The following is a 41,303-nucleotide window of genomic DNA, read 5'->3' on the forward strand; positions in this document are numbered from 1 at the left end:
CACGCCGGCATTCCCTGCGCGATGGGTTTCACGCTTATACGCAGTCTCCCTGGTGCGCCGGCTTTTTGGCCACCATGCCGCGACAATCCGCTGACGCGCACTGCGCGGGCGATACCAGCTTCGGGGTATCAGGACGCTGCGACTTCACGTCCGCGACAGATCGTTCGTCCGCGCCTTCGTCGAGAAGACGCTGCGATCTCCCGCGGCCACCGCATCCCCGCCTCGCGTGTCGTGACGATCGCGCGCTACGCCCCTACTGCAGTGAGGCGGGATGCGGGGGAGATGATCATGATTTCCGAAAAATAGCAAGTGAATTTTGATTCGGAGAAGACAGCTTCAGCGAAGGTGCGCTCCCCTCCCCGAAGGGGAGGGGAGCGCACCGTCTTGGCGACCGGCTTTGCGGGCTCATACGACGCGCAAAAAAACGGCGGCCGGGGGGCCGCCGTTCAAGTTGAGACCACGCAAGGGGGCGTGGTGCTCAGGAGGCTCGGAGCTGGACGCGCTGGATGCGGCCAACGATGAAGAGATAGGCTGATGCGGCGACCAGGGCGTTGATGCCGACGAAGACCAGCGCGCCGTTGAAGGAGCCGGTGGCCGACAGGATGTAGCCGATCACGATCGGGGTCGTGATGCTGGAGAGGTTGCCGAAGGTGTTGAACAGGCCGCCGGACACGCCGCCGGCTTCCTTGGGCGAGGTGTCGGAGACAACCGCCCAGCCGAGCGCGCCGATGCCCTTGCCAAAGAAGGCGAGCGCCATCAACCCGACCACCAGCGCCTGACCGTCGACATAGTTGCAGCCGATGATGGACATCGACAGCAGCATGCCGCCGACGATCGGGATCTTGCGGGCGAGTGTCAGCGAGCCGGTCTTGCGCAGGATGGCATCCGAGATGAAGCCGCCGAGCACGCCGCCGATGAAGCCGCACAGCGCCGGCAGGGTGGCGACGAAGCCCGCCTGCAGGATCGACAGCCCGCGCTCCTTGACGAGATAGACCGGGAACCAGGTCAGGAAGAAGTAGGTCAGGGTGTTGATGCAGTACTGGCCGATATAGACGCCGAGCATCATGCGGTTCGAGAGCAGCTGACCGATATGCGACCAGGTCGGACCGGCCGTGGCGGCCTTGCCGTCCTTTGCACTTTCCTTGGCGCCTTCCATGTCGACCAGCGCGCCGCCGTCGCGGATGTAGTCGAGCTCGGCTTCGTTGACGCCAGGATGATCCTTCGGCCCGTACATGGTCTTGATCCAGACCAGGCCCATGATGATGCCGAGCGCACCCATCACGGTGAAGACGTGGCGCCAGCCGAATTCATGCGCGATCCAGCCCATCAGCGGGGCGAAGATCACGGTGGCGAAATATTGCCCGGAGTTGAAGAAGGCGGATGCCGTGCCGCGCTCGTTGCTCGGAAACCAGGAGGCGACGATGCGCGCATTGGCGGGGAAGCTCGGCGCCTCGGCGAGACCCACCAGGAAGCGCAGCGCGAACAGCGCCACAACAGCGGCGCCGCCGGAGAAGAAGCCGATCCAGCCCTGCATCATGGTGAAGAGCGACCAGATCACGATGCTGCAGGCATACACCCAGCGCGAGCCGAAACGGTCGAGCAGCCAGCCGCCCGGCACCTGCGCGAGCACATAGGACCAGCCGAAGGCGGAGAACACGTAGCCCATCGCGACGGAATCGAGATGCAGCTCCTTGGACAGCGCGGGGCCCGCGATCGACAGCGTGGCGCGATCGGCGTAGTTCACGGTGGTGACCAGGAACAGCATGGTCACGATGAACAGCCGCACGCGCGAGCGGCGCAATTCTGCCGTAGTTACGATTGCGCTCATGCGCTCCACCTCTCTTGTACGTTCCTCAACGACTCTCCTAGAGGAGATGACGGGTTCGGGTCCAAACCGAAGCCTGTATCGATTGATGCGAATTTTGGATCGATGCCCCGGGTCTCCATGCTGGCGCGCCAGAGGCGCGGGATCGCCGGACCGTCGCTGCGACGAGAGCGATTTGCGCTTGCACGCCTAAGTTTCGGGCGGCGGGCCACGCAGCGTCTTTCCAAGCAGCCCAACGCTGGCGGATCTCTCCTCACATCCACCGTGCCCTGCGCGCGGCATCGCCTTGATGCCGGCGGCCTCGCTGACGACAACGACATCTGGAAGACGCATGCAGCCATCGGTTCCGCTGGCCGGAAGTTGCCTCCCGGATCCATGTGGGTGCAAATCATCCGTGCTTGTCTCGGCCCGTGCTGCATGCACAATCGTTCGCGCAAGCGAACAGGAGCCCGATCGCGTGAAGGCCGTCTACACCGAGCTGCACCGCAGCCATGATCCGCAATTCTATCTCGTGCGCGGCGTCGTCAAGCGCACCACGGAGCAGCCCGAACGGGCGGATCGTCTGCTCGCGGGATTGAAGGCCGGCAATCACGAGCTGGTCGCGCCAACTCCATTCGGCCAGGCTGTCCGCGCGCGCGTGCATAGTCCGGAATATCTCAATTTCCTGGAGGAGGCCTGGGACGCCTGGGCGGCGCTCGGCGACGCCGGCGCGGAGATGATCCCGAACATGCATCCGGTGCGCCATGCGGCGACCTATCCGACCCACATCGTCGGGCGGCTGGGCTGGCACACGACCGACACCTCGGCGCCGATCGGACCGGGGACATGGGCCGGTGCCTGTGCTGCGACCGATGTTGCCGCATCGGCGGCACAGCTGCTGCTCGATGGCGAGGATGCCGCCTATGCCTTGTGCCGGCCGCCAGGGCACCACGCCTACCGCGACATCGCCTCCGGCTTCTGCTTCATGAACAATTCCGCCATCGCCGCGGCGCATCTGCGCCAGCGCCATGAACGGGTCGCGATCCTCGACGTCGACGTCCATCACGGCAACGGCACTCAGGGCATCTTCTACGAGCGGCCCGACGTGTTGACGATCTCGATCCACGCCGATCCGACGCACTATTACCCGTTCGTCTGGGGCTACGCGCATGAGCGCGGCGCGGGCGCCGGCCTCGGCGCCAACCTCAACATTCCGTTGCCGCTGAAGAGCGGCGACGACACCTATCTCAAGGCGTTCGAGACGGCGGCGAAGACCATCCACGCCTTCGCTCCCGGGGCGCTCGTCGTCGCGCTCGGCCTCGATGCCTCGGAGCATGATCCGCTCAAGGGTCTCGCCGTGACCACGCCCGGCTTCCGGCGCATCGGCGGCGCGATCGCGCGGCTCGGCCTGCCCACTGTGTTCGTGCAGGAGGGCGGTTATCTCTCCGACATTCTCGGGCAGAACCTGACGGCCGTGCTGGCAGGGTTCGAGGCGGCGCGGTGAGCCGTTTGCGGAGCCGGGGAATCGCAGTGTTGCGCTCGTCTCCTTCCACATCGTCATGGCCGGGACACCCCCTGGCATCACGGAGTAAACCAGCGAGCAGGAATGTTCGTCGTGACCCTGATTTCTATATGCGATAGCCCCGGGTTGCGGGAGGAGGCATGCTGATCATCGTCGTCAGGCGCGGGCTACTTGCGCTTGCCGCGACCGGGCTGCTGAATGTCAGCCTGCTGCTTCGCGCCGCGTCGGCCTGCTCGCTGATCGACGTCAACAATTCGACCGCGCGCGCGGTCGTTGTCGCGCAGGCTTGGTGGCTCGCGAGCGCGCTGGTCGCGGCGGCGATCGTGCTCGTTGAGATCAGTCGCAAGGGCCGCTCCCTGCTGGTCGTCGCAGCCCCGCTGCTCGCCGCATCTCATCCCGCATGGTGGATCGAGCCGCGTTATGCGCCCGACTGCACGTTCGCAAATGTCGAAGCGTCGCAACTCGTCTTTGCCGTGCTTTGCGCAATGCTCTGTTATCAGCTGCTACGTGCCTGGCAGTCGGCAGTGCGCTCACGACGATCCGGCAGCACCGGCGCGGTGCGATGATCGGGGAGAGGGCGCCGTCGTCCCCGCAGGGTTACGGGATTTGACCGTTGCGATGGACCTCGACCGGAGTTCCACGGGCGACGAAAGTACAGAGTTCTTTAAGCTCCGCAGGGACAATCCGCCGCGATCTGGTCTGGGACCGCTTCATTGGCGAACGCGGTCATGCAGTGCCGAGCGCCGTTCACGTCGGTGGCTCGGCGGCTATGCTGCAGGAATGTCATGGGTGAGCCGTTGGCGAACATCATCAAATTCCCGACGGCGGCCACGCGGATGGCGCGCTCGGAGCAGGCGGACCTCGCGTTCGACATGGCGGTCGCGATCCAGCTCGTGCAGCTCAAGCGGACGCTGGACGCCTGGCGGATGATCCTGCACCGGCTCGACGAGCTTGCCCAGGCCGAGGGGCGTGCCGTTCCGTGCGCGCAGTCGCATCCCATCCGCCAGCTGATCGCCGATGCCGAACGTGCCATTGCCGAGGTCCGGGATCGCGCAGGCGTCACCGCGCCGGCGGACGATCATGGTCCGCGCGAGCATTGAACGCGTTCTGTCCAACGCCTAGCTCGCCAGCGCCTGGGGCACCCGCGCGACCAGCTCCTGCTCCGCGGCGCGGACGATCTCCATCGTGCGCACGATGCTCGCGGGATTGACGCTGATGGAATCGATGCCGAGCCCGGCGAGATAGCGGGCCACTTCCGGATAATTCGCCGGCGCCTCGCCGCAGATGCCGACATGGCGGTGGTTGCGGTGCGCGCCTTCGACCGCGAGCTTCAGCATGGTGAGGAGGCCGGGATCGCGCTCGTCGAAGTCGAACGCGACGATGTCGGAGTCGCGGTCGACGCCGAGCGTGAGCTGGGTCAGGTCGTTGGAGCCGATCGAGAAGCCGTCGAAGTGCTTGGCGAACTCGTCGATCAGGATGACGTTGTTCGGGATCTCGCACATCATGTAGATCTCGAGCCCGTTTTCGCCGCGGAGGAGGCCGTGCCCGGCCATCGCCGCGATCACCTTTTCCGCCTCCGCGACGCGGCGGCAGAACGGGATCATGATCTTCAGATTGGATAGTCCCATCACGTCGCGAACCCGCTTCAGCGCGGCGCATTCCAGCGCGAAGCCGGCGGCATAGGCCGGGTGCGCGTAGCGCGAGGCGCCGCGAAAGCCGAGCATCGGGTTCTCTTCTTTCGGCTCGAAGCCGGCGCCGCCGATCAGGCTGGCATATTCGTTGGTCTTGAAGTCCGACAGCCTGACGATGACGGGACGCGGATGGAAGGCGGCGGCGATGGTGCCAACGCCCTCCGACAGCCGCTCGACGAAGAAGTCGGCCGGCTTCTTGTAGCGCGCGGTCAGGCGCTTGATCGTCGCGCGATCCTTCGCTGCTGCCACCTTGTTGGGCGCGGCCAGGGCCATCGGATGGATGCCGATCGACTGGTTGATGATGAACTCCATGCGCGCCAGACCGACGCCATCGTTCGGCAGAGCCGCGGTCTTGAAGGCGAGCTCGGGATTGCCGAGATTGACCATGATATGCGTGTGCGGCTTCTGGAGCTGGTCGATCGCAAGGCGCTGGACGTCGAAGGTCAGTGCGCCGTCATAGACGTGCCCGGCATCGCCCTCGGCGCAGCACACGGTGACGCTCGTGCCCGTCCTGGCGCGCTTGCTGAAGTCCTCGGTGCCGACCACCGCGGGCACGCCGAGCTCGCGCGCGATGATCGCGGCATGGCAGGTGCGTCCGCCGTGGTCGGTGACGATCGCGGCCGCGGTCTTCATCACCGGCTCCCAGTCGGGGCTGGTCGAGGCCGCCACCAGCACCTCGCCGGGCCTGAACGCGCGCAGATCCTTGGCCGATCTGATCAGGCGGACCTTGCCGGCCGCGATCTTCTCGCCGACGGCGCGGCCGGTGGCGAGCGCCTTGCCGGCCTTCTTCAGGACATAGGTCTCGACCGATTCCGGCCGCCGCTGCGAGGCCACCGTCTCGGGCCTAGCCTGAATGATATAGAGCGCGCCGTCGCGGCCGTCCTTGGCCCATTCGATGTCCATCGGCGTCGGCCGGCCCGCTCGCTGCGAGTAGTGCTGCTCGACGGCGATGGTCGCCTGCGCGAGCTCGAGCACGTCGGCATCATCGATGCAGAATTTGGCGCGGTCGGCCGGCGGCGTCGCCTCGGTCCGCGTCGTGGTGCCGCGTGCGCCCGCCTTGGCATAGACCATGCGTCTCGCCTTGGCGCCGAGCCGGCGCGACAGCACGCTGCGGAAGCCCTCGGCGAAGGTCGGCTTGTGGACGTAGAACTCGTCGGGATCGACCGCGCCCTGCACGATGGTCTCGCCGAGCCCGTAAACGCCGGTGATGAAGGCGACGTCGCGGAAGCCGCTTTCGGTGTCGAGCGAGAACATCACGCCGCTGGCGCCGAGATCGGAGCGCACCATCTTCATCACGGCGACCGAGAGCGCGACCTTGTCGTGGGCAAAACCGTTGTCGATGCGGTAGGAGATCGCGCGATCGGTGTAGAGCGAGGCGAAGCAGCGCCGGCAGGTCTCGAACAGATCCTTCGGCCCGCGGATGTTGAGAAAGCTCTCATGCTGGCCGGCGAAGCTTGCATTCGGCAGATCCTCGGCGGTTGCCGAGCTGCGCACGGCCACCGCGACGCCGCGGCCGTATTCCTGCTCGAGCTGCTTGTACGCGGTAGCCACCTCGCGCCTGAGATCGTCGCGATCGGTCGCGTCGAACACGATCGCGCGCGCCTTGGCCGCGCGCCTGGCGAGATCGGCGATGCGCCGCTTGTCGAGCCCGGCGAGCAGCTGGCGCAACGCGTCGTCGGCGCCATCGGCGCGCAGTGCGTCGCGGTAGCTCGCGGCGGTCAGTGCGAAGCCGTTGGGCACGCGCACGCCCTGCGGCGCCAAGGCCGAGTACAGCTCCCCGAGCGAGGCGGTCTTGCCGCCGACGTCGGGGACGTCCTCGATGCGGAGATCCTTGAACCAGCGGATATAGCCGGGTGCCGTCATCGATCGTCTCCCGCATTGCAGCGCAGGCGGCGAGTTTGTCGCGTTGCGCGGCCCGTGCCTTGCGGAAGATCAAGCGCGACGGCCCGGGAGCTACGTAGATCAGTCCATGCTCGAAAGTTCCTGCCATGCGCCGGAGGACGCCCGCGCCACCGTGACGCCCGAAGACGAGAACGAGGATGGCAATCGCGAATGGTCGCGGTTCTGGCTGACGGCACGGCAGTTCTGGCTGGGATCGACGGCCTGGCGGGTCTGGCTGCTCTGCGCCGCCATGGTCGTCCTCGTGGTGCTCCAGCTCTATGTGCAGTTCCGTTTCAACTACTGGAACAGGGATTTCTTCGACGCGCTGGAAAGCCGTGACCCGACGCGGCTATGGCAGCAGGCCGTCCTGCTCATCCCGCTTTGTGTGTCGAGCGTCGTGCTGGCGATCGTCTCGGTGTGGGGCCGCATGACGATGCAGCGCAACTGGCGGCAATGGCTGAGCGCCAAGGTGATCGACTACTGGGTCGAGAACGACCGCTATGCGCGGCTCGCGACGGTGCAGGGCGACCAGAAGATTCCCGAGTATCGGATTGCCGAGGACATCCGCATCGCCACCGATGCGCCGATCGACTTCGTGGTGAGCGTGATCTCCGCGCTGCTGACGGCGGTCGTGTTCGTCCAGGTGCTGTGGCAGGTCGGCGGCTCGATCAGCTTTGCGGTGGCCGGGCTGCAGCTGTGGATGCCCGGCTATCTGGTGGTCAGCGTGGTCCTCTATTCGGGGCTCGTCACGGGGGCGATGCTGTGGGTCGGCGCGCCGCTCACCCGCGTCATCCAGACCAAGAACCAGGTCGAGTCGGAATTGATCACGGCGGCGCATCATCTGCGCGACATCGGCGAAGGCGTCACGCCCAAGCACGAGGAGCGCGGCGTCATTGCCAGCATCTGGCTGGCGCTCGACCGCACCATCCAGCAATGGAAGCGGCTGTGCTGGCAGCTGATGCGCAACACTCTGGTGTCGCATCTGAACACGCTTTTGGCGCCGATCATCGGCCTCGTGCTGTGCGCACCGAAATTCCTGGGCGATCAGATGACGCTCGGCGAGCTCACCCAGGCGGCTGCGGCGTTCACGCTGGTGCAGGGCTCGTTCAACTGGATGGTGGACAATTTCAGCCGCGTTGCCGAGTGGATGTCGTCGCTCGAGCGCGTCGGCGGTCTGCTGCTGTCGCTCGACCAGCTCAACGGTACAGCCGCGGCGGAGGTCACGCCGTCTGCAACTGCACGTCAGCCAGCAGACGGGTGATGTCGGCTGGATCGCACAGCGCGGTGCCCGTGCGCAGCAGCGCAGCGGCGCCCGCGGCCACGGCAAAGCGGAAGGCCTCCTCCAGCGGCTCGTTCGCGGCGAGCTTCGCGACCAACGCGCCGAGGAAGCTGTCGCCGGCACCCACGGCATTGATCGGCACCATCGTCAGCGGCTGGGCGCGCAGGACGCGCTTCGACGTGACTAGCAGGGCGCCGAGATGGCCCATGGTCAGCGCGACCATTCCGACCTTGCCGCTCGCGGCCATCGTGCGCGCCGCCGTCTCCCATGCGGTCGCATCGGTCAGCTCGCCGCCCACGAGGTCGCGCATCTCGTGCAGCGACGGCTTGATCAGGTCGACGCCCCCAGCCACGGCCGCGGCCAATGCCGGTCCGGATGTATCGAGGATGAATTGCGCGCCGCGTGCCCTGCAGATCGCGGCCATGCGCGCGTAGTAGTCCGCGGGCACGCCGCGCGGCAGGCTGCCGCTGCCGACGACGAAGCGCGGAAACGGCTCGAGCCCGCTCAGCAGTGACAGTCCGGCCTGCCATTCTGACTCGCTGAGCGTCGGGCCCGGCAGGATGAAGCGATAGGGCTGACCGCTCGCGCGCTCCTGGACGAAGAAATCCTCGCGCGTGTCCTCGGCCGTCGTCCAGGTCCGGCTGGTCACGCCTTCGCTTTCGATCAGCTGCTTCAGCAACAATCCCGTCGGACCGCCGACCGGATACAGCGCCGTCACGTCGCCGCCGAGCCGGGTGATGACGCGGGCGACGTTGATGCCGCCGCCGCCGGGATCGCGCCGCTGGCTGGTGCCGCGCAGCTTTGCCACGGGCACGATTTTCTCGACGGTGGTCGAGACGTCGACGGCCGGGTTCGGCGTGATCGTGACGATGTCGCTCATCGATCAGTTCGCGGGGGAGGCGCCGCTGGTGGTGATGCCGGACTCGTAGAAGGATTTGAGGCCGAGGAAACTGATATCAGGCTTGGTGACGAGATGCACCGGGATCGGGCGCAGATAGCTGTCGTAGCGGCCCTTGCTCTCGAACTGCCGGCGGAAGTCGGATTTGGCAAAGGCGTCGGGGAAGCGCGGTGGAATGCCGCCGGCGATGTAGACGCCGCCGCGGGCGCAGAAGGTCAGTGCCAGATTGCCGGCGACGGCCCCGAGCCAGGCGCAGAACATGTCGAGCGTGGCGCGGCTGGTGGCGCAACTGCCGTCGAGCGCGGCGTGGGTGATCGCGGCGGCATCGCGCGGCGGCACGGTGACGCCGTCGACCGCGGCGATCGCCTGGTAGACATTCTCGATGCCCATGCCCGAGAGCGCGCGCTCGATCGACACATGGCCGAAGCGCTCGCGCATCTTGGCGAGCACCTCGGCCTCGCGCGCCGTCGTCGCCGGCAGGGTGGCATGACCGGCCTCGGTGACGGCGACGGTGGGACGGCCGTCGGCGGGCAGATAGCAGGCGGCGCCGAAGCCGGTGCCGGGACCGATCACCAGCATCGGCGCGCCCTCGACCGCCGCGCCGCCGCCGAGCGCAAACAGATCGTCGGGATGCAGCGCGGGCAGCGACCAGCCGACGGCCTCGAAATCGTTCAGCAGCTTGGCCGAGCGCAGCTTGAACCGCGTGGCCAATTCCGCGCCATCGATGATCCAGGTCGAGTTGGTCAGCATGCCGCGGTTGCGCTCGATCGGTCCGGCGATGTCGAGCACGGCGGCGGATGGCGGGCCGCCGGCGGCATGGCGCGCCAGGAAGTCGGTGATCGCATCGGTGATGGTGGGGAAGTCCGCGACCTTCAGATGCGCGACCTCGCCGATGTCGCCGCCGTCGAGCAGCGCGAACCGCGCATTGGTGCCGCCGATGTCTCCCAGAAGGACGCGCTCGCTCATTCCTCAGCCGCTCTTTCCGTCAATCCATGCGGCAGGGTGGCGTGCGCCAGGGCGCGCCGTGCCGCAATCATCTCCGCATACCATCGCGCCGACGCCTTGGGAATGCGGCGCCGGGTGGCGTGGTCGACATAGACAATGCCGAAGCGCTGCGAATAGCCCGCCCCCCATTCAAAATTATCCAGCAGCGACCACACGAAATAGCCGCGCACGTCGGCGCCGGCGGCGATCGCCTGTTCCATGGCGGCGGCGTAGGCTTTGAGATAGCGGATCCGGTCGTCGTCCTGGATGTGGCCGGAGGCATCGATGCTGTCCTCGGCCGCCGTGCCGTTCTCCAGCACATAGATCGGCAGCCGGAACCGGCTGTCGATATCGAGCAGCGTGTCGCGGAATGCGCCCGGCACCACGGGCCAGCCGATCGCGCTGCGCGGCACGTCGGCAGGCGGCGCGCTGAAGCCGGCGCCGATCAGGTTGCCGTCGGCCTTGACGTAGTGCGGCGAGTAGTGGTTCAGCCCGAACCAGTCGACGGGCCGCGCGATGTCGGCCATGTCGCCGGGGGCGATGTAGGGCGACATCGCGTCCTGCAGCGGAGACGGGTAGCGGGCGAAGGCTTGCGGGACCGGGAAGGCGTCGTTCCAATAGGCCGCGAGCCGCAAGGCGGCCGCCGCATCGTCCGGACTGTCGGACGCGGCAATGCAGGGCTGCCGGTTGTGGATCGCGCCGATCGAGGCGCCCGCGACGTCCCGGCGCAACACGTCAACGGCGCGGCCGTGGCTGAGATTGACGTGGTGAATCGCCTTGTGCAGGGCCGCGGTGTCGGCGATCCCCGGCGCATGCCAGCCGAGGCCGTAGCCGAACAGCGTGAACACGCAGGGCTCGTTGAAGGTGGCGAAGCGCTTGACGCGGTCGCCATAGCGCCGCGCGACCAGTGCGGCGTAGTCGGCGAACCAGCCGGCGATGTCGCGATTCTGCCAGCCGCCGAGCGCCTCCAGCGCCTGCGGCAGATCCCAATGGTAGAGGCAGAGCCACGGCTCTATCTCCGCGGCCAGCAGCGCATCGATCAGGCGGTCGTAGAAGGCGAGGCCGGCCTCGTTGGCCGCGCCGCGGCCGTCCGGCAGCACGCGCGGCCAGGCGATCGAAAAGCGGTAGGCATCGAGGCCTAGCGTGCGCATCAGCGCGACGTCCTCGGCATAGCGATGGTAGTGATCGCAGGCGACCTCGGCGGTGTCGCCGTGACTCGCCCGTCCCGGTGCGCGAAGAAACACGTCCCAGATGCTGTCCGTGCGGCCATCGTCATGCGCCGCGCCTTCGGTCTGGAAGGCCGAGGTCGAGGCGCCCCAGACGAAACGCGGAGGGGTGGTCATGGTGAATCGGCCTGCGCTGCTGCGATGGGGGCATGATGCAGGTCGCGGTGGTCTGCCCCGTTGACCGGGATCAAGCCGCGGCGGGGTTGCTCGGCCTGCGCCGGGCAGGGAGGATCATGCGGGCAACGGGGCTTGCATCCGAGGGGAAAGCTGTGGAACGTGCGGCCGCCGAAACCTGGAGCCCCGGCGCGCATGAGCGTGTTTCTGCTGCGGCGATGCCTGACCTTGCTCGCCACCCTTGTTGGCGCGTCGCTGATCATTTTCCTGGTGCTCGATGCCCTGCCGGGCAATGCCGCCCAGATGCTGATGGGCGCGGATGCCTCGCCGGACGCCGTCAGGGCGCTGACCGTCAAGCTCGGGCTCGATCAGCCGTTGGCGTTGCGCTACGTGCAATGGCTCGGCGGCCTGCTCACGGGCCATCTCGGCAACAGCTACGCCTATGGCACGCCGGTAGCCGAGCTGATCGCCGAGCGGCTGACGATGACCATCCCGCTCGCGATCCTGGCGATGCTGCTGACCACCGTGCTGGCGCTGGCGGCCGGCATCTACACGGCGGCCAACCATAATCGTCTCGGCGATGTCGGCGTGATGTCGCTGACGCAGATCGGCATCGCGCTGCCGAACTTCTGGTTCGCGATCCTGCTGATCCTGCTGTTCGCGGTAAAGCTGCAATGGCTGTCGGCCGGCGGCTTCCCGGGCTGGGAGGACGGCATCTGGCCGGGCCTGCGCTCGCTGCTGCTGCCGGCGGTGGCGCTCGCGGTGGTGCAGGCCGCGATCCTGGCGCGGGTGACGCGCTCCGCGGTGCTCGACGTGCTGCGCGAGGATTTCGTCCGCACCGCGCGCGCCAAGGGCCTGACCAGGCGCGAGGTGCTGTGGAAGCACGTGCTGCGCAACGCAATGATTCCGGTGCTCACCGTGATGGGCCTGCAATTCGCCAATCTGCTGGCCGGCACGATCGTGATCGAGAACGTGTTCTATCTCCCGGGCCTGGGCCGGCTGATCTTCCAGTCGATCGCCAATCGCGATCTCATCGTCGTGCGCAATTGCGTGATGCTGCTGGCGGCGATGGTCATCATCGTCAACTTCGTGGTCGACGTGCTCTATGCCGTGATCGATCCGCGCATCAAGGTGCACGAGCTGTGAGTGCGTCCGTCACGATTCAAGCCGGTCCCGCGCCGGCGCCGAACGCGTTCTGGCGCCGCGCGCTGCGCCATCGCAGCTTCGTCGTCGGCGCGCTGCTCTGCCTCGCCGTGCTCGGCGCTGCCTTGCTGTCGGTGGTCTGGACGCCGTGGTCGGCCTATGAGATCGACGTCGCCTCGAAGCTCCGGCCGCCGTCGTCGGCGCATTGGCTCGGCACCGACGTGCTCGGCCGTGACATCGTCTCGCTGCTGCTGGTCGGCGCGCGTGCGACCATCCTCGTCGGCATCATCGCGGTCGGCATCGGGCTGACCTGCGGCGTTGCCCTCGGCCTGATCGCAGCCGCGCAGCGCGGCTGGACCGAGGAGCTGATCATGCGCTTCAGCGATTTCACCTTTGCCTTTCCAGCGGTGCTGTCGGCAATCATGCTGGCGGCCGTGATCGGGCCGGGCATGGTGACCTCGATCACCGCGATCGGCATCTTCCAGATCCCGGTGTTCGTGCGCGTGACGCGCGGCTCGGCCGGGGCGATCTGGGCGCGCGAGTTCATCCTGGCGGCGCGCGCCGCCGGCAAGGGCCGCTTCCGCATCACCATCGAGCACGTGCTGCCGAACATCCTGTCGATCCTGATCGTGCAGGCGACGATCCAGTTCGCGCTGGCGATCCTGGCGGAGGCGGCGCTGTCCTATCTGGGCCTGGGCACGCAGCCGCCGCAGCCATCGTGGGGACGCATGCTGAACGACGCGCAGACGCTGCTGTTCCAGTCGCCGAGCCTCGCGGTCTATCCCGGGGCGGCGATCGCGCTCGCGGTGCTCGGCCTCAATCTGCTCGGCGATGGTCTGCGCGACCTGCTCGACCCGCGCCTGGCGAGGCAGCGATGAGCGCAGACAGACAGGCGCTGCTCGAGGTCTCGGGCCTCGGCATCCGGCTCAACACCAGCCGCGGCCCGGCGCAGGCCGTGCGCGAGGTCTCGTTCATGCTGAAGCGCGGCGAGACGCTCGGCATCGTCGGCGAGTCCGGCTGCGGCAAGTCGATAAGCGCGTTGAGCCTGCTCGGATTGCTGCCCGACAGCGCGGTCGTCAGCGGCAGCATCAAGCTCGATGGCCGCGAGCTGGCCGGACTTGATGATGCCGATTACTGCAAGCTGCGCGGCAACCGCATCAGCATGATCTTTCAGGAGCCGATGACCGCGCTCAACCCGATGCACACGATCGGCCATCAGGTGGCGGAGCCGCTGCTGCGGCACACCGGCTGCTCCGCGGCTGACGCGAAACGCCAGGCGATCGCGCTGCTCGACCGCGTCGGCCTGCCGGATCCCATCAGGCGCTACGACGCCTATCCGCATCAGTTCTCCGGCGGCCAGCGCCAGCGCATCACCATCGCCATTGCGCTCGCCTGCAAGCCCGACGTGCTGATCGCCGACGAGCCGACCACCGCGCTCGACGTCACCATCCAGCGCCAGATCCTCGATCTCATTGCCGATCTCGTGGCCGAGCAGGGCATGGCGATGATCCTGATCTCGCACGATCTCGGCGTCATCGCCGAGAACGTCCAGCGCATGATCGTGATGTATGGCGGCACGGTGGTCGAGAGCGGCAGCACCGACGCGGTGTTCTCGCGCATGGGCCATCCTTATACCCAGGGCCTGTTCCGGGCGCGACCGCGGCTCGGCGCACGCAAGGGGACGCGCCTCTCGACCATCGCCGGCACCGTGCCGGAGCTCGCCGATCTTCCGGCCGGTTGTCCGTTCGCGGATCGCTGCGCGCTGGTGATCGACGCCTGTCGTACGGCGCTGCCGCCCTTGATCGAGATCGGCGCCGGACACGGCGTCCGCTGCATCCGGACCGATGTCGCGCTCGCGCGTGATCCGGTGGGAGTGGTCGCGTGAGCACGGTGGCGGAGATGTCAGTCACGACGCCGCTGCTCGAGATCAGGGATCTCGTCCAGCGCTACACGCTGCCGCGCGAGAGCCTGCTGCGGCCGGCGGGGCAGGTGCTGGCGCTCAACGGCGTGTCGCTGCAACTGATGCCGGGCAAGAGCCTCGGCATCGTCGGCGAGTCCGGCTCGGGCAAGTCGACATTGGCGCGGCTGATCATGGCGCTGGAGACGCCGTCATCGGGATCCGTGCTGATGTCCGGGCGCGATCTCAATCATCTGCCCGCCGACGAGCTGCGCCGCGCGCGTCGCGATTTCCAGATGGTGTTCCAGGATCCCTATGGCTCGCTCGATCCGCGCCAGACCATCGCGCGCATCGTCGCCGAGCCGCTGACTGCGTTGGACAGTCCGGATCGCGCATCCTTGCGGACGCGTGTCGCGAGCGTGCTGCGGCAGGTCGGACTGCGCGACGCCGACATGGACAAATATCCGCACGAATTCTCCGGCGGCCAGCGCCAGCGTATCGCGATTGCGCGCGCGCTGATCACCCAGCCGAAGCTGATCGTCGCGGACGAGCCGGTCTCGGCGCTCGACGTCTCCGTGCAGGCGCAGGTGCTGAACCTGATGCAGGACCTGCAGGAGCAGTTCGGTCTCAGCTACGTGCTGATCAGCCATGATCTCGCGGTGGTCGACTATCTCTGCGACGAGGTCGCGGTGATGTATCTCGGCCGCATCGTCGAGCGGGGGAGCCCCGAGGATCTGTTCGGGCAGTGCGCTCATCCCTATACCCGCGCGCTGCTCGACGCGGTGCCGCGCGCGCAGGCCGGGGCTATCAGGCGGCGGCGCGAGAGCGTTGCGATCGCCTCGCAATCCCTCCGGTCGCAGGGATGCGCCTATGCGCCGCGCTGTCCGCTGGCCGACGCGCGCTGCCGCGAGACCGCGCCGGCCTTGCGGGCGCTCACGCAGCAACATTGGGCTGCCTGCCACCACGCCGAAAGCGTCATGGCGCTGCCGGCGCTGGCTGCTGCGGAAGATCCGCCTCTTGTCTCCAAGCCGCTTTGACGCGTATTTTGGTTCCGTCCGGGAGAAACGAACACATGTTGAAAAAACTATCCATCATCGCATTGACCGCGCTCGTCGCGGCGACGGCTGTGCCGGCCTCGGCTCAGAGCAAGAAGGACAGCGTCGTCGTCGGCATGACCCTGGAGCCGCCGGGGCTCGATCCGACCAGCGCGGCGGCCGCCGCCATCGCCGAGGTCACGCTCTACAACGTCTATGAGACGCTGACCAAGATCAACGAGGATGGCTCGGTGTCGCCGCTGCTGGCCGCGAGCTGGCAGGCTTCGGCCGACCTGAAGAGCTACACGTTCAAGCTGATCAAGGGCGCGAAATTCCAGAACGGCGAGGCGTTCGATTCCGCCGCCGTGAAGTTCTCGTTCGAGCGCGCCGGCGCCGCCAACAGCACCAACAAGGACAAGGCGCTGTTCCAGGCGATGGAGGCGGTCAACGCGCCGGATGCCGAGACGATCGAGATCAAGCTGAAATACTCCGAGCCGAACCTGCCGTTCCTGCTCGGCCAGGCCACCGCATCGATCGTCGAGCCGAAGAGCGCGCCGACCAACGCGACGCAACCGGTCGGTACCGGGCCGTATACACTGGGCGCCTGGGCCAAGGGCTCGTCGCTGACCTTGAACAAATGGCCCGACTATCGCAACGCTGCTTCCGTCAAGCTGTCGAAGGTGACGATCCGCTTCATCTCCGATCCGGCCGCGCAGGTCGCCGCGCTGCTGTCGGGCGATGTCGACGCCTTCCCACGCGGCACCTCGGCGCGCACCATCGCGCAGTTCAAGGCCGATCCGCGCTTCACCGTGCTGATCGGCGGCTCCAAGGCGAAGACCATCCTCACCATCAACAACAAGAAGAAGCCGCTCGACGATGTCCGCGTCCGCCGCGCCATTCTCGCCGCGATCGACCGCAAGGCGCTGATCGAGGGGGCCGTCGACGGGCTGGGCACCCCGATCGGCAGCTTCTATGTGCCGGGCGCGCTCGGCTATGTCGACACCACCGGCATCAATCCCTACGATCCCGAGAAGGCGAAGAAGCTGCTGGCCGAAGCCGGCGTGACCACCCCGCTGACATTGTCGTTGCGGCTGCCGCCGCCGGCCTATGCCCGGCAGGGTGGCGAGGTGATCGCGGCGCAGCTCGCCAAGGTCGGCATCACCGCCAAAATCGAGAACCTCGAATGGGCGGCGTGGCTGTCGCAGGTGTTCAACGGCCCGCATGACTTCGATCTGACGATCGTCTCGCATGTCGAGCCGTTCGATCTCGTCAAGTTCACCGAGCCGAACTATTATTTCGGCTATCAGTCCGACGCGTTCAATAAGCTCTACCAGCAGATCGTCGACACGCCGAACGAGGCCGACCGCGCCAAGCTGCTCGGCGACGCCCAGCGCCTCCTGGCCACCGACGCCGCCGCCGGCTTCCTGTTCCAGCCGCAGTGGATCACGGTGATCAACCAGAAGCTGAAAGGCGTCTGGAAGGACGTGCCGCAGTTCGAGAATGATTTCTCGAGCTGGAGCTGGGAGTGAGCGGCGGACGTTCTTCGTAGGACGCCGCAGCCACGCTGCCCAATACAGCGCCCTCTCCCCTTGCGGGAGAGGGCAGCGCCGGCCCATCCACGTGCTCGCTTGGGTGAGGGGTATCTCTCAGCGAGCTTCGTTCGGAGAGAGATACCCCTCAACCAAGCGAGTCTGCTGCGCTGTCCTGCATGCCCTCTCCCGCACCTGCGGCGGTGGGTTCTTGGTTCGGCTCTTCTATCTAATCAGTTCGGCCACTCGATCGGCGTGAAGCGTAATTGCCGCCGCCGCATCTCGGCCTGCAGCTCCTGGGCATATTGCTTGGCCCGCTCGCCGATCAGCCGGTAGGGTCCCCCGATCCGGCTGTCCGCGGCCACTTGCTTGCGGACGCTTTCGTAATACGCCATCAAGCTCTCATCAGTCGAATTCACAAATCGCATCTACGCGCCCTCGCAACCAATCCCCCTTGCTGCCAAGTTTGCACGGCTTTTCCGCCGCGGCAGCGACATAAGTTAACGTTCTCTGCCGCAAATGGTTCCATTCGTGTTCCGATGTAGGGGGCGGTTGACGCAATTTGCAGGAGGAACCGTTCCGCCTCTCGACATTTGGTTCCGTCGATCCCCATGCGAGGACTGCGATGCGTACCGAAGTTCTGGTCATCGGCGGCGGGCCGGCCGGCCTGATGGCAGCGATCTATCTGGCGCGGTTCCGGCGCCGGGTGGCGATCGTCGACAGCGGTGCCTCGCGGGCTGCGCTGATTCCGCGAAGCCATAATCTGCCGGGATTTCCGAATGGTCTGCCCGGCAGCGAGCTGCTGGCGCGGATGCAGCGGCAGGTCGAGGAGCTGCGAGTTCCGATGATCCGCAGTGCGGTGACGGCGCTTGAAGCCGGTAACGGAGAGATCATCGCGTCGCGCGACGGCGAGCCGATCATGGCGAGACGGGTGATCCTGGCCACGGGGATCGTCGACAAGCAAACGCCGCTCGCCGACTGGGCGTTGGCGGTGCGTGACGGCGAGCTGCGCTACTGTCCCGTCTGCGACGGCTTCGAGGCGACCGGCCGCAAGATCGCGATCATCGGCCCTATCGGCCATGCGGCAGGCAAGGCCCTGTTCATGCGCGTCTATAGTTCCGACGTGACGTTGATCCCCATCGGGGACGAGCAGAACGACGGCAAGCGGCGGGAACTGGACGCAGCCGGCGTCCGAGTCACGCCGGCGCTGCAAGCGCTGCGGCGTGACAACGGCGCGCTCGCGGCCACGTTCGCGGACGGCAGCACCGAACGGTTCGAGATCGTCTATCCGGCGATGGGAGCCGACGTTCGTTCCGAGCTCGCCATCAAGCTCGGCGCGCGGCATACGTCTGACGGCTTTCTGAAGGTCGACGCCAAGCAGCGCTGCGGCGTCGAGGGGCTCTACGGAATCGGCGACGTCGTCACCGATCTGCATCAGATCGCGGTGGCGTTCGGCCATGCGGCGGTTGCCGCCTGCCACGCGCATCACTCGCTGCCGATGCGCTATGCGGAACCCTCCGCGTCGCGAATGTGATCACAACCTCAAAGCGCGTTATCCTGTGTTAGTGTCTCTGGCGTTGATCTGTCGGACCATGGCACATGGACAGGAAATCGGCATGTTTGGCGGCTGCGTCCAGCTGCCGCGAGGAAGCCGAGCGCGATCCGGCGCGCCGCCATTTGTGGCTGCAGGAAGCGTCGAAATGGGCGGCGCTGGCCGGTGAGCAGGCGGGCCATGCGCTGATCGTCTGCGAGCAGGGTGTCGCGCGCGAGGATACCCGGCACTGAGCCGCGCTATTGCAGCGTCGGGTCCAGCTTGTCGCGCAGCCAGTCGCCGATCACCGAAACGGCGAGCGTGGTCACCACGATCGTGATTGCCGGCGCCAGCATGATCCATGGGGCGCGCGTGAGATACTCGCGGCCATAGCCGACCATGTTGCCGAGGCTGGTCATCGGCGGCTGCACGCCAAGGCCGAGGAACGACAGGCCGGACTCCAGCAGGATCACCTCGGGGAACACCAGCGTCATCGACACGATCAGGGTCGAGGCGATGTTCGGCAGGATATGCTTCAGATAGACGCGCTGTGGCGTCGCGCCGAGCTGGCGCACGGCGGCGGCGTAGCCTTGCGCATTGGCCGAGATCGCGAGACCGCGCGCTATGCGCGCGTAGCGTTCCCATCCGAACAGGCCCATCAGGCCGATCAGCAGCGGCAGCGAGTTGCCGAAGAAGGCGAGCACCGCGAGCGCCAGGATCAGGAATGGCATGCTCGCCTGGAAGTCGGCGAGCATCAGCACGAACTGCTCGACGAGGCCGCGGAAATGCGCCGCGAGGAAGCCGAGCGTGGTGCCGACGATCGCCGAGATCGCGGTCGCGCCGAACGCGATCAGGAGCGAGATGCGGATCGAGACGATCAGCCGGGACAGCACGTCGCGGCCGAGCTCGTCGGTGCCAAGCCAATGCGCGGGGTTGCCCGGCAGCGACAGCCGATTGCGCAGATCGAACTTGGTGAAGCCGTAAGGCGCGATCTGATCGGCGAAGGTGGCGAGGATCAGCATCGCGGCGATCCAGCCGATCGCGATGACGACGGAGACGGGAATGTTCGGCCAGCGCAGTCGCCGGGTGGCCGGGGCCTTCATCGCAATGTCGCTCATGCCTCGGCTCCCTTGCTGCGCAGCCGCGGATCGAGCAGCCCGTAGAGGAAATCGACGATCAGGTTCGACGTCACCATCGTGATGGCGACGAGCAGCAGGATGCATTGCACGACCGCGAGGTCACGATTGGCGACGGCGACCACGAGCAGCCGGCCGACGCCCGGCCAGGAGAACACGCTCTCCACCACGACGGCGCCGGCGATGAGGCTGCCGACCATGAAGCCGAGGATGGTTACGGTGGGGATCGCCGCATTCGGCAGCGCGTGATCGGTGATGACGCGCCGCCACGGCACGCCCTTGGCCGATGCCGTGCGGATATAGGGCTGGCCAAGAATTTCCAGCATCGCGCTGCGGGTGAAGCGGGCGAGCACGGCGGCGCCGCCGAAACCGAGCGTCACGATCGGCAGGATGGCATGACGCCACGAGTCCTGGCCGCCCGATGGCAGCCAGCCGAGCTGCACGGCGAAGATCAGCACGAGAAGCAATGCCAGCACGAAGCTCGGCACGGTGAAGCCGGCGACCGCCGTGATCATCACGCCGCGGTCGATGGCCGATCCCCGATGCAGCGCGGCGTAGATGCCGGCGGGGATGCCGAGCAGCACCTTGACCAGGAACGCCGGAATGGTGAGCGCAAGCGTCGCCGGGATGCGCTCCAGCACGAGCTGGATCGCCGGGCGCCCGTCGCGCATCGAGCGTCCCAACTCACCCTGGCCGATCGCCTTGAAGTAGTCGAGATACTGCACCCAGATCGGATGATCGAGGCCCCAGGCCTTGCGGAACGCGGCGATCACCTCCGGCGGCGCTTCCGGCCCCATGATCATCAAGGCGGGATCGCCTGAGAGCCGCAGCACGATGAAGGCGAAGGTGACGACGAGCGCGATGGTCAGCAGCGCGCGCGACAGGCGGATGGCGAAGTAGCGCAGCATCACGCGGCGTCCTGGGTCTGCGATTGCGGGCCGGCGACGAGATGGCAGGCGACCTGTCGCGTCTCATCCAGCGGGGTGAGCGCTGGCACCTCGACGGCACAGCGCGCCATCGCATGGCGGCAGCGCGGATGGAACGCGCAGCCGGAGGGACGCGCGGCGGGATTGGGGGGATCGCCGGTGAGCACGATACGGCCGGTGCTGCGACGCCCCGGGGCCGGCGAGGCTGACACGAGCGCCTGTGTGTAGGGATGCTGCGGCCGTGCGAACAGATCGTCGGCGTCGCCGGACTCCACGATGCGGCCGAGATACATCACCGCGACCTTGCTGCTGATCTGCCTGATCACGCGCAGATCATGGCTGATGAACAGCATGGTCAGGCCGAGCCGCGCCTGCAGATCGATCAGCAGGTTGACCACCTGCGCCTGGATCGAGACGTCGAGCGCGCTGACCGGCTCGTCGCAGACGAGGAAGTCGGGCCTGGTCGCCAGCGCGCGCGCCAGCACGATGCGCTGACGCTGGCCGCCGGACAGCGCGCCGGGATAGCGTGCGCCATGGCTGTCGTTGAGGTCGACCGCGTGCAGCAGCTCGTGCACGCGCGCCTCGCGCTCGGCCGCGGTGCCGATGTTATGGATGTCGAGCGGTTCGCGGATCTGCTCGGCAACTGAGAGACGGCGATCGAGCGCGCCGAGGGGATCCTGGAAGATCATCTGCATGCGCGCGCGCTGGGCGCGCCACGCCGCTGAACCTGGTGCAGCGATCGGCGCGCCGTCGAAGCGGACCGTGCCCGCGTCCGGCGGCTCCAGCCCAAGCACCATGCGCCCAGTCGTCGATTTTCCGGAGCCGGACTCGCCGACGATGCCGAGCGTCTCACCTTTGGCAATGGAGAAGCTCAGGCCGTCGACGGCGTGGACAGCGGCGGGGCGCCCGAACAGGCCGGACCGCATCCGGTAGGTGCGCGAGATTGCCGTGACCTCGACGAGCGGCGTGGTCATTCGGCGGCGAGCTCCACCGGCAGCCGCTGCGGTTGCAGGCAGGCGACCGCGCGGTCCTGGTCCAACGGCGCGAGCGGCGGCACGCCGGCATGGCAGTGATCACCGGCGAACGTGCAGCGCGGCGCAAAGGCGCAGCCGCGCGGCAGCGCGCGCGGATCGGGAACGGTGCCCGGAATGGCCCGCAGCCGCCGGCGTGCGCCGTCGAGCGGCGGCAGCGCGCCGATCAGGCCTTGCGCATAGGGGTGCCAAGGATCGTCGAACAGGCGCGTCGCGGGCGCGCGCTCGATGATGCGGCCGGCATACATCACACAGACACGGTCGCAGTTCTCGGCCACGACGCCGAGGTCGTGGCTGATCAGCACCATCGCCATGTTGAACTCGCGTCGCACGGCCGACAGCAGATCGAGGATCTGCGCCTGGATGGTGGCGTCGAGCGCGGTGGTCGGCTCATCGGCGATCAGGAGATCAGGCTGGCCCGCGAGCGCCATCGCAATCATGATGCGCTGGACCTGGCCGCCGGAGAATTCGTGCGGGTAGGCCGACAGCCGCCTGGTGGCATCGGGAATGCCGACGAGATCGAGCAGCCGGAGCGCCTCGGTTCGCGCGGCTTCGCCACGCAGGCCACGATGCAGCGCGAGGCTTTCGCACAGCTGGCGCCGGATCGTGAGCACCGGATTGAGCGCGCTGGCGGGATCCTGGAAGATCATCGCGATGCGCCGGCCACGCACCTGGTCGAGCAATTTGCCATCGGCGGCGATCAACTCGTGCCCTTCAAGTTTGGCTGAGCCGGAAACCTTCGCCTTCGCAGGCAACAGGCCGAGCGCCGCGAGCCAGGTCACCGACTTGCCGGATCCGGACTCGCCGACGAGGCCCAAGGCCTCGCCCTTGTCGATGTCGAGATCGATGCCATGCAGCACATGTGTGCCGTCGAAGGCGACCCTGAGGCCGGAGATGCTGACCAGCGGCGCCACGGCCTTACGCTCCGTAGTTGCCGCTGCGGAAGTCCATCGCGAAAGCCGGCGAGGCCTTCCACTTGATCGACTTCGGCTTGGCGGTGAAGGTCGCGTTCTGGTGCAGCACCGTATAGGCCGGGTCCTCGCGCTCTGCGATCTCCAGCATGCGGCGGAACGCCTTCTTGCGGGCGTCGCGGTCGGTCGAAGTCTCCAGGAACTCCGACAGCTTGTTCAGCTCGGCATTGGTCCATTCGCCGATCTGCTGCTGCTGACCGTTCGGTCCGTGTTGCGCGACCAGCGAGGAGACCGGATCGTTGAAGGCAGCCGAGTTGGACCAGTCGCGCACCGCGCGGGTCGGGGCACGCTCCATGATCTGCGACCAGTTCTCCTTGGTCTCGATCTGCACGTTGAGGCCGACCGCCTGCCACATCTCGACCAGCACCTGCGCGGTCGCGACCTGGTTGGTGTAGTAGTTGTTGAGCAGGCGATAGGGAATCGGATCGCCCTTGTAGCCGGCCTGCTTCAAGAGATCCTGCGCCAGCTTCGGATCGTAGGCGGGAACGCTCCAGTCGGCGATGAACATGTCGCCATAGAACTCCCACTGCAGGCCCTTCGGCACGCGGGTGCGGCCGGCCCACAGGCTGTCGACGATCGCCTGGCGGTCGATCGCATGGGTGAAGGCGCGGCGCACCAGGGGATTGGCGAGCTGCGGATGGTTCTTGTCGAACACGGTGAGGCGGTGATTGAGGATGGTGCCGCCCTGCACCTCGAACGCCGCGTTCTTCTCGATTCCGGTGATCTGGTCGGGCGGGATGTCGCAGGCGAACTGATATTCGCCGGACAACAGACCGTTGATACGGCTGGCCACCTCCGGCACCTCGACGAAGCGGATGCGCTTCAGCGGCGGACGGCCGCCCCAATATTCGTCATGCGCTTCGAGCGTCAGCGACACGTCGGGCTTGAACTCGACGATCTTGTAGGGGCCGGTCGTGATCGGCTTGCGCGCCCAGTCGAGATAGCTCGCCGCCTCCTCCCAGCCGCGCCGGCTCATGATGTCGGAGCCGTAGCGCATCAGGCGCCCTTCGATGGTGACGTCCGGCGTCGCATTGACGAAGCGCACGGTGTATTTGTCGATCGCCTCGACGCGCACGAGATCCGGCCAGATGCGCCGGGCGACGCCGATCACGTCCGGCGGCAGCTCCTTGCCGGGGCGCGGCGTCGGAATCTTTTCGAACGCCTTGATGGTGCTGCGGCTCTTGGCCTCGCTGTCGCCGAACATGCGCTCGCGGCTGAACGAGAACACGACGTCCTCCGACGTCATCTCGTCGCCATTGTGGAACTTGACGCCCTGGCGCAGCTTCAATTCGACGGTCTGGTCGTCGATGCGCTTCCACTCGGTGGCGAGGCCCGGGACGGCCTCGAGATTGCCGCGGAAGTTCTTCGAGATCAGGCTTTCCCACAGCGACGAGTAGAACACGCGCTCGCCGACATTGGACTGCTCGCGCAGCACGTCGAGCACGTTCGAGTTCGTCACCTTCTGCACGGCGATGGTGACGGAGGGACGGTTGTCGGCTTGCGCGAGTCCGACGCGCGGCAGGATGAAGCTGCCGCCGATCGCGGCGCCGGCGCCGAGCAGGCCGCGGCGAGTGAGCTTGGTCATGGCAATCTCTCTGGGTGCGAGGTCGTCAGGAAAGATCGTTGCTTATTGAGCAAGGCCGAGCGAGGCGAGATGCGCCGCCCCGGCCTTGACGTGGTCGTGGTTGCGCAACTCGAGGATCAGGCGCGGATTGGAATTGAGCTTGGCCAGCGCGCGGAACACGGCGATCCAGCGGATGTTGCCTTCGCCGGGCGCCCAGTGGCGATCGGCATAGCCGTCGGTGTCCTGCAGATGGACATGCGTCAGCATGTCGCCGGCGGCGTCGACGTAATAGTCGACCGGCGGCGCGCCGGTGGAATGATGCGCGTAGTTGGCGTGGCCGGTATCGAGCGAGACGCGCACCTTGCTGCTGCCCAGCGCCGTGGCAAGGCCGACGCGATCCAGCGGGTTCTTGTCCTCGATGTTCTCGATCACGAGCTCGCAATTGGCCTGCTCGGCGGAGGCGATGACATCGGACAGCGTCGCGCGCACGCGCTCGATCAGCGCCTCGCGATTGTCGGGCAGCATGTCGATGTTGTTGTAGTCCCAGGTCGTATAGGGCGAGTGGATCACCATCTGCGTGGCGCCGAGAAACTCCGCGACCTCCAGGCCCTGCAGCAGCCGTTTGGTGACCGCGCGGCGGATCATGGGATCGTGGCTGGCGATGGTGAAGCCCCAGAACGGGCCGTGGATGCCGAGCCGGCCGGTATGGCCCGACAGCATCGACTTGATTTCCTTGGCGGTGCCGCGCCAGTCGCTGTCGAGCAGATCGGCGCGGAAGAAATCCTGGATCTCGAGATCACGCTGGCGCTCCAGCAGCCAGTCGGTGTGAGCCGGGAGCGATTTCACGGAGAGGGCGGCGCCCAGGACGGGCAGCGTGGCGGACATTTGACGAGAACCCCTGCTTGAGACCTCGTGAGCGCTAACGGAGTTCGATGACGTCTCCATGAAGGGGCTGTGGACGGCTGCCGCGACATCTTGTGTGGTTTCATCTCCAGCGGTTCGCAGCTGTCTATCCCTTGAGTAGACGATGCTCCTCTTCATCTACTTGACGTAGCCGCGGGAATTGCAACAATGCGGCAAAAGAGGGGGCGTGACATGGCGGTACGGCGGGCGATCCTTGCAACGATGGCGGCGCTGACGCTGTCGGCGTTGAGCGCGTCGTTGCTGACGGTGCCGGCGCTGGCGAAGGGACCTTACGGCACGATCTCCGTCGCCGGCTGGTCGGGCGGCGCCTACACCGACGACAACACCGGCAGGTTCTCGAGCTGTATCGCTTCCGCAAGCTACAAGAGCGGCATCAGTTTCGGCGTGCTCGCGCTGCCGACCTACAATTGGGCGCTCGCCTTCATCCATCCCGGCTGGTCGCTCGCGCAGGGCCAGAAATTTCCCATCGTGCTGAGCTTCGACGGCCGCAACTCGTACAACGTCGAGGGCTCGGTCTGGTCGGCCAACATGGTCGTCGTGCCGATGCCGAACGACTCGACGCTCATCAAATCCTTTCGGGCCGCACGCACGATGTCGGCCTTTGCGCAAGGCAACCTGTTTCAGTTCGATCTGAACGGCACGTCGGTGCTGCTGCCGTCACTCGCCAATTGCGTGCGCATGATCAATGCCGGCGGAATGGCGGCTGCGACGAACTTCACGGTGCAACCCGGCGCCGCCTCGGCGCAGCGTCCGGCCGCCGCGCCCGCCGCGCCTCCGCCGGCCGCGACAGCGAGCGTGCAGCCGGCGCGTGCTTCGGACGATTCGCCCGAGCTGCAGCTCGAAGCCATGCAGATCGCCTCGAACTTTATTCTCAAGGCGGCGCTGTCGCATCCGGCGATTCTCGGCGGCGGCGAGCGGCCGGTGTGGCTGACCGCGGGCGGAGTCGCCTGGAAGGCCGACAACGCCACCGGCTTCGTGCGCATCGTGCCGCCACAGCGCAATGTCGACGGGCTCGAGGTTGCCGCGACGATCATCGGAAACGATGCTCGCGACTGCAAGGGCAAGTTCATCTCGGCGCGCAACAGCGAGCTGGTCGACAGCGCCGTCGTGTTCCGTGGCATGTCGTCCTGCGAGGACAGCGAGAAGTCCGACATTGCCGAGTACTTCATCTTCCCGCGCAAGGCCGGCGGCTTCGTCCTGTTCTCGGTCGTCACGCCGACCAAGCCGGTCGGCAGCGGCGGTGGCCAGCAGCTGCAGACACGCGAGGAGGCCAACGCCAATTTCCGCAAGGCCGCGTTCACGTCGATCGCGAAGTAGCCGCGGGCAACGGCTCGCTCTCGCGCCTTACCCGCGTGCCCGCTTCGGCCGCCTGACCGCGCGCACCTTGCCGCTGCCACCGCCACCGCAATACAGCGTCTCGGCGCCATCCGACTCCATTCCGGACACGCCGGTGCCGGCGGGCATGTCGAGCTGATCGAGCACCTCGCCGTTGGCGGGATCGATCCGCCTGATGTCGCTGACGTCGTCCTCCCAGGTGCCGTGCCAGAGCTCGCCATCGACCCAGGTCACGCCGGTGACGAAACGCGTGCAGGGGATGCTGCGCAGGATCTGTCCGGTCGCGGGATCGATCTGGTGGATCTTGCGATCGCGGTAGGCGCCGACCCAGAGCGAGCCTTCCGCCCAGGCAAGCCCGGAATCGCCGCCGCCGGACGGCGCGGGAATGGTGGCGAGCACACGTCCGCTGTCGGGATCGACCTTGTGAATGCGATCCTCCGCGATCTGATAAAGATGGCGGCCATCGAAGGCGGTGCCGGCATGAGACGGAACCTCCAGCGACTTCCGCACCGACCCGTCGGCAGGATCGAACGCCTTGATGCTGCCGCCGGTCGCGATCCAGACCTGCTCCCCGTCATAGCTGACGCCATTGACGCGCTCGGCGTCGTCGAAGGGGCCATATTCGCGAATGATCTCTGCTGCTGCGCGTGCCATGTTCGCCATTCATCCAGTTGCGATGCTGTGAGGCTAATCGAGGGATGACCAGGCCGGGAGTAACAAGCTGGTCGCGAATTCCGGCACGACCGGACAGGTCCAGCGTTGCGCACGGCCTCTCCCGAACGACTGCACCTTGCCGGTCAAGGCCAGGGCGTCGAGTGCACGCTGCACGGTGCGCTGGCTTTCGCCGAGCGCCAGCGCCAGGCCCGAGCTCGACCACGCCTCGCCGTCGGCGAGGCAGGCGAGAACCGGCGCGTTCTCGTCCTCGACCGGTGGCGCCAGCACCACGACGTGCTGGTTCCTGCATGGCCGGAGCTCAAAGCCGTCTTTCGTCGCATGCACGTCGGCGAGGCCTTGCAGCAGTCTGCGAACGCGTCCGATCTCGACGCGCAGGCGGGCACGGTGCGACTCGTCGGCCTGCTTGCCGCGGAATGCGTGCGCGATCAGGTCTGCGCGCCGGGCATCGCCGGGAGCCGTCTCGGCCAGTCGTCGCGCCAGGGCAAACAGCACCGGCCGCCGCGCCAGCGGCACGGTCCGATGGCTTTGGCGGACCGACAGGCTGCAGGCATCGATGATCAGGGCGTCCGATCGGAACAGCGCCTCGACCTGGTCGAGCTGCAGCAGCCGGTCCGCGGCTCCCTCGATCAGGCGTGCGGCCGGGGCGGACAGGGTCGTCGTCAAGCGTTCGACCTCCGCATGCAACTCGGGACTACGTGCCTGCCGCGCCGTGCGGGCGGCGCGCTCCAGCGCGGCCCGCGCCGCCTTGGTCTGCAGTCGGCGCAGCGCCAGGCCAGCGACGATCAGCTCGTAGATCGTGCGTGCCGCAGGCTGAAGGGGCGAGGGATCGAGCTCGGCCAGTGCGCGCTCAGCATCATCGAGATGTCCGACGAGGACCATGCGTCGGATCTCGAGGCTGCGCGCATAGGCGGCATTGGTGCGGTCGCCGTGCTGCTCCAGGACCTCGCGCGCCTCGGCCAGCGCTTTTGTCGGCCATGACAGATCACGCGCGGCCAGCGCGATCTCCGCTTCGGCTACGGCACAGCGGGCGCGCGCCAGCGCCGCCTTGGGACCAAAGCTTCGCGCCGCCTGCCGCAGCAGCGCTTTCGCCCTGATGACATCGCCGAGCCGGGCCATCGCGATGCCGCGCAGCGCCAGCGCCGGCGGATCGTCGCGCAGCGCGACCCGGTTCAGCGCTCCGAGCGGATCACCCGCGGCCAGCGCGTGCGCCGCTGCCGAGATCAGCGAGTCCATGCAAATCCCGTCACACTTGTCACTCCCGGTCCCTCCCGGGGCGATCCTAGTCTCAGATGCGGTCAACACGCAAAAGGGATGACAGACATGACCATGCATCTGACTGGAACTCGGGAAGACTGGCTCAAGGCGCGGCTCGATCTGCTGCAGGCCGAGAAGGACTTCACCCGCCGTGGCGACGAACTGGCGCGACAGCGCCAGGAGCTGCCCTGGGTGCGCGTCGACAAGAGCTATCGCTTCGATACGGAGGACGGGCCCGCGACGCTGCCCGATCTGTTCAAGGGCCGCTCGCAGCTGCTCGTCTATCACTTCATGTTCGGGCCCGACTTCCAGGCCGGCTGCCCGTCCTGCTCGATGATCGCCGACGGCTTCAACGGCTTCCAGGTCCATCTCGCCAATCACGACGTGATGCTGTGGGCGGTGTCGCGCGCGCCGCTGGCGAAGCTGAAGGCCTACAAGAACCGCATGGGCTGGAGCTTTCCGTGGGCGTCGTCGGCCAGCAGCGACTTCAACTTCGACTTCAACGTCGCGATCACCGAGGAGCAGCAGCGCCAGGGCGGCACCGAGTACAACTATCGCACCAGCCCGCCGATGGGGGCCTCCGATGTGCCGCCGATGGTGTCCGAGATCGCCGCCACGGCCGGCACCGACGGCGCGACCTTCATGCGCGATCGTCCCGGCATGAGTGCGTTCATCGTCGAGGATGGCGTCGTCTATCACACCTATTCGAGCTACGCCCGTGGCCTCGATGGACTCTGGGGGGCGTATCAGTGGCTCGATCGTGCGCCAAAGGGCCGCAACGAGCAGGGCGTATGGTGGCGCCGCCGCGACGAATACGCGGCGCGCTGAGGGCAGGGAGTGAAGCCATGGCGTTCCTCCCGTCCAAGCGGCGCAAGATGCCGGACCTCGCCGACGCCCTGCGCCTCGCGGCGACGCCGACGTTCGCGCTGATGGCGGCGCTGAACGCCATGGCGCGTGATGGCCGCGCAGACATGGTCTGCTCGGCCATGCCGGCGGGGGCACCACTCGGCAGCATGACCGTGATGTATCTGCTGATGAGCGTATTTCATCTGGTGCCGTGGCTGAGGCGGATGCGGCGGGGTGTTACGAGCTTTCGGTCAACTGTGGGGCAATTGCCACGTGGTAATTAGTTGTCGGGCAGCCTTCCGCGCGGAGAGAGACCCCTCACCCGATCGAGTTCGCGGAGGAGCCGGCGATGCCCTCTCCCGCAAGGGGCGAGGGCACTGTATCGCGCAGTCGTGCTGCAGCAACATCAGTGCAGCCGATGATTTGAGGCAGCGCGGTGCTCATGATTGCGCCCTCTTCCCTTGCGGGAAAGGGCATGTAGGACAGATCGGCAAGCCCGGTTGGGTGAGGGGTATGTCTCAGCGCGCTTCGCTGTTGAGAGCGCGTTCCGCTAGACCAACGCGGGTCCGACGGCGCGAACTCACGCCTCCGCCGCAACCTTCAACGCCTCCGCGCGAATCTCCTCCACCAGCCGCTCCTTCAGCGCGACGAACTCCGGCGAGGTCTTGATCTTGTAGGAGCGGGGATGCGGCAGGTCGATCTTGATGTCGGCCTTGATGCGGCCGGGGCGGGCGCTCATCACCAGCACGCGGCTGCCAAGGAAGATCGCCTCCTCGATGTCATGGGTGACGAACAGCACGGTCTTCTGGTCGCGCTCCCAGATGCCGAGCAGCATCTCCTGCATCAGCACGCGGGTCTGGTTGTCGAGCGCGCCGAACGGCTCGTCGAGCAGCAGGATTTTTGGATCATTGGCGAGCGCGCGCGCGATCGCGCAGCGCTGCTGCATGCCGCCGGAGAGCTGCTTGGGCCAGTGATTCTCGAATCCCTTGAGGCCGATCTGCTGGATGAAGCGGTCGGCGACCGCATTGCGCTTGTCCTCCGGCACGCCGCGCTCGCGCAGGCCGAAGGCGATGTTCTCGCGCACGGTGAGCCAGGGAAACAGCGTGTAGGACTGGAACACCATGCCGCGGTCGGCGCCGGGGCCTTTGACCTCGCGCCCGTCAAGCAGCACCTTACCGCTGGTCGGATGGTCGAGCCCGGCGACGATGCGCAGCAGGGTGGACTTGCCGCAGCCCGACGGGCCGAGGATGGTGACGAAGTCGTTGTTGCCGATGGTGAGCTCGACCGGCTCCAGCGCGCGCGTCGGCGCGTGGCCCTGGCGGGCCGGGAAGGTGCGGGTGACCTGATCGATGACGAGCGTGGTCATGCGAGCTTCCACGGGAACAGCCAGGCATTGAATGCCTTGAACAGGAAGTCGGAGATCAGCCCGATCAGGCCGATGACGATGATGCCGAAGATGATCTGCCCGGTGTTGAGCAGCGCCTGGCTGTCGGTGATCATGTGGCCGATGCCGGAGGACGAGCCGATCAGTTCGGCGACAATGACGTAGGTCCACGCCCAGCCGAGCACCAGCCGCAAGACCTCGGCAATATCAGGCGCAGCCGACGGCAGCAGCACGCGGGCGATAATGCCGCGATCGCCGGCGCCGAGCGTGTAGGCGGCCTCGACGAGATCGCGTCGGGTGTTGCCGACGGTCACGGTGATCATCAGGATGATCTGGAACACCGAGCCGATGAAGATGATCAGCAGCTTCTGCAACTCGCCGATGCCGGCCCACAGGATCAGCAAGGGGATGAACGCGGAGGCGGGCAGATAGCGCGCGAACGAGACGAACGGCTCGAGGAACGCTTCGACCGGCTTGTAGGCGCCCATCAGGAGGCCGAGCGGCACGGCGATCGCAGCCGCGAGAACGAAGCCGCCGACCACGCGCCAGACCGTCATGCCGATATCATAGAGGAAGCCGAACTTGACCAGCAGGTCCCAGCCCTCGCGCAGCATGGTCAGTGGATCGGCAAGGAACGTCTTCGACACATAGCCGCCGAACGTCGCCAGCGACCACGCGGCAACGAACAGGACGAAGAAGGCGAGGCCGAGCGCTGTTCGCCAGCGGGCGCTGACGGGGTCGAGGGGACGGATCACGGATAGAGGCTTTCGTTTCGATGCGGCTCGCGAGATAGCGCGGACCACTGATAGCGACAGGAGCTTTGGAGTACGATGTTTGATGTTCGGCAGGACGCATCAGCGTCGTCATTGCGAGGAGCGAAGCGACGAAGCAATCCAGAGTCTCACGTCTAGCCCTGGATTGCTTCGCTTCGCTCGCAATGACGACTCTACCGAGAGTGAGCCTCGCGCCTACTTGATGAAGCTCGCATCGTACAGATCCTCGACATTCGGGATCTGCTTGATGATGCCGACTTCGAGCAGCAGCTCGGCCGCGTCCTTGTTGAAGGTCTTGAACTCGGTCTCGAAGAACTTCTGGCTCGCGGCCTTGTCCTGCCAGCGCAGATACTTGGCCGAGTTGCCGAACTGCTCGCCGCTCTGCTTCACGTCGGCGCCCATGATCTCATAAGCCTTGGCCTGATCCTTGGCGATCATGTCGAGCGCCTCGTAGTAGCTGTCGGCGAGCGCCTTGGCGGCCTTCGGGTTCTCGGTGAGGAATTTCGGCGTGCAGCCGAACGTGTCCATCACCATCGGATAGTCCAGCGTCGTTGCGATGATCTTGCCCTTGTCCGGCGCAGCACGCACCGTTGACAGATACGGCTCGTAGGTCATTGCCGCATCGTTCTGGCCGGCGACGAAAGCCTGCGCTGCCGGGCCAGGCTCCATGTTGACGACGGTGACGTCCTTCACCGTCAGCCCGTTCTTCTTCAGCATCCAGGCCAGCCCGAAATAGGGCGAGGTGCCCGGCGCGGACGCCGCGACTGTCTTGCCCTTCAGGTCCTTGATCGAGGCGATGTCGTTGCGCACGGCCATGCCGTCGGCGCCGTAGCTCTTGTCGAGCTGGAAGATCTGCTTGGTGGCAACGCCGTTGGCGTTCCAGGAAATCCAGGTTTCGACCGTGGTCGCCGCGCACTGCACGTCGCCGGCGGCGATCGCGAGGTGACGGTCCTTCTGCGGGATCTTCTTGATGGTGACGTCGAGGCCGTTCTTCTTGAAGATGCCGGCTTCCTTCGCCAGCGTCAGCGGCGCGAAGCCGGTCCAGCCGGAGATGCCGATGCCGACCTTGACGTCGTCGGCGAAGGCGGTCGTCGAAGCCAGCAGCGTGGCCGTCAAGGCAAGCAGTCCAAGTTTGCGCATCGTCATCATCCTTTGCTGTTGAAACGAGGTGTCGGAGCGGCCCGCGAGGACCGCGGATTGTCCGGCGTGTTCGTCGCCGCTCTTGCAAATCTCGTGCTCAGATGGCGCGTCTGTCATTCGCTGCCCCTGAACCGCGCCACCAGGCGGTGCTGCTCGCCGGGATAGACCAGCCTGACGGCCGTGAGCGGTTGGCCCTGGCGCCAGGTATGTCGCTCGATCACGAGGCAGGGTGCGCCAACGGCGATGTCGAGACCTTCTGCAATCGCTTCGTCGGCGACGATGGCGCTGATCGCATGCTCGGCCTCGGTCCACGGCACGTGATGCAGCAGCCATGAGCCGGGCGGGTCGATCTTGAAATTCGCCTTCGCGGCATCGGGAACGGCATCGAGATCGATCAAGCGGTCTTCGAGCGCGAAGGGAACATTGTCGGCGCTGTGCCTGCAACGGATCGCAGCTACCTTGCATGGCTTTTTCACACCGAGACGTTCGCGATCGGCCGCATTCGCGGCGCGCCGCGCCGTCGAGATCAGCTCATAGCCATAGGCGCGGCCGAGCGCGCCGATCTCCGCGCGGATGTCGGGGATCTTCAGCACGGCTGAGAGAAACTGCGGCCGGCGCACGAAGGTGCCGGCGCGGCGGCGCCGCTCGATCAGGTCGGCCTGGGCGAGCTCCGACAGCGCCTTGTTGACGGTCATGCGCGAGCAGCCGTAGCGCGCCATGATCTCGTGCTCGAACGGGATGCGGTGGCCGGGCGGCCACTCGCCGGTCAGGATGCGGCGCTCGATGTCCTGCCGGATCGTCTTGTAGAGCGTGCCGGCGCCCGGCTTGGCGCTGTCATCCGCGAGGCTCATGCGAGCAGCCTCCGCACGGCCGTGTTGAAGCCGCGCCGTGCCGCCTCGCGTGACCGATGATGGCCACCTTGGACGACCTTGGCGCCGCCGGCCCAGACGCAATCGATGGCCTCGTGCGACGTCGCGAAGATCCAGCCGTCGAGCAGCGCATCTTGCGTCCGCCCCGCGAGTGACGGATGCGACAGATCCAGCGTAACGACATCGGCCCGGCCGCCGACCTGAAGCCCAGCGCTGGATTGCGCCAGTGCCTGCGCGCCGCCAGCGAGAGCGGCATCGAACAGTGTGCGGCCCGCCGACGCATGCGGACCAGACGTCAGCACGTTGCGCTCGCGATGCGTCAGCCGCTGGCCGTATTCGAGCTGGCGCAACTCATCACTCACGCCGACCAGCACGTTCGAGTCGGTGCCGATGCCGATCCGTCCGCCGGCGCGCAGATAGTCGCGCGCCGGGAAGATGCCGTCGCCGAGGCTCGCTTCGGTGACGGGGCAGAGGCCGGCCGTCGCGCCGCTCCGCGCGAGCGCCGCTGTTTCCTCCGCTGTCATGTGCGTCGCGTGGATAAGGCACCAGCGATCATTGAGGTCGTGATGATCGAGCAGCCATTGCACTGGACGCTGGCTCGACCAGGCAAGGCAGTCATCGACCTCCTTGACCTGCTCGGCAGCGTGGATGTGAACCGGGCCACCATCAGCGAGCGGCAGCAGCGCGCCCAGCTCATCCGGCGCGACGGCGCGCAGGCTGTGCGGCGCGATGCCGAGATTGGCGCCGGGAAGCGAACTGATCGCCTTGCGCGACGCCGTCAGCAGCTTGCCGAACTGATCGACGTCGCAGATGAAGCGCCGCTGGCCGTCATGCGGCGCCGCGCCGCCGAAGCCGCCATGCGCGTAGAAGCTCGGCAGCAGGGTCAGGCCGATGCCGGATGTCTGCGCCGCACCGGCGATGCGCACCGCCATCTCGGCAATATCGGCGTAAGGCCTGCCGTCGCGATCGTGGTGCAGATAATGGAATTCGCCGACTCGCGTGAAGCCACGCTCGAGCATCTCGACATAGAGCAGCGTCGCGACCGCCTCGACATCCTCGGGGCGCATCGACAGCGCAAAGCGGTACATCGTCTCGCGCCAGGTCCAGAAGGTGTCAGTCGCGTGGCCGCTGACCTCGGCGAGCCCGGCCATGCCGCGCTGAAACGCGTGGCTGTGCAGGCTGGCGATGCCGGGGATCGCGACCTCATGCTGCTCGTCGTCGAATGTCGGGGGCACGCCTGCGGAGATCGAACTGATCACGCCATTGCTGATGACGACCCGCACGTCCTCGGCCCAACCATTGGGCAGAAGCGCGGATGCGAAGTGCAGTGACGCCATGATTGACAAGCCCGCTGGACAGGACGGCAGAAGCGAGTTTATGTATAGACATATCACCCGTCAAGCTTCCGTGAAGGTGGGAGGCAGCATGGCCCAGCGTTTCGACCGGATCTGGCACAATGCGCGGCTCGCAACCTTGCGTGAGGGGCAGCCGGGCCTCGGAGTGGTCGAGCAGGGCGTCGTGGCTGCGCGCGATGGCCGCATTGCCTTCGCAGGTCCGCAATCGGAATTCCCTGCCGATGCGGACGCGCCCGAACGCATCGATTGCGAGGGACGCTGGATCACGCCGGGTCTGGTCGATTGCCACACCCATCTGGTGTACGGCGGCGATCGCGCCCACGAGTTCGAACTGCGGCTGGCAGGCGCGAGCTACGAGGAGATTGCGCGCGCCGGCGGCGGCATTGTCTCCACTGTCGCAGCAACACGTGCGGCCAGCGAAGAGGCGCTGATTTCCAGCGCTCTAGCGCGGCTGGACGCGCTGATCGCCGAAGGCGTCACCACCATCGAGATCAAGTCCGGCTACGGCCTGGAGGCGGCAACCGAGCTGCGACAATTGTCCGCAGCCCGCGCGCTCGGCAGTCGGCGGCCGGTCAGTGTCCACACCAGCTTTCTCGGCGCCCACGCGTTGCCGCCGGAAGCCGGTGGCGACAAGGATCGCTACATCGATCTGGTCTGCAACGAGATGCTGCCTGCGGTCGCGACATCAGGTCTTGCTGATGCGGTCGATGCGTTCATGGAGACCATCGCTTTCTCCGCGGCGCAGACCTCGCGCGTGTTCGCGGCGGCCAAGGCCCTTGGCCTGCGGGTCAAGCTGCATGCTGACCAGCTCTCCAACCTCGGCGGGGCGGCGCTCGCAGCCGGGTTCGGCGCGCTTTCGGCCGATCATCTCGAGCACACCGACGACGCCGGCGCCGCCGCGATGGCGAAGGCCGGCACCGTCGCCGTGCTGCTACCCGGAGCGTTCTACTTCATCCGCGAGACGCAGAAGCCGCCCGTCGAGCTGTTTCGCAAACATGGCTTGAAGCTCGCGCTGGCGACCGACTGCAATCCCGGCTCGTCGCCGCTGACGTCGTTGCTTTTGACCATGAACATGGCGGCGACATTGTTCCGCATGACGGTGGATGAATGCATCGCCGGTGTCACGCGCGAAGGCGCCCGCGCGCTGGGCTTGTTAGCTGAGACCGGCACGCTCGATGCCGGCAAGTGGTGCGATCTCGCGATCTGGGACATCGACCGTCCGGCAGAGCTGGTCTATCGCATGGGCTTCAATCCGCTGCATCAGCGCGTCTGGAGGGGCCAATGAGCACGATCATTGTCGAGCCGGGCCGTGTCAGTCTCGCTGATCTCGCGACCGTCTACTCCGGCGCAGCGCTCGCGCTTGATTCAGCGTATTGGCCGCGCGTCGAAGCCGCGGCGGCGATCGTCGCCAAGGCGGCGCAGGGCGCCGAGCCGGTCTATGGCATCAACACCGGCTTCGGCAAACTCGCCTCGAAACGCATTCCGCCCGACCAGACCGCGCAGCTGCAGCGCAATCTGATTCTCTCGCATTGCTGCGGTGTGGGACCCGCGACGCCCGAGCCGGTCGTCCGCCTGATGATGGCGCTGAAGATCATCTCGCTCGGCCGCGGCGCCTCGGGCGTGCGGCGTGAAATCATCGAGCAGCTGCAGGCGATGCTGGCGCACGGCGTGTTGCCGTTCGTGCCTCAGCAGGGATCCGTCGGCGCATCGGGCGATCTGGCCCCGCTCGCGCATATGACCGCGGTCATGATCGGCGAGGGCCAGGCGTTCGTCGACGGCCGGCTGGTGCCGGGCCGCGAAGTGCTAGCGCGCGCCGGTCTCAGCCCGGTCACCCTCGGGCCAAAGGAAGGACTGGCGCTGATCAACGGCACGCAGTTCTCGACGGCCTACGCGCTCGCCGGCCTGTTGCGCGCGCATGGCCTGCTCAACGCTGCCTTGGTGACAGGCGCGCTGTCGGTCGACGCGGCGATGGCCTCGACCGCGCCATTCCGGCCCGAGATCCAGGCGCTGCGCGGTCACCCCGGACAGATCGAAGCCGGCCGTGTGCTCACCGATCTGCTCGACGGCAGCGCCATCCGGCTGTCGCATCTCGAGGGCGACGAGCGCGTGCAGGATCCGTATTGCCTGCGCTGCCAGCCGCAGGTCGCCGGCGCCGCGCTCGATCTGCTGAGCCAGGCCGCGCGCACGCTGGTCGCTGAAGCCAATGCCGTCACCGACAATCCGCTGGTGCTGGTCGAGACCGGTGAGATCATCTCCGGCGGCAATTTCCACGCCGAGCCGGTGGCGTTCGCGGCCGACCAGATCGCGCTGGCGCTGTCCGAGCTCGGCGCGATCAGCGAGCGGCGCATCGCGACGCTGGTCGATCCCGCGCTCAATTTCGGCCTGCCGCCGTTCCTCACGCCGGAGCCGGGCCTGAACTCCGGATTCATGATCGCCGAGGTGACGGCGGCGGCGTTGTTCGCCGAGAACAAGCAGCGCGCGCTGCCGTGCTCGATCGATTCCACGCCGACCAGCGCCAATCAGGAAGACCACGTCTCGATGGCCGCGCACGCGGCGCGGCGGCTGCACGACATGGCGGACAACCTCGCCCACATCATCGGCATTGAGCTGCTGGTCGCTGCCCAGGGCATCGAGCTGCGCGTGCCGCACGGCACCAGCGCCGCGCTCTCCGCCGTGATCGGCGCGCTGCGCAAGCATGTGCCGGCGCTGGAGAACGACCGCTACATGGCCAACGATCTCGCCAAGGCCGCCGCGCTCGTCGCGGCCGGGGCGTTGGCCCGCGCCGCCGCCGATTCACTCGGACGCGATCCGTTTCCTAGGCTTGGATGAGAGGGACCCATGAACCGACGTCTCGACAATGAACGGGTGATCCGCGCCCCCCGTGGCAGCGACATCAGCGCCAAGAGCTGGCTCACCGAAGCCCCGTTGCGCATGTTGATGAACAATCTCGACCCGGACGTTGCCGAGAAGCCGAGCGAGCTGATCGTCTATGGCGGCATTGGCCGCGCCGCGCGCGACTGGGACAGTTTTGATCGCATCGTCGCGTCTCTGCGCAAGCTCGAAGCGGATCAGACGCTGGTGGTGCAGTCCGGCAAGCCTGTCGGCATCTTCCGCACGCACCGAGACGCGCCGCGCGTGCTGATCGCCAACTCCAACATCGTGCCGCATTGGGCGACGCTCGATCATTTCAATGCGCTCGATAAAATGGGTCTGATGATGTACGGCCAGATGACGGCCGGCTCCTGGATCTACATCGGCAGCCAGGGCATCGTGCAGGGCACCTACGAGACCTTCGTCGAGGTCGGCCGCCGCCACTACAATGGCGATCTCGCCGGCAGGTGGATTCTCACCGCGGGTCTCGGCGGCATGGGCGGCGCGCAGCCGCTCGCCGCGACCATGGCCGGCGCCTCGATGCTCGCCGTCGAATGCCAGCCGAGCCGCATCGAGATGCGGCTGCGCACCGGCTATCTCGATCGCCAGGCGGCGACGCTGGACGAGGCGCTGGCGCTGACGGAAGAGGCCGCCAAAACCAGGAAGGCTGTGTCGGTCGGCCTGCTCGGCAACGCCGCCGAAATATTCCCCGAGCTCGTCCGCCGCGGCGTGCGGCCTGACATCGTCACCGATCAGACCAGCGCGCATGATCCGATCAACGGCTATCTGCCGAAGGGCTGGACGCTCGCCGAGTGGGAGGCGAAGCGCGCGTCCGATCCCAAGGCTGTCGAACAGGCGTCCAAAACCTCCATGGTCGGCCACGTCCAGGCGATGCTGGACTTCCATGCCATGGGCATCCCGACGCTCGACTACGGCAACAACATCCGCCAGATGGCCAAGGACATGGGCCTCGCCAACGCGTTCGATTTCCCCGGCTTCGTGCCGGCCTATATCCGTCCGCTGTTCTGCCGCGGCATCGGCCCGTTCCGCTGGGCGGCGCTGTCGGGCGATCCTGAGGATATCTACAAGACTGACGCCAAGGTGAAGGAGCTGCTGCCCGACAACAAGCATCTTCACAATTGGCTCGACATGGCCAGGCAGCGCATCAAGTTCCAGGGCCTGCCGGCGCGGATCTGCTGGGTCGGGCTCGGCGACCGCCATCGGCTCGGGCTCGCCTTCAACGACATGGTTGCGCGCGGCGAGCTGAAGGCGCCGATCGTGATCGGCCGCGATCATCTCGATTCCGGCTCGGTGGCGAGCCCGAACCGCGAGACCGAGGCGATGAAGGACGGCTCCGACGCGGTGTCGGACTGGCCGCTGCTGAATGCGTTGCTCAACTGCGCCAGCGGCGCGACCTGGGTGTCGCTGCATCATGGCGGCGGCGTCGGCATCGGCTATTCGCAGCATGCCGGCATGGTGATCGTCGCCGACGGCACGGCAGATGCGGCTCGGCGTCTGGAGCGCGTGCTGTGGAACGATCCCGCGACCGGCGTGATGCGCCATGCGGATGCCGGCTACGACGACGCCATCGCCTGCGCCGAGGCCAATGGGCTCGATCTGCCGAGTCTCGCCCGTTAACCGTTGACGGGTTGAAGAGCGGCCCCTGATTGTGGTCTCATGCCGCCAACGCGGCCGAGACGCCGCGAGCAGGGGACGCTCATGGGAATAGCCTTTCCGTTCTCGGCCATCGTCGGCCAGGACGAGATGAAGCTGGCGCTGATGATCGCCGCCGTCGATCCCAAGGTCGGCGGCGTGCTCGCCTTCGGCGACCGCGGCGCCGGCAAGTCCACGGCGGTGCGCGCGCTGGCCGCGCTGCTGCCACCGATGAGCGCCGTGGTCGGCTGTCCCTATCAATGCGACCCGGCCGATGCCGCCGGGCAATGCGCCGAATGCCGCGCGCGCTCCAAGCCGGGCGGCAAGGGCAAGAAGCCGGCCGCGTTGAAGGCGCATGAGGTGCCGGTCCCGGTGATCGACCTGCCGCTCGGCGCCACCGAGGATCGTGTCGTCGGCGCCCTGGATCTCGAACGCGCGCTGGCGCATGGCGAGAAGTCGTTCGAGCCCGGGCTGCTGGCGCGCGCCAACCGCGGTTTTCTCTACATCGACGAGGTCAACCTGCTGGAGGATCATCTCGTCGATCTCCTGCTCGACGTCGCCGCATCCGGCGAGAACGTGGTCGAGCGCGACGGCCTCAGCATCCGCCATCCCGCGCGCCTTGTGCTGGTCGGCACCGGCAATCCGGAGGAGGGCGAGTTGCGGCCGCAGCTGCTCGATCGGTTCGGCCTCTCGGTCGAGGTCAAGACGCCCGGTGACCTGCCGACGCGGATCGAGGTGATCAAGCGGCGCGACTCGTTCGAAACGGATTCCGCCGCCTTCGTCGCGCATTGGGAGAAGGAGGAGGCGAAGCAGCGCAAACGCATCCTCGCGGCGCGCGAGCACATCGGCTCGGTCAAGGTCGCCGATCGCGAGCTGGAGCGGGCGGCGCGGCTGTGCATGGGGCTCGGCACCGATGGCTTGCGTGGCGAACTCACCCTGATGCGCGCGGCGCGGGCGGCTGCGGCGCTCGACGGCGCCAAGGCGGTCGATGACGGCCATCTCAAGACGGTCGCGCCGATGGCGCTGCGGCACCGTCTCCGGCGCAATCCGCTCGACGATTCCGGCTCCTCTGTGAGGGTCGAGCGCGCGATCAACGAGCTGTTCGCGTCGTGAGCGACGGCGCCGCGATCTGGGCCGATGCTGTCATCGCGGCCGCGCTCGCCGCGATCGATCCACATGCGGCGTCGGTGCTGCTGCGGGCGGGCGCGGGCCCGGTGCGCGAGCAATGGCTCGATCTGCTGCGTGAGCTGACGCCGGATGCTACGACGATACGCAAGCTGCCGCCGGCGATCTCCGACGATCGCCTGCTCGGCGGGCTCGATCTCGCCGCCACCTTGCAGGCGGGACGTCCGGTGATGCAGCGCGGGCTGCTCGCCGAGGCCGATGGCGGCGTGCTGATCGCGGTCATGGCCGAGCGCATGGCCCCATCGGCGATGGCCCATCTCACCGCTGCGCTCGATACAGGCGTGATCAGCATCGAGCGCGACGGGATGTCGCTGCGCGCGTCGGCCCGGTTCGGCCTGATCGCGCTCGATGAGGGCATCGGTGACGAGCGGGTATCGCCCGCACTCGCCGATCGCTTGGCCTGTCATCTCGATCTCGGCACCGTCGCGCGCGCCGATCTCGGCGAGAGCCTGTTCACATCGTCGGACATCGCAGCAGCGCGCGCGCTGCTGCCGCAGGTCTGTCTGTCCGAGGACGCGATCGCCGCGCTGACGACGACGGCCGTGGTGCTCGGCATCGACTCGCTGCGCGCGCCGTTGCTGGCCTGTCCTGTGGCCCGCATCGCCGCGGCTCTCGACGGTGAGACCGATGTTGCCGAGCCGCACATTGCCTGCGCCGCGCGGCTGGTGCTGGCGCCGCGCGCCACCCGGCTGCCGGCGACCGAGGACGACGCTGAGAGCAACGAGGCGCCGGAGCCGCAGAACGATCAGGCCGACAGCGCGGAGGACGATCGCAGCAACGATGGTCCGCTCGAGGATCGCGTGCTCGACGCAGCGCAGGCCGCCATTCCCGCCGATCTGTTGAAGCGCCTGCAGGACGAGCGCGCGATGCGGGCGCGG

37 protein-coding genes and 1 pseudogene are annotated in these 41,303 nt (G+C 67.0%); 19 read left to right on the forward strand and 19 right to left on the reverse strand.

What is annotated here, in order from left to right; translation table 11 throughout:
* Positions 1-478 precede the first annotated feature (478 nt).
* Positions 479-1,828 carry an MFS transporter gene (locus BRAO375_RS01345; RefSeq protein ID WP_009025645.1) on the reverse strand — a complete coding sequence of 450 codons (1,350 nt, stop codon included), beginning with the start codon at positions 1,826-1,828 and terminating at the stop codon, positions 479-481.
* Positions 1,829-2,282: 454 nt separating this feature from the next.
* Here BRAO375_RS01345 and BRAO375_RS01350 point away from each other — a divergent pair, with 454 nt between their 5' ends.
* From BRAO375_RS01350 to BRAO375_RS01360, 3 genes are all read left to right on the forward strand, one after another.
* Entirely contained in the window at positions 2,283-3,308 is a 1,026-nt protein-coding gene (locus tag BRAO375_RS01350; protein ID WP_009025646.1) for a histone deacetylase family protein, read from the forward strand.
* A gap of 158 nt (positions 3,309-3,466) precedes the next feature.
* Positions 3,467-3,892 (forward strand): hypothetical protein, encoded by a 426-nt coding sequence (locus BRAO375_RS01355; RefSeq protein WP_009025647.1) that lies wholly within the window; start codon positions 3,467-3,469, stop codon positions 3,890-3,892.
* A gap of 219 nt (positions 3,893-4,111) precedes the next feature.
* A complete protein-coding gene (locus tag BRAO375_RS01360; RefSeq protein WP_009025648.1) occupies positions 4,112-4,426 on the forward strand; it encodes a hypothetical protein in 315 nt (104 codons plus the stop codon).
* Between the two features lie 18 nt (positions 4,427-4,444).
* Here the strand turns inward: BRAO375_RS01360 and ppsA are convergent, their stop codons facing one another.
* Positions 4,445-6,880 (reverse strand): phosphoenolpyruvate synthase, encoded by a 2,436-nt coding sequence (gene ppsA / locus BRAO375_RS01365; protein WP_009025649.1) that lies wholly within the window; start codon positions 6,878-6,880, stop codon positions 4,445-4,447.
* A 106-nt stretch (positions 6,881-6,986) separates the two neighbouring features.
* On the opposite strand from ppsA, the gene BRAO375_RS01370 reads away from it, so the two are divergent.
* Positions 6,987-8,159 carry an SbmA/BacA-like family transporter gene (locus tag BRAO375_RS01370; protein ID WP_009025650.1) on the forward strand — a complete coding sequence of 391 codons (1,173 nt, stop codon included), beginning with the start codon at positions 6,987-6,989 and terminating at the stop codon, positions 8,157-8,159.
* Here the strand turns inward: BRAO375_RS01370 and BRAO375_RS01375 are convergent.
* The 3 genes from BRAO375_RS01375 to BRAO375_RS01385 are packed head-to-tail and all read right to left on the reverse strand — an operon-like array spanning position 8,119 to position 11,402.
* Complete coding sequence (locus tag BRAO375_RS01375) at positions 8,119-9,057, reverse strand: 1-phosphofructokinase family hexose kinase (RefSeq protein WP_009025651.1); 939 nt, start codon at positions 9,055-9,057, stop codon at positions 8,119-8,121. The two genes, BRAO375_RS01370 and BRAO375_RS01375, sit on opposite strands and share 41 nt — an antisense overlap.
* Before the next feature lie 3 nt (positions 9,058-9,060).
* On the reverse strand, positions 9,061-10,041 hold the full coding sequence (glk, locus tag BRAO375_RS01380; protein WP_009025652.1) for a glucokinase: 981 nt from the start codon (positions 10,039-10,041) through the stop codon (positions 9,061-9,063).
* Entirely contained in the window at positions 10,038-11,402 is a 1,365-nt protein-coding gene (locus BRAO375_RS01385) for a GH1 family beta-glucosidase (RefSeq protein ID WP_009025653.1), read from the reverse strand. Before BRAO375_RS01385 ends, glk begins: the two co-directional genes overlap by 4 nt.
* 192 nt (positions 11,403-11,594) lie before the next feature.
* On the opposite strand from BRAO375_RS01385, the gene BRAO375_RS01390 reads away from it, so the two are divergent.
* From BRAO375_RS01390 to BRAO375_RS01410, 5 genes are read left to right on the forward strand one after another with little or no spacing between them, the layout of a single operon-like run.
* Complete coding sequence (locus BRAO375_RS01390; protein WP_009025654.1) at positions 11,595-12,545, forward strand: ABC transporter permease; 951 nt, start codon at positions 11,595-11,597, stop codon at positions 12,543-12,545.
* Positions 12,542-13,420, forward strand: coding sequence for an ABC transporter permease (locus tag BRAO375_RS01395; protein WP_009025655.1), 879 nt, complete (start codon positions 12,542-12,544; stop codon positions 13,418-13,420). The genes BRAO375_RS01390 and BRAO375_RS01395 overlap by 4 nt, the downstream gene beginning before the upstream one ends.
* Positions 13,417-14,427 carry an ABC transporter ATP-binding protein gene (locus BRAO375_RS01400; protein WP_009025656.1) on the forward strand — a complete coding sequence of 337 codons (1,011 nt, stop codon included), beginning with the start codon at positions 13,417-13,419 and terminating at the stop codon, positions 14,425-14,427. Before BRAO375_RS01395 ends, BRAO375_RS01400 begins: the two co-directional genes overlap by 4 nt.
* A 14-nt stretch (positions 14,428-14,441) precedes the next feature.
* Positions 14,442-15,476 (forward strand): ABC transporter ATP-binding protein, encoded by a 1,035-nt coding sequence (locus BRAO375_RS01405; RefSeq protein WP_035638326.1) that lies wholly within the window; start codon positions 14,442-14,444, stop codon positions 15,474-15,476.
* A 35-nt stretch (positions 15,477-15,511) separates the two neighbouring features.
* On the forward strand, positions 15,512-17,002 hold the full coding sequence (locus tag BRAO375_RS01410; protein WP_009025658.1) for an ABC transporter substrate-binding protein: 1,491 nt from the start codon (positions 15,512-15,514) through the stop codon (positions 17,000-17,002).
* Between the two features lie 233 nt (positions 17,003-17,235).
* Here the strand turns inward: BRAO375_RS01410 and BRAO375_RS01415 are convergent, their stop codons facing one another.
* Entirely contained in the window at positions 17,236-17,397 is a 162-nt protein-coding gene (locus BRAO375_RS01415; protein ID WP_009025659.1) for a hypothetical protein, read from the reverse strand.
* Positions 17,398-17,627: 230 nt separating this feature from the next.
* Here BRAO375_RS01415 and BRAO375_RS01420 point away from each other — a divergent pair, with 230 nt between their 5' ends.
* Together BRAO375_RS01420 and BRAO375_RS37845 are read left to right on the forward strand one after the other, a co-directional pair.
* Positions 17,628-18,536: an NAD(P)/FAD-dependent oxidoreductase gene (locus tag BRAO375_RS01420; RefSeq protein WP_009025660.1), complete on the forward strand. Its 909-nt coding sequence runs from the start codon at positions 17,628-17,630 to the stop codon at positions 18,534-18,536.
* Between the two features lie 86 nt (positions 18,537-18,622).
* Positions 18,623-18,787 carry a hypothetical protein gene (locus tag BRAO375_RS37845; RefSeq protein WP_009025661.1) on the forward strand — a complete coding sequence of 55 codons (165 nt, stop codon included), beginning with the start codon at positions 18,623-18,625 and terminating at the stop codon, positions 18,785-18,787.
* A 6-nt stretch (positions 18,788-18,793) separates the two neighbouring features.
* On the opposite strand, the gene BRAO375_RS01425 is transcribed toward BRAO375_RS37845, so the two are convergent.
* From BRAO375_RS01425 to BRAO375_RS01450, 6 genes are read right to left on the reverse strand one after another with little or no spacing between them, the layout of a single operon-like run.
* The gene (locus BRAO375_RS01425) at positions 18,794-19,636 is read right to left on the reverse strand and encodes an ABC transporter permease (protein WP_009025662.1); all 843 of its coding nucleotides are present in this window, start codon (positions 19,634-19,636) and stop codon (positions 18,794-18,796) included.
* An 11-nt stretch (positions 19,637-19,647) separates the two neighbouring features.
* The gene (locus BRAO375_RS01430) at positions 19,648-20,577 is read right to left on the reverse strand and encodes an ABC transporter permease (protein WP_009025663.1); all 930 of its coding nucleotides are present in this window, start codon (positions 20,575-20,577) and stop codon (positions 19,648-19,650) included.
* Positions 20,577-21,569: an ABC transporter ATP-binding protein gene (locus BRAO375_RS01435; protein ID WP_009025664.1), complete on the reverse strand. Its 993-nt coding sequence runs from the start codon at positions 21,567-21,569 to the stop codon at positions 20,577-20,579. The genes BRAO375_RS01430 and BRAO375_RS01435 overlap by 1 nt, the downstream gene beginning before the upstream one ends.
* Positions 21,566-22,540, reverse strand: coding sequence for an ABC transporter ATP-binding protein (locus BRAO375_RS01440; protein ID WP_009025665.1), 975 nt, complete (start codon positions 22,538-22,540; stop codon positions 21,566-21,568). Before BRAO375_RS01440 ends, BRAO375_RS01435 begins: the two co-directional genes overlap by 4 nt.
* Positions 22,541-22,544: 4 nt before the next feature.
* On the reverse strand, positions 22,545-24,182 hold the full coding sequence (locus tag BRAO375_RS01445; RefSeq protein WP_009025666.1) for an ABC transporter substrate-binding protein: 1,638 nt from the start codon (positions 24,180-24,182) through the stop codon (positions 22,545-22,547).
* Positions 24,183-24,224: 42 nt separating this feature from the next.
* Entirely contained in the window at positions 24,225-25,046 is an 822-nt protein-coding gene (locus tag BRAO375_RS01450) for a sugar phosphate isomerase/epimerase family protein (protein ID WP_009025667.1), read from the reverse strand.
* Positions 25,047-25,256: 210 nt separating this feature from the next.
* Here BRAO375_RS01450 and BRAO375_RS01455 point away from each other — a divergent pair, with 210 nt between their 5' ends.
* Positions 25,257-26,402: a hypothetical protein gene (locus BRAO375_RS01455; protein WP_009025668.1), complete on the forward strand. Its 1,146-nt coding sequence runs from the start codon at positions 25,257-25,259 to the stop codon at positions 26,400-26,402.
* A 27-nt stretch (positions 26,403-26,429) separates the two neighbouring features.
* Here BRAO375_RS01455 and BRAO375_RS01460 read toward each other — a convergent pair whose 3' ends face one another.
* Both BRAO375_RS01460 and BRAO375_RS01465 read right to left on the reverse strand, forming a co-directional pair.
* Positions 26,430-27,074, reverse strand: coding sequence for a Vgb family protein (locus BRAO375_RS01460; protein ID WP_009025669.1), 645 nt, complete (start codon positions 27,072-27,074; stop codon positions 26,430-26,432).
* A 33-nt stretch (positions 27,075-27,107) separates the two neighbouring features.
* Positions 27,108-28,328, reverse strand: a complete 1,221-nt coding sequence (locus tag BRAO375_RS01465; RefSeq protein ID WP_009025670.1) for a hypothetical protein — start codon at positions 28,326-28,328, stop codon at positions 27,108-27,110.
* 87 nt (positions 28,329-28,415) lie between these two features.
* Here BRAO375_RS01465 and BRAO375_RS01470 point away from each other — a divergent pair, with 87 nt between their 5' ends.
* Both BRAO375_RS01470 and BRAO375_RS01475 read left to right on the forward strand, forming a co-directional pair.
* Positions 28,416-29,177: a DUF899 domain-containing protein gene (locus tag BRAO375_RS01470; protein WP_035638321.1), complete on the forward strand. Its 762-nt coding sequence runs from the start codon at positions 28,416-28,418 to the stop codon at positions 29,175-29,177.
* Between the two features lie 17 nt (positions 29,178-29,194).
* Positions 29,195-29,479: a hypothetical protein gene (locus tag BRAO375_RS01475; protein WP_009025672.1), complete on the forward strand. Its 285-nt coding sequence runs from the start codon at positions 29,195-29,197 to the stop codon at positions 29,477-29,479.
* 296 nt (positions 29,480-29,775) lie between these two features.
* On the opposite strand, the gene BRAO375_RS01480 is transcribed toward BRAO375_RS01475, so the two are convergent.
* The 5 genes from BRAO375_RS01480 to BRAO375_RS01500 all read right to left on the reverse strand — a co-directional run bounded on the left by BRAO375_RS01480 (position 29,776) and on the right by BRAO375_RS01500 (position 34,698).
* A complete protein-coding gene (locus tag BRAO375_RS01480) occupies positions 29,776-30,561 on the reverse strand; it encodes an ABC transporter ATP-binding protein (RefSeq protein ID WP_009025673.1) in 786 nt (261 codons plus the stop codon).
* Entirely contained in the window at positions 30,558-31,331 is a 774-nt protein-coding gene (locus BRAO375_RS01485; protein ID WP_085964428.1) for an ABC transporter permease, read from the reverse strand. Before BRAO375_RS01485 ends, BRAO375_RS01480 begins: the two co-directional genes overlap by 4 nt.
* Before the next feature lie 216 nt (positions 31,332-31,547).
* Positions 31,548-32,492, reverse strand: a complete 945-nt coding sequence (locus BRAO375_RS01490; RefSeq protein ID WP_009025675.1) for an ABC transporter substrate-binding protein — start codon at positions 32,490-32,492, stop codon at positions 31,548-31,550.
* A gap of 113 nt (positions 32,493-32,605) precedes the next feature.
* Positions 32,606-33,343 carry a histidine utilization transcriptional repressor HutC gene (gene hutC, locus BRAO375_RS01495; protein WP_009025676.1) on the reverse strand — a complete coding sequence of 246 codons (738 nt, stop codon included), beginning with the start codon at positions 33,341-33,343 and terminating at the stop codon, positions 32,606-32,608.
* Positions 33,340-34,698, reverse strand: coding sequence for a formimidoylglutamate deiminase (locus tag BRAO375_RS01500; RefSeq protein ID WP_009025677.1), 1,359 nt, complete (start codon positions 34,696-34,698; stop codon positions 33,340-33,342). The genes hutC and BRAO375_RS01500 overlap by 4 nt, the downstream gene beginning before the upstream one ends.
* A gap of 88 nt (positions 34,699-34,786) precedes the next feature.
* Here BRAO375_RS01500 and hutI point away from each other — a divergent pair, with 88 nt between their 5' ends.
* The 5 genes and pseudogenes from hutI to bchD all read left to right on the forward strand — a co-directional run.
* Positions 34,787-36,001 carry an imidazolonepropionase gene (hutI, locus tag BRAO375_RS01505; protein WP_009025678.1) on the forward strand — a complete coding sequence of 405 codons (1,215 nt, stop codon included), beginning with the start codon at positions 34,787-34,789 and terminating at the stop codon, positions 35,999-36,001.
* Positions 35,998-37,545, forward strand: a complete 1,548-nt coding sequence (hutH, locus tag BRAO375_RS01510) for a histidine ammonia-lyase (RefSeq protein WP_009025679.1) — start codon at positions 35,998-36,000, stop codon at positions 37,543-37,545. The genes hutI and hutH overlap by 4 nt, the downstream gene beginning before the upstream one ends.
* A gap of 9 nt (positions 37,546-37,554) precedes the next feature.
* Positions 37,555-39,225, forward strand: coding sequence for a urocanate hydratase (gene hutU / locus BRAO375_RS01515; protein ID WP_009025680.1), 1,671 nt, complete (start codon positions 37,555-37,557; stop codon positions 39,223-39,225).
* Between the two features lie 81 nt (positions 39,226-39,306).
* Positions 39,307-40,353 (forward strand): magnesium chelatase ATPase subunit I, encoded by a 1,047-nt coding sequence (gene bchI, locus BRAO375_RS01520; RefSeq protein ID WP_009025681.1) that lies wholly within the window; start codon positions 39,307-39,309, stop codon positions 40,351-40,353.
* Positions 40,350-41,303: pseudogene (bchD, locus tag BRAO375_RS01525) on the forward strand (magnesium chelatase subunit D); the annotation flags it as partial. The gene bchI and the pseudogene bchD, both read left to right, overlap by 4 nt.

Source organism: Bradyrhizobium sp. ORS 375 (genome assembly GCF_000239775.1).
GTDB lineage: Bacteria > Pseudomonadota > Alphaproteobacteria > Rhizobiales > Xanthobacteraceae > Bradyrhizobium.

What these genes read in the sequence shown, in the direction of transcription:
- BRAO375_RS01460 (WP_009025669.1), bottom strand. Translation starts at nt 27,074, where the DNA reads ATGGCACGCGCAGCAGCAGAGATCATTCGCGAATATGGCCCCTTCGAC.
- BRAO375_RS01420 (WP_009025660.1), top strand. Translation starts at nt 17,628, where the DNA reads ATGCGTACCGAAGTTCTGGTCATCGGCGGCGGGCCGGCCGGCCTGATG.
- hutH (WP_009025679.1), top strand. Translation starts at nt 35,998, where the DNA reads ATGAGCACGATCATTGTCGAGCCGGGCCGTGTCAGTCTCGCTGATCTC.
- ppsA (WP_009025649.1), bottom strand. Translation starts at nt 6,880, where the DNA reads ATGACGGCACCCGGCTATATCCGCTGGTTCAAGGATCTCCGCATCGAG.
- bchI (WP_009025681.1), top strand. Translation starts at nt 39,307, where the DNA reads ATGGGAATAGCCTTTCCGTTCTCGGCCATCGTCGGCCAGGACGAGATG.
- hutU (WP_009025680.1), top strand. Translation starts at nt 37,555, where the DNA reads ATGAACCGACGTCTCGACAATGAACGGGTGATCCGCGCCCCCCGTGGC.
- BRAO375_RS01480 (WP_009025673.1), bottom strand. Translation starts at nt 30,561, where the DNA reads ATGACCACGCTCGTCATCGATCAGGTCACCCGCACCTTCCCGGCCCGC.
- BRAO375_RS01400 (WP_009025656.1), top strand. Translation starts at nt 13,417, where the DNA reads ATGAGCGCAGACAGACAGGCGCTGCTCGAGGTCTCGGGCCTCGGCATC.
- BRAO375_RS01375 (WP_009025651.1), bottom strand. Translation starts at nt 9,057, where the DNA reads ATGAGCGACATCGTCACGATCACGCCGAACCCGGCCGTCGACGTCTCG.
- BRAO375_RS01450 (WP_009025667.1), bottom strand. Translation starts at nt 25,046, where the DNA reads ATGTCCGCCACGCTGCCCGTCCTGGGCGCCGCCCTCTCCGTGAAATCG.
- BRAO375_RS01405 (WP_035638326.1), top strand. Translation starts at nt 14,442, where the DNA reads ATGTCAGTCACGACGCCGCTGCTCGAGATCAGGGATCTCGTCCAGCGC.
- BRAO375_RS01430 (WP_009025663.1), bottom strand. Translation starts at nt 20,577, where the DNA reads ATGCTGCGCTACTTCGCCATCCGCCTGTCGCGCGCGCTGCTGACCATC.
- BRAO375_RS01385 (WP_009025653.1), bottom strand. Translation starts at nt 11,402, where the DNA reads ATGACCACCCCTCCGCGTTTCGTCTGGGGCGCCTCGACCTCGGCCTTC.
- glk (WP_009025652.1), bottom strand. Translation starts at nt 10,041, where the DNA reads ATGAGCGAGCGCGTCCTTCTGGGAGACATCGGCGGCACCAATGCGCGG.
- BRAO375_RS01445 (WP_009025666.1), bottom strand. Translation starts at nt 24,182, where the DNA reads ATGACCAAGCTCACTCGCCGCGGCCTGCTCGGCGCCGGCGCCGCGATC.
- hutC (WP_009025676.1), bottom strand. Translation starts at nt 33,343, where the DNA reads ATGAGCCTCGCGGATGACAGCGCCAAGCCGGGCGCCGGCACGCTCTAC.
- BRAO375_RS01425 (WP_009025662.1), bottom strand. Translation starts at nt 19,636, where the DNA reads ATGAAGGCCCCGGCCACCCGGCGACTGCGCTGGCCGAACATTCCCGTC.
- BRAO375_RS01470 (WP_035638321.1), top strand. Translation starts at nt 28,416, where the DNA reads ATGACCATGCATCTGACTGGAACTCGGGAAGACTGGCTCAAGGCGCGG.
- BRAO375_RS01390 (WP_009025654.1), top strand. Translation starts at nt 11,595, where the DNA reads ATGAGCGTGTTTCTGCTGCGGCGATGCCTGACCTTGCTCGCCACCCTT.
- BRAO375_RS01455 (WP_009025668.1), top strand. Translation starts at nt 25,257, where the DNA reads ATGGCGGTACGGCGGGCGATCCTTGCAACGATGGCGGCGCTGACGCTG.
- BRAO375_RS01475 (WP_009025672.1), top strand. Translation starts at nt 29,195, where the DNA reads ATGGCGTTCCTCCCGTCCAAGCGGCGCAAGATGCCGGACCTCGCCGAC.
- BRAO375_RS01370 (WP_009025650.1), top strand. Translation starts at nt 6,987, where the DNA reads ATGCTCGAAAGTTCCTGCCATGCGCCGGAGGACGCCCGCGCCACCGTG.
- BRAO375_RS01465 (WP_009025670.1), bottom strand. Translation starts at nt 28,328, where the DNA reads ATGGACTCGCTGATCTCGGCAGCGGCGCACGCGCTGGCCGCGGGTGAT.
- BRAO375_RS01415 (WP_009025659.1), bottom strand. Translation starts at nt 17,397, where the DNA reads ATGGCGTATTACGAAAGCGTCCGCAAGCAAGTGGCCGCGGACAGCCGG.
- BRAO375_RS01355 (WP_009025647.1), top strand. Translation starts at nt 3,467, where the DNA reads ATGCTGATCATCGTCGTCAGGCGCGGGCTACTTGCGCTTGCCGCGACC.
- BRAO375_RS01360 (WP_009025648.1), top strand. Translation starts at nt 4,112, where the DNA reads ATGGGTGAGCCGTTGGCGAACATCATCAAATTCCCGACGGCGGCCACG.
- hutI (WP_009025678.1), top strand. Translation starts at nt 34,787, where the DNA reads ATGGCCCAGCGTTTCGACCGGATCTGGCACAATGCGCGGCTCGCAACC.
- BRAO375_RS01500 (WP_009025677.1), bottom strand. Translation starts at nt 34,698, where the DNA reads ATGGCGTCACTGCACTTCGCATCCGCGCTTCTGCCCAATGGTTGGGCC.
- BRAO375_RS01490 (WP_009025675.1), bottom strand. Translation starts at nt 32,492, where the DNA reads ATGCGCAAACTTGGACTGCTTGCCTTGACGGCCACGCTGCTGGCTTCG.
- BRAO375_RS01410 (WP_009025658.1), top strand. Translation starts at nt 15,512, where the DNA reads ATGTTGAAAAAACTATCCATCATCGCATTGACCGCGCTCGTCGCGGCG.
- BRAO375_RS01435 (WP_009025664.1), bottom strand. Translation starts at nt 21,569, where the DNA reads ATGACCACGCCGCTCGTCGAGGTCACGGCAATCTCGCGCACCTACCGG.
- BRAO375_RS01345 (WP_009025645.1), bottom strand. Translation starts at nt 1,828, where the DNA reads ATGAGCGCAATCGTAACTACGGCAGAATTGCGCCGCTCGCGCGTGCGG.